Origin of the sequence: Gilliamella sp. B3817, from assembly GCF_026536705.1 — a bacterium.
Taxonomy (GTDB): Bacteria; Pseudomonadota; Gammaproteobacteria; order Enterobacterales; family Orbaceae; genus Gilliamella; species Gilliamella apicola_I.
In genome coordinates this window covers 1-57,671 of sequence record NZ_JAFNNV010000003.1, presented here as the reverse complement: position 1 = coordinate 57,671, position 57,671 = coordinate 1, and the positions used below count along the sequence as shown (strand labels likewise).

General features: G+C 36.2%; 49 protein-coding genes, 1 tRNA gene and 1 pseudogene (1 of these 51 running past the window's edge). 25 read left to right on the top strand and 26 right to left on the bottom strand.

Annotation, left to right across the window (positions count from 1 at the left end; genetic code table 11):
• Positions 1 to 552, top strand: the 3' portion of a protein-coding gene (nadK, locus tag J3U36_RS05190) for an NAD(+) kinase (RefSeq protein WP_220216258.1). Its footprint begins 327 nt before the window's first position; 552 of the gene's 879 nt are visible here — the last part of the coding sequence; its start codon lies off the left edge, out of view; its stop codon occupies positions 550 to 552.
• Between the two features lie 109 nt (positions 553 to 661).
• Here nadK and J3U36_RS05185 read toward each other — a convergent pair whose 3' ends face one another.
• Positions 662 to 1,165, bottom strand: coding sequence for a phosphatidylglycerophosphatase A (locus tag J3U36_RS05185; RefSeq protein ID WP_267379538.1), 504 nt, complete (start codon positions 1,163 to 1,165; stop codon positions 662 to 664).
• 97 nt (positions 1,166 to 1,262) lie between these two features.
• Positions 1,263 to 2,273: an ornithine carbamoyltransferase gene (gene argF, locus J3U36_RS05180; protein ID WP_267379536.1), complete on the bottom strand. Its 1,011-nt coding sequence runs from the start codon at positions 2,271 to 2,273 to the stop codon at positions 1,263 to 1,265.
• A 268-nt stretch (positions 2,274 to 2,541) separates the two neighbouring features.
• On the opposite strand from argF, the gene carA reads away from it, so the two are divergent.
• The 3 genes from carA to J3U36_RS05165 all read left to right on the top strand — a co-directional run bounded on the left by carA (position 2,542) and on the right by J3U36_RS05165 (position 7,386).
• Positions 2,542 to 3,702 carry a glutamine-hydrolyzing carbamoyl-phosphate synthase small subunit gene (gene carA / locus J3U36_RS05175; protein ID WP_267379533.1) on the top strand — a complete coding sequence of 387 codons (1,161 nt, stop codon included), beginning with the start codon at positions 2,542 to 2,544 and terminating at the stop codon, positions 3,700 to 3,702.
• Position 3,703: 1 nt separating this feature from the next.
• A complete protein-coding gene (gene carB, locus J3U36_RS05170; protein ID WP_267379530.1) occupies positions 3,704 to 6,919 on the top strand; it encodes a carbamoyl-phosphate synthase large subunit in 3,216 nt (1,071 codons plus the stop codon).
• A gap of 390 nt (positions 6,920 to 7,309) precedes the next feature.
• Positions 7,310 to 7,386, top strand: a tRNA-Met gene (locus tag J3U36_RS05165).
• Positions 7,387 to 7,423: 37 nt separating this feature from the next.
• On the opposite strand, the gene metF is transcribed toward J3U36_RS05165, so the two are convergent.
• From metF to J3U36_RS05150, 3 genes are all read right to left on the bottom strand, one after another.
• Positions 7,424 to 8,299 (bottom strand): methylenetetrahydrofolate reductase [NAD(P)H], encoded by an 876-nt coding sequence (gene metF, locus J3U36_RS05160; RefSeq protein ID WP_267350199.1) that lies wholly within the window; start codon positions 8,297 to 8,299, stop codon positions 7,424 to 7,426.
• Between the two features lie 111 nt (positions 8,300 to 8,410).
• Positions 8,411 to 10,684, bottom strand: a complete 2,274-nt coding sequence (gene metE, locus J3U36_RS05155) for a 5-methyltetrahydropteroyltriglutamate--homocysteine S-methyltransferase (protein ID WP_267379526.1) — start codon at positions 10,682 to 10,684, stop codon at positions 8,411 to 8,413.
• Positions 10,685 to 10,864: 180 nt separating this feature from the next.
• Positions 10,865 to 11,416 (bottom strand): YagU family protein, encoded by a 552-nt coding sequence (locus J3U36_RS05150; protein WP_065558486.1) that lies wholly within the window; start codon positions 11,414 to 11,416, stop codon positions 10,865 to 10,867.
• 345 nt (positions 11,417 to 11,761) lie between these two features.
• On the opposite strand from J3U36_RS05150, the gene recN reads away from it, so the two are divergent.
• Genes recN through J3U36_RS05125 form a run of 5 tightly spaced genes read left to right on the top strand, consistent with a single transcriptional unit; the run spans position 11,762 to position 16,625 of the window.
• Positions 11,762 to 13,423, top strand: a complete 1,662-nt coding sequence (recN, locus tag J3U36_RS05145; RefSeq protein ID WP_267379523.1) for a DNA repair protein RecN — start codon at positions 11,762 to 11,764, stop codon at positions 13,421 to 13,423.
• Between the two features lie 52 nt (positions 13,424 to 13,475).
• Positions 13,476 to 14,702: a bifunctional phosphopantothenoylcysteine decarboxylase/phosphopantothenate--cysteine ligase CoaBC gene (coaBC, locus tag J3U36_RS05140; RefSeq protein WP_267379520.1), complete on the top strand. Its 1,227-nt coding sequence runs from the start codon at positions 13,476 to 13,478 to the stop codon at positions 14,700 to 14,702.
• The gene (gene dut, locus J3U36_RS05135; RefSeq protein ID WP_065558484.1) at positions 14,686 to 15,144 is read left to right on the top strand and encodes a dUTP diphosphatase; all 459 of its coding nucleotides are present in this window, start codon (positions 14,686 to 14,688) and stop codon (positions 15,142 to 15,144) included. The genes coaBC and dut overlap by 17 nt, the downstream gene beginning before the upstream one ends.
• The gene (gene slmA / locus J3U36_RS05130) at positions 15,141 to 15,734 is read left to right on the top strand and encodes a nucleoid occlusion factor SlmA (protein ID WP_065558483.1); all 594 of its coding nucleotides are present in this window, start codon (positions 15,141 to 15,143) and stop codon (positions 15,732 to 15,734) included. Before dut ends, slmA begins: the two co-directional genes overlap by 4 nt.
• Before the next feature lie 54 nt (positions 15,735 to 15,788).
• Positions 15,789 to 16,625, top strand: coding sequence for a mechanosensitive ion channel domain-containing protein (locus tag J3U36_RS05125; protein WP_267379516.1), 837 nt, complete (start codon positions 15,789 to 15,791; stop codon positions 16,623 to 16,625).
• A 16-nt stretch (positions 16,626 to 16,641) separates the two neighbouring features.
• Here J3U36_RS05125 and cysE read toward each other — a convergent pair whose 3' ends face one another.
• Positions 16,642 to 17,454, bottom strand: a complete 813-nt coding sequence (gene cysE, locus J3U36_RS05120) for a serine O-acetyltransferase (RefSeq protein WP_363317352.1) — start codon at positions 17,452 to 17,454, stop codon at positions 16,642 to 16,644.
• A 168-nt stretch (positions 17,455 to 17,622) separates the two neighbouring features.
• The gene (locus tag J3U36_RS05115; RefSeq protein WP_267379512.1) at positions 17,623 to 18,891 is read right to left on the bottom strand and encodes an oligosaccharide MFS transporter; all 1,269 of its coding nucleotides are present in this window, start codon (positions 18,889 to 18,891) and stop codon (positions 17,623 to 17,625) included.
• A gap of 201 nt (positions 18,892 to 19,092) precedes the next feature.
• On the opposite strand from J3U36_RS05115, the gene J3U36_RS05110 reads away from it, so the two are divergent.
• On the top strand, positions 19,093 to 20,097 hold the full coding sequence (locus tag J3U36_RS05110; protein ID WP_267379509.1) for a LacI family DNA-binding transcriptional regulator: 1,005 nt from the start codon (positions 19,093 to 19,095) through the stop codon (positions 20,095 to 20,097).
• A 42-nt stretch (positions 20,098 to 20,139) separates the two neighbouring features.
• Here the strand turns inward: J3U36_RS05110 and J3U36_RS05105 are convergent, their stop codons facing one another.
• The gene (locus J3U36_RS05105) at positions 20,140 to 21,612 is read right to left on the bottom strand and encodes a glycoside hydrolase family 32 protein (protein ID WP_267379506.1); all 1,473 of its coding nucleotides are present in this window, start codon (positions 21,610 to 21,612) and stop codon (positions 20,140 to 20,142) included.
• 284 nt (positions 21,613 to 21,896) lie between these two features.
• On the opposite strand from J3U36_RS05105, the gene J3U36_RS05100 reads away from it, so the two are divergent.
• Complete coding sequence (locus J3U36_RS05100; RefSeq protein WP_267350181.1) at positions 21,897 to 22,856, top strand: aminoimidazole riboside kinase; 960 nt, start codon at positions 21,897 to 21,899, stop codon at positions 22,854 to 22,856.
• Positions 22,857 to 22,860: 4 nt separating this feature from the next.
• Entirely contained in the window at positions 22,861 to 23,412 is a 552-nt protein-coding gene (locus J3U36_RS05095) for a sugar O-acetyltransferase (RefSeq protein ID WP_267359013.1), read from the top strand.
• Here J3U36_RS05095 and ispC read toward each other — a convergent pair.
• The 13 genes from ispC to miaB form a co-directional block, all read right to left on the bottom strand.
• Entirely contained in the window at positions 23,409 to 24,590 is a 1,182-nt protein-coding gene (ispC, locus tag J3U36_RS05090; RefSeq protein WP_267379502.1) for a 1-deoxy-D-xylulose-5-phosphate reductoisomerase, read from the bottom strand. The genes J3U36_RS05095 and ispC overlap by 4 nt on opposite strands.
• Positions 24,591 to 24,592: 2 nt before the next feature.
• Entirely contained in the window at positions 24,593 to 25,354 is a 762-nt protein-coding gene (gene deoR / locus J3U36_RS05085; protein ID WP_267379499.1) for a DNA-binding transcriptional repressor DeoR, read from the bottom strand.
• 54 nt (positions 25,355 to 25,408) lie between these two features.
• The gene (gene deoC / locus J3U36_RS05080; RefSeq protein WP_220216240.1) at positions 25,409 to 26,074 is read right to left on the bottom strand and encodes a deoxyribose-phosphate aldolase; all 666 of its coding nucleotides are present in this window, start codon (positions 26,072 to 26,074) and stop codon (positions 25,409 to 25,411) included.
• 651 nt (positions 26,075 to 26,725) lie between these two features.
• The gene (gene frr, locus J3U36_RS05075; RefSeq protein WP_065558475.1) at positions 26,726 to 27,283 is read right to left on the bottom strand and encodes a ribosome recycling factor; all 558 of its coding nucleotides are present in this window, start codon (positions 27,281 to 27,283) and stop codon (positions 26,726 to 26,728) included.
• Between the two features lie 29 nt (positions 27,284 to 27,312).
• On the bottom strand, positions 27,313 to 28,047 hold the full coding sequence (pyrH, locus tag J3U36_RS05070) for a UMP kinase (RefSeq protein WP_065633747.1): 735 nt from the start codon (positions 28,045 to 28,047) through the stop codon (positions 27,313 to 27,315).
• Positions 28,048 to 28,167: 120 nt separating this feature from the next.
• A complete protein-coding gene (gene tsf, locus J3U36_RS05065) occupies positions 28,168 to 29,028 on the bottom strand; it encodes a translation elongation factor Ts (RefSeq protein ID WP_220216239.1) in 861 nt (286 codons plus the stop codon).
• An 88-nt stretch (positions 29,029 to 29,116) separates the two neighbouring features.
• Entirely contained in the window at positions 29,117 to 29,854 is a 738-nt protein-coding gene (gene rpsB / locus J3U36_RS05060) for a 30S ribosomal protein S2 (RefSeq protein ID WP_065558472.1), read from the bottom strand.
• A 589-nt stretch (positions 29,855 to 30,443) separates the two neighbouring features.
• Positions 30,444 to 31,625 carry a serine hydrolase gene (locus J3U36_RS05055; RefSeq protein WP_267379494.1) on the bottom strand — a complete coding sequence of 394 codons (1,182 nt, stop codon included), beginning with the start codon at positions 31,623 to 31,625 and terminating at the stop codon, positions 30,444 to 30,446.
• A gap of 14 nt (positions 31,626 to 31,639) precedes the next feature.
• On the bottom strand, positions 31,640 to 32,746 hold the full coding sequence (gene mrdB / locus J3U36_RS05050) for a peptidoglycan glycosyltransferase MrdB (protein ID WP_267351159.1): 1,107 nt from the start codon (positions 32,744 to 32,746) through the stop codon (positions 31,640 to 31,642).
• A gap of 2 nt (positions 32,747 to 32,748) precedes the next feature.
• Entirely contained in the window at positions 32,749 to 34,743 is a 1,995-nt protein-coding gene (gene mrdA / locus J3U36_RS05045) for a penicillin-binding protein 2 (protein WP_267379492.1), read from the bottom strand.
• The gene (locus J3U36_RS05040; RefSeq protein ID WP_267379489.1) at positions 34,704 to 35,720 is read right to left on the bottom strand and encodes a PhoH family protein; all 1,017 of its coding nucleotides are present in this window, start codon (positions 35,718 to 35,720) and stop codon (positions 34,704 to 34,706) included. The genes mrdA and J3U36_RS05040 overlap by 40 nt, the downstream gene beginning before the upstream one ends.
• A 24-nt stretch (positions 35,721 to 35,744) precedes the next feature.
• Complete coding sequence (locus J3U36_RS05035) at positions 35,745 to 36,224, bottom strand: zinc-ribbon domain-containing protein (protein ID WP_267379486.1); 480 nt, start codon at positions 36,222 to 36,224, stop codon at positions 35,745 to 35,747.
• Positions 36,225 to 36,287: 63 nt separating this feature from the next.
• Entirely contained in the window at positions 36,288 to 37,715 is a 1,428-nt protein-coding gene (gene miaB / locus J3U36_RS05030; RefSeq protein ID WP_267379483.1) for a tRNA (N6-isopentenyl adenosine(37)-C2)-methylthiotransferase MiaB, read from the bottom strand.
• A 1,065-nt stretch (positions 37,716 to 38,780) separates the two neighbouring features.
• Between miaB and J3U36_RS05025 the strand changes: the two genes are divergently transcribed.
• Complete coding sequence (locus tag J3U36_RS05025) at positions 38,781 to 40,016, top strand: N-acetylmuramoyl-L-alanine amidase (protein WP_267360529.1); 1,236 nt, start codon at positions 38,781 to 38,783, stop codon at positions 40,014 to 40,016.
• Between the two features lie 33 nt (positions 40,017 to 40,049).
• Here J3U36_RS05025 and rsmG read toward each other — a convergent pair whose 3' ends face one another.
• Positions 40,050 to 40,658: a 16S rRNA (guanine(527)-N(7))-methyltransferase RsmG gene (gene rsmG, locus J3U36_RS05020; RefSeq protein ID WP_267379479.1), complete on the bottom strand. Its 609-nt coding sequence runs from the start codon at positions 40,656 to 40,658 to the stop codon at positions 40,050 to 40,052.
• Positions 40,636 to 42,528 (bottom strand): tRNA uridine-5-carboxymethylaminomethyl(34) synthesis enzyme MnmG, encoded by a 1,893-nt coding sequence (mnmG, locus tag J3U36_RS05015; protein WP_267379476.1) that lies wholly within the window; start codon positions 42,526 to 42,528, stop codon positions 40,636 to 40,638. Before mnmG ends, rsmG begins: the two co-directional genes overlap by 23 nt.
• A gap of 575 nt (positions 42,529 to 43,103) precedes the next feature.
• On the opposite strand from mnmG, the gene hda reads away from it, so the two are divergent.
• Together hda and J3U36_RS05005 are read left to right on the top strand one after the other, a co-directional pair.
• The gene (hda, locus tag J3U36_RS05010) at positions 43,104 to 43,787 is read left to right on the top strand and encodes a DnaA inactivator Hda (protein ID WP_081299048.1); all 684 of its coding nucleotides are present in this window, start codon (positions 43,104 to 43,106) and stop codon (positions 43,785 to 43,787) included.
• 1 nt (position 43,788) lies between these two features.
• Positions 43,789 to 44,568 carry a Cof-type HAD-IIB family hydrolase gene (locus J3U36_RS05005; RefSeq protein ID WP_267351170.1) on the top strand — a complete coding sequence of 260 codons (780 nt, stop codon included), beginning with the start codon at positions 43,789 to 43,791 and terminating at the stop codon, positions 44,566 to 44,568.
• 6 nt (positions 44,569 to 44,574) lie between these two features.
• Here J3U36_RS05005 and J3U36_RS05000 read toward each other — a convergent pair whose 3' ends face one another.
• From J3U36_RS05000 to tusB, 3 genes are all read right to left on the bottom strand, one after another.
• Positions 44,575 to 45,681, bottom strand: a complete 1,107-nt coding sequence (locus J3U36_RS05000; protein ID WP_267379472.1) for an anhydro-N-acetylmuramic acid kinase — start codon at positions 45,679 to 45,681, stop codon at positions 44,575 to 44,577.
• A gap of 4 nt (positions 45,682 to 45,685) precedes the next feature.
• Positions 45,686 to 46,249 (bottom strand): Sua5/YciO/YrdC/YwlC family protein, encoded by a 564-nt coding sequence (locus J3U36_RS04995; protein ID WP_267379469.1) that lies wholly within the window; start codon positions 46,247 to 46,249, stop codon positions 45,686 to 45,688.
• Between the two features lie 134 nt (positions 46,250 to 46,383).
• Positions 46,384 to 46,665: a sulfurtransferase complex subunit TusB gene (gene tusB, locus J3U36_RS04990; RefSeq protein WP_065558459.1), complete on the bottom strand. Its 282-nt coding sequence runs from the start codon at positions 46,663 to 46,665 to the stop codon at positions 46,384 to 46,386.
• A gap of 132 nt (positions 46,666 to 46,797) precedes the next feature.
• On the opposite strand from tusB, the gene tsaE reads away from it, so the two are divergent.
• The 10 genes and pseudogenes from tsaE to purT all read left to right on the top strand — a co-directional run bounded on the left by tsaE (position 46,798) and on the right by purT (position 57,439).
• Positions 46,798 to 47,283, top strand: a complete 486-nt coding sequence (gene tsaE / locus J3U36_RS04985; protein ID WP_267379466.1) for a tRNA (adenosine(37)-N6)-threonylcarbamoyltransferase complex ATPase subunit type 1 TsaE — start codon at positions 46,798 to 46,800, stop codon at positions 47,281 to 47,283.
• 41 nt (positions 47,284 to 47,324) lie between these two features.
• Positions 47,325 to 48,029, top strand: a pseudogene (locus tag J3U36_RS04980) (N-acetylmuramoyl-L-alanine amidase); the annotation flags it as partial.
• 20 nt (positions 48,030 to 48,049) lie between these two features.
• Positions 48,050 to 49,921 (top strand): DNA mismatch repair endonuclease MutL, encoded by a 1,872-nt coding sequence (gene mutL / locus J3U36_RS04975; RefSeq protein WP_267351179.1) that lies wholly within the window; start codon positions 48,050 to 48,052, stop codon positions 49,919 to 49,921.
• A complete protein-coding gene (gene miaA / locus J3U36_RS04970) occupies positions 49,918 to 50,826 on the top strand; it encodes a tRNA (adenosine(37)-N6)-dimethylallyltransferase MiaA (protein ID WP_267379460.1) in 909 nt (302 codons plus the stop codon). Before mutL ends, miaA begins: the two co-directional genes overlap by 4 nt.
• A 292-nt stretch (positions 50,827 to 51,118) precedes the next feature.
• Positions 51,119 to 51,364 (top strand): RNA chaperone Hfq, encoded by a 246-nt coding sequence (gene hfq / locus J3U36_RS04965; RefSeq protein ID WP_220216206.1) that lies wholly within the window; start codon positions 51,119 to 51,121, stop codon positions 51,362 to 51,364.
• A gap of 21 nt (positions 51,365 to 51,385) precedes the next feature.
• Positions 51,386 to 52,681 (top strand): ribosome rescue GTPase HflX, encoded by a 1,296-nt coding sequence (hflX, locus tag J3U36_RS04960; protein ID WP_267360540.1) that lies wholly within the window; start codon positions 51,386 to 51,388, stop codon positions 52,679 to 52,681.
• 23 nt (positions 52,682 to 52,704) lie between these two features.
• Entirely contained in the window at positions 52,705 to 53,907 is a 1,203-nt protein-coding gene (gene hflK / locus J3U36_RS04955; protein ID WP_267360542.1) for an FtsH protease activity modulator HflK, read from the top strand.
• Between the two features lie 10 nt (positions 53,908 to 53,917).
• A complete protein-coding gene (hflC, locus tag J3U36_RS04950; RefSeq protein ID WP_267351185.1) occupies positions 53,918 to 54,865 on the top strand; it encodes a protease modulator HflC in 948 nt (315 codons plus the stop codon).
• A gap of 18 nt (positions 54,866 to 54,883) precedes the next feature.
• Positions 54,884 to 56,182: an adenylosuccinate synthase gene (locus tag J3U36_RS04945; protein ID WP_267351187.1), complete on the top strand. Its 1,299-nt coding sequence runs from the start codon at positions 54,884 to 54,886 to the stop codon at positions 56,180 to 56,182.
• A gap of 75 nt (positions 56,183 to 56,257) precedes the next feature.
• Complete coding sequence (gene purT / locus J3U36_RS04940) at positions 56,258 to 57,439, top strand: formate-dependent phosphoribosylglycinamide formyltransferase (RefSeq protein ID WP_267379454.1); 1,182 nt, start codon at positions 56,258 to 56,260, stop codon at positions 57,437 to 57,439.
• Positions 57,440 to 57,671 lie beyond the last annotated feature (232 nt).

Below are 57,671 nucleotides of genomic sequence, written 5' to 3'. Positions count from 1 at the left end.
GTGGAACAGTTAAGTCCAGTTATTGCCGGAGAATATGACGATGACCCTCGCTTTTTACTTGAAGTTTCAATTTATGATAATGGCAATCTCATCAATTCCGGTTTTGCCGTTAATGAAATTGTCGTTACGCCCAACACGGTTGCGCATATGATTGATTACGATGTGTATATCAATGAACGCAATGCATTCTCACAGCGTGCGGATGGTTTAATTATTGCAACCCCAACCGGCTCTACCGCCTACTCCTTGTCTGCTGGTGGACCAATTTTAGCGCCTCACTTAGATGCACTCATTATTACACCAATGTTTCCACACTCATTGGCGGTAAGACCATTAGTCATCAAAAGTGATAACCCTATCCATCTTAAGTTTCCAACCACTGCATTAGATTTGAATATTGCTTGCGATAGCCAAATTATTTTACCGGTCAAACCAAGCTATGATGTTATTATTCGACGTTCTGGATATGAATTTAATTTAATTCATTCTAAAGATTATGATTATTTTAATAACCTTTCCAGTAAATTGGGTTGGTCACAAAAAATGTATTAAATCATTTAGCTAACCACTTTTAGACAGAAAATCATTATCGATTATGGCTCGCAGGTAATCATTTTAACCTGCGAGCATACCAAGAAGGTAAAAATGCTGTTATTTTAAATCAGCAGGGAATCACATAAGCCAACACATAAACAGTCAGGGATGAAAAAATCGCTGCAATCACATCATCCACCATAATACCAAAACCACCGGGCACACGCTTATCAAACCAACGAATAGGCCAAGGTTTTGCCATATCAAATACTCGAAAAGCAACAAAAGCAATCGCAATCCATAGTAGTGAATATTGTGGGATAAAAAATAGCGTTATCCACATACCAACAAATTCATCCCAAACGATATGCCCTGAGTCATGTGTATGCGTATCGTCTGATGTCTTTTGACAAAGAAAACAGCCAAACATAAATGTCACAATAATAAAAATCCAATATAAAATCGGTTGTAAATCTTTAAATAACAACCACAGCGGAATCGCCATTAATGACCCCATTGTGCCAGGCATAATCGGCGATAAGCCACTTCCTAATCCCACCGCTAAAAAATGGATCGGATTAGTAAGTTTCAAGTGTTTTTTAAAATCTTTATTACGTGCTTGTTTTGTCATGTTTGCTTTTAAATTTGATAAAATGATGCCGACTTAACGTCGGCAAACATAGCAAAATGCTGATAGTTAATTAGCATTTTTATTGATGAGTATTATATTATTCGTCTTTGGTTAACGTTGCAACCACTACGGCTTTAATGGTATGTAAACGATTTTCTGCTTCATCAAAAACAATACTGTGTCGAGATTCAAATACATCGTTAGTCACTTCTAAACCATCTGTTAAACCATATTGCGCTGCCATTTGCTTGCCGACGGTGGTATTCATATCGTGAAAAGCGGGCAAACAGTGCATAAATTTCACATCGGGATTATGAGTAAGATTAATCACATTTTGATTAATTTGATAAGGCGCTAACAGTTTGACCCGTTCATCCCAAACGTCTTTAGGTTCTCCCATGGAAACCCACACATCGGTATAAAGAAAATCAACCCCGTTAACGCCATCAGCAACATCTTCTGTTAAAAGGATTTTAGCGCCTGTCGTTTTTGCTATATCTTGGCACTGTTCGACCAGTTCCGATTCGGGTTGGCACGCTTTAGGCGCCACTAAACGAATCTCCATACCCATTAAAGCTGCGCCTTCCATCAACGAATTCCCCATATTATTACGCGCATCACCTAGATAGGCGAATTTGACACTGCTTAATCCCCGATTGCCGATATGTTCTTTCATGGTCATAAAGTCAGCTAAAATCTGTGTAGGGTGTGCCTCGGTGGTTAATCCATTCCACACAGGGACACCGGCATACTTCGCTAAAGTTTCGACAATATCTTGTCCATAACCTCGATACTCAATACCGTCATACATCCGACCTAATACACGGGCAGTATCTGCAATAGATTCTTTATGGCCTATTTGGCTCCCACTTGGACCTAAATAGGTCACTTGGGCACCCTGATCAAATGCGCCCACTTCAAAAGCACAGCGCGTACGGGTTGAGTCTTTTTCGAAAATTAAGGCAATATTTTTACCCACCAGATGTTTTTTTTCAGTGCCTTGTTGCTTAGCGTGCTTTAATTGAATAGAAAGATCGATTAATTGATTAATTTCGCTTGGGGTGAAATCGAGTAAACGTAAAAAGTGGCGCTGATAAAAACCGTGCATGACAAGCTCCTAATCGAGATTATTATTCACGCCATTCTATTTGAATAATTATTCACTTTCAAGCTAAACATAATAATATCTTTGATAATTTATGTGATTCGTTACAAGTCTCAAAAATGAGACATTATTATTCAATTAATTTTAATAATATTGCTTTTTTTGTATAAAAAAGTGTAATAAAATGGCTAAATATTATCTTATCAAGATTAATAGAAATGAATTTTTATTCATATATAATGATTTTTTATTCTTAAAGGTCTTTTTAATCATGCAAACTTATGCCCTCCTTATATTACAAGACGGTTCACAATTTATCGGTACATCTATCGGCGCTGAAGGTCAAACTGTTGGCGAAGTTGTTTTTAATACCTCAATGACTGGCTATCAAGAAATATTGACCGATCCCTCTTACTGTGAACAATTAGTTACTTTAACTTATCCACATATTGGTAATGTGGGCACTAATGCTGCAGATGCTGAATCAAATCAAGTTTACGCAAAAGGACTTATTATTCGTGATTTGCCACTATTAGCTAGTAATTATCGCTGTGAAAAAGATCTCTCCAGTTATCTAAAACAACACAATGTTGTTGCTATTGCCGATATTGATACCCGCCGTTTAACCCGTATTTTACGTGAAAAAGGCGCACAACATGGCGTTATTGTAACGGGCAAAGATAAACAGACTTTACTCGAAAATGCAGAAGCAACCAAACAAATAGCTCTCAATTTTAAAGGATTAACCGGAATTGATTTAGCTAAAGAAGTAACGTGTGCTAAAAGTTATTGTTGGACGCAAGGCATTTGGACAAGACAAAATGAGCATCCAACACCAAAACCTGAAAGTGCTTTACCCTATCATGTTGTTGCCTATGATTTTGGTGTTAAACAAACTATTTTACGAATGTTAGTTGAACGGGGTTGCAAATTAACCATTGTGCCGGCTAAAACGAGTGCCGAACAAGTTTTAGCATTACATCCTGATGGTATCTTTTTATCTAATGGGCCTGGTGATCCAGCACCGTGTACGTATGCCATAGATGCCATTAAGCAGTTTTTAACCACCAATATTCCGATATTTGGCATCTGTCTTGGACATCAGCTGTTAGCGCTAGCATGTGGTACGAAAACCATAAAAATGAAATTTGGTCACCATGGTGGAAATCATCCGGTTAAAGATCTTGAGCATGATCGTGTCATGATTACCGCGCAAAATCATGGTTTTGCCGTTGATGAACACAGTTTACCGGCTCACTTACGTGTTACGCATCAATCCTTATTCGACGGCTCATTACAAGGTATTCATCATAATCAAAAACCTGCTTTTAGTTTTCAAGGACATCCCGAAGCCAGTCCTGGGCCACATGATGCCGCCCCGCTTTTTGATCACTTTATAGAATTAATTAAATTTTACCAGCAGGAGCAATAACATGGCTAAGCGAACAGACATCAACACTATTTTAATTATTGGCGCAGGCCCGATTGTTATTGGTCAAGCATGTGAATTTGATTATTCAGGCGCACAAGCCTGCAAAGCACTACGTGAAGAAGGCTATCGGGTTATTTTAGTGAATTCTAATCCTGCCACCATTATGACCGATCCTGAACTGGCAGATGCAACCTACGTTGAACCTATTCATTGGACAACGGTGAGCAAAATTATCGAACAAGAAAAACCCGATGCGATTTTACCCACAATGGGAGGACAAACTGCCCTTAACTGCGCTCTGGAACTTGAAAAACGCGGTATTTTAAAACAATTTAATGTTGAGATGATCGGTGCCACCGCTGACGCCATTGATAAAGCCGAAGATCGCAAACGTTTTGATCAAGCCATGAAAAAAATTGGTCTTGATACGGCTCGTTCGGGTATTGCCCATTCACTGACAGAAGCTTATACCGTACTTGAACAAGTGGGCTTTCCTTGCATTATTCGTCCTTCATTTACGATGGGCGGTACCGGTGGTGGAATTGCTTATAATACTCAAGAATTTGATGAAATTTGTACTCGAGGATTAGATTTATCACCAACGAAAGAACTACTGATTGATGAGTCATTGATCGGTTGGAAAGAGTACGAAATGGAAGTTGTGCGAGATAAAAATGATAACTGCATCATTGTCTGTTCAATTGAAAATGTTGACCCTATGGGCATTCATACCGGCGATTCCATTACTGTTGCCCCAGCTCAAACCTTGACTGATAAAGAATATCAAATCATGCGTAATGCCTCGATAGCAGTACTTCGTGAAATTGGGGTAGAAACAGGTGGATCAAATGTTCAATTTTCGGTCGATCCCAAAACAGGACGCTTGATTGTCATTGAAATGAATCCACGGGTATCACGCTCATCCGCATTAGCGTCAAAAGCAACTGGTTTCCCTATCGCTAAAATCGCCGCCAAACTGGCAGTCGGTTATACTCTTGATGAACTCGCCAATGATATTACAGGCGGTAGAACACCGGCATCATTTGAACCTTCGATCGATTATGTCGTTACTAAAATTCCACGTTTTAACTTTGAAAAATTTGCCGGTTGTAATGATCGCTTAACCACACAAATGAAATCAGTAGGCGAAGTAATGGCGATTGGGCGTACTTTTCAAGAATCATTACAAAAAGCACTACGAGGACTTGAAGTCGGTGCGTGTGGTTTTGATCCGAAAATTGACAATTATGATGATGAAAAAAACCTCAACAAAATACGTTATGAACTACAAGAAGCTGGGGCTGAACGAATTTGGTATATTGCGGATGCTTTTCGAGCCGGTTTCAGTTTAGACGACGTTTTCACATTAACCAATATTGATCGCTGGTTTCTTGTGCAGATTGAAGAACTTATCAGCCTTGAAAACCAACTAAAATCGCAATCATTAGCTAGCCTTAATTCAGAATCATTATGGCAACTTAAGCGTAAAGGTTTTTCAGATTTACGAATCGCTAAACTGCTGAATGTTAAAGAGCAAGACGTTCGTGATCGACGAAACCAATACCATATTCATCCGGTTTATAAACGGGTTGATACTTGTGCAGCAGAATTCTCAACCGATACGGCTTATCTTTACTCAACCTATGAACAAGAGTGCGAAGCCAAACCACAATTCATTCGCCCTAAGATTATGATATTAGGCGGTGGACCGAATCGGATTGGGCAAGGTATTGAATTTGATTACTGTTGCGTGCATGCAGCGCTGGCATTACGTGAAGATGGTTACGAAACCATTATGGTTAACTGTAATCCTGAAACGGTATCAACTGATTATGATATATCAGATCGACTCTATTTCGAGCCTGTCACATTGGAAGATGTGCTAGAAATTGCCTACGTTGAAAAGCCAAACGGTGTAATCGTCCAATACGGTGGACAAACACCGCTTAAATTGGCTCGAGCACTGGAAGCAACAGGATTACCAATTATTGGTACTTCACCTGATGCAATCGATCAGGCTGAAGATCGTCAACGCTTTCAAGCCATTGTTGAAAAATTAAAGTTGAAACAGCCGGTTAATGCTACTGTAACTGATATTGAAGAAGCCGTCATTAAAGCCGAACAGATTGGCTATCCATTAGTGGTCAGACCCTCTTACGTGCTTGGCGGTCGGGCAATGGAGATTGTTTATAATGAATCCGATTTAAGGCGATATTTTAAAACCGCTATCAGCGAATCTAACAACGCTCCTGTATTGCTTGATCACTTTCTAGATGACGCAATTGAAGTTGATATTGATGTGATTGCCGACGGCGAACAAATTATGATCGGCGGCATTATGGAGCACATTGAGCAAGCAGGTATTCACTCAGGCGATTCCGCTTGTTCATTACCCACTTATACATTAAGTCCGGACATTTTAGACAAATTGCGCAAGCAAGCTAAACAATTAGCGTTAGAACTTAATGTTAAAGGTTTGATGAACGGTCAATTTGCGATTAAAAATAATGATATTTATCTGATCGAAATCAATCCTCGTGCAGCCCGAACAGTACCATTTGTATCGAAAGCTACCGGTTTGCCTTTAGCAAAAATCGCAGCTAGAGTAATGACAGGACAATCACTTGCGCAACAAAACATGATCAGTGAGCTTATTCCACCTTATTACTCAGTAAAAGAAGTGGTTTTACCATTTAATAAATTCAGTGGTGTTGACCCAATTTTAGGGCCAGAAATGCGATCCACTGGTGAAGTAATGGGAATCGGTAAAACCTTTGCCGAAGCTTTTGCTAAAGCACAGCTGGGTAGCTTATCGAATATGAAAAAATCGGGGAAAGCGCTTTTATCAGTTCGTGATCAGGACAAAACTCGCTTGTTAGCGATCGCTAAACGACTCATTGCGCATGGGTTTAGTATTGATGCGACTTTTGGCACCGCTAAGGCATTACAACAAGCTGGCATACCATGCCAAATAGTCAAAAAAGAAAACGAAGGACGCCCGAATATTCATGACCATATTAAAAATGGCGAATATAGCTATATTCTTAATACTACATCAGGGCGAGCAGCCATTGAAGCATCGAAAATTCTGCGTCGTAGTGCAATACAGTACAAAGTTCACTATGATACAACGATGAACGCCGCTTACGCCACAACGGTTGCATTAGACTGCGATCCAGCACAATATGTTGTTTCATTGCAAACACTTTACGCATAAATATTGGGTAAAAAGTAAGCCTGTAAAATAAATAGTGGCTAACAGATGTGCTGAGAACAAGAACCTTAATACTATTAAAATATAGTATTAAGGATATTTTTAAATGGTAGCGTTAATTTAATCTTTCCACATAAACATGAACCATGATATTGATTAGACATTTTTTTCCTTTCTTTCTTGAATAAATAACAATTACTCTAATATGAAATAAATAGCAGCCTAGCTTTTAATCAAAAAACAAAGTGATTTTTATCTAAAAAATTTAAGAAAAGGCGTACATTTTAGTAAAGAAAGTGTCTATTTATAGATAATGTGTTCAAAAATGGGGCAGTTACGCCAAAAAGGTATTGCTTTATTATTTTATTACTATAATATTGCTCACCTCTTTGACGCGGGGTGGAGCAGCTTGGTAGCTCGTCGGGCTCATAACCCGAAGGTCGTTGGTTCAAATCCAGCCCCCGCAACCAACTCTTCAAGATTTCAGCTTTTTCTATTAGTTACACATTATGCCGATTTAGGTACTGCAAGTAACGTTGATACTGCCTCACTGATTCTTCTGGCAATATAGCTATTATTCATCGTATACAAATGGATACCATCAACATCTTGTGAAACAAGATCAACAATCTGATCAATAGCATAAGCAATCCCTGCATCACGGAATGCATCAGGATGATGTTCATACTTTTCCATCATCTGTTTAAACTTCTTCGGAAGATTAACCCCACACATCGATACCATGCGCTCAATTTGGTTTTTATTCGTCACCGGCATAATACCTGCTTCTATCGGTACGTTAATTCCCATATCATGTGCTTTATCTAAAAAAGTATAAAAATAGTCATTATCAAAAAAGAGCTGTGATATAAGTTGATCCGTTCCGGCATTGACCTTTTCTTTTAAATGTATCAAATCTTGTTTTAGGGTTGAGGTTTCAAGATGCCCTTCCGGATAACAAGCACCTATTACATTAAAATCCCCATTTTCTTTAATATATGAGACCAATTCACTGGCATAACGAAAATCATCTTTAGGCGCAATATTAGGATTAATATCGCCTCGTAAGGCAAGCACATTATCAATACCAGCACATTTAAGATCATGAAGAATTTTTTGCATTTCTGCTTTATCAAAATTAATACCAGGTAAATGGGCAACACTCTCAATGCCATAAGTGTGTTTGACCGAGTGGGCAATATCAATAGTGGTTTGACCATTCAAACTGCCACCAGCCCCATAAGTTACGCTGATAAAATCAGGCTTAAAATAGCCAAGTTCACGTAATGTGCTATAGATAGTCTCTAAAGGCGACGTTTTTTTAGGTGGAAACACTTCAAAAGAGAACACCGTTTTTTTATTAAAAAGTAAATTTGTTTTCATTTGTTTCATCCATTCGTGTGCCAACGATTGTCCTTACTGACATTTCCGCCGCTCAAAATCGGCGGCGGAATAATAAGGCTTAACAACGTTATTTAGCGTCAAAAAAGCTTATCAATTGAGTGTTTTTCGAACTTCTAATGTTGCTTGAACTAAATGTTCTAAGCTTTCAACAACTTCTTTTTCGCCACGCGTTTTTAAACCACAATCTGGATTAATCCATAATTTTTGCTTTTCAATTTTAGCCAGTAACTTCTCAATCGTGGCTTTAATTTCGGCAACCGGTGGGACACGAGGTGAATGGATATCATAAACACCTGGCCCAACTTCTGTTTTAAAATGATTAGCTTTAAGTACGTCAATCAATTGCAGATTTGAACGAGAAGCTTCAAACGAAATCACATCAGCATCCATTGCATCAATATCTTTGATGATGTCAGCAAATTCGCTGTAACACATATGCGTATGAATTTGTGTATCAGCTTGTACTTTGCTGTGAACTAATCTAAATGCTGGAATAGCCCAATCTAAATATTCACTATTCCAATCCGCTTTACGTAGTGGTAATTTCTCTTTTAGCGCCGCCTCATCAATTTGGATAACTTTAATACCCGCCGCTTCAAGATCTAACACTTCATCACTGATAGCTAAACCAATTTGGAAGACTGATTCTTTTTGTGAAATATCTTCACGAGGGAACGACCAGTTAAGGATCGTGACTGGGCCAGTTAACATGCCTTTAACAGGTTTATCAGTGAGGCTTTGTGCGTATTGTGAATACTCAACAGTAATGGGTTTAGAGCGTGAAATATCACCCCAAACAATAGGTGGTTTAACACAACGAGTACCGTATGATTGCACCCATGCTTTTTCAGTAAAGACAAAACCATTTAAGCTTTCGCCAAAATACTCGACCATATCATTACGTTCAAATTCACCATGAACTAACACATCAATACCAATCTTTTCTTGGAGCTTAATGCATTCTGCAATTTTTTGCTTATTAAACTCGGTATATTCATTCAAACAAATTTCACCTTTTTTAAATTTTGCTCGATTTAAACGAACATCAGGAGTTTGTGGAAATGAACCAATCGTTGTTGTTGGTAGAAGTGGCAAATTGAAGGCTTTTTTCTGCGTCGCTTCACGGACTGAAAACGCTGGCAAACGGGTAAAATCGGATTCTTTTAATGCAGCGACTTTCTGACGTACTGCTTGATTGGCGCCTTCACGTTCACGCGTAAATAACGTTTGATTAGCTTTATACGCTGCATGATTTTCAGGTTGAGACTCGTTAACTAAAAGCCCAAGTTCAGCAAGTTCTTGAAGTTTTTCTTGGGCAAAAGCAAAATAAGCACGTTGTTGAATCGTTAACTTTGTTTCATTTTGCAATGTGTAAGGCACATGGAGTAAAGAACATGACGTATTGATCACCACTTTACCCGCTTTTTGTTTAATTTTAGTCACTAATGCCAATGTTTTTTGATAATTATTTTTCCAAATATTTTTACCATTAACCACACCAGCAAATAACACTTTATCAGACGGGAATCCATGATTTTCAAGTAATGCTAATGATTGCTTGCCTTCAACAAAATCCAGTCCAATACCATCAAATGGTAGCGCCACCAATTCTTTGTAGCAATCACGAACATCACCAAAATAGGTTTGTAACACGACTTTAGTTGTCCCTTTAACCGATAAGATCGCCTGATAAAGTTCAGTAAATAAAGCAATATCATCTTTATTTAAATCAGTCACCAAAATTGGTTCATCAATTTGAATCCACTGTGCGCCAAGTGTCGTAAATTTTTGAATGATGTCTTGATAAGCTTTAATAATATCAGCTTTAAAATCAACCAGTTTTTTATTTCCTAAATACTGTGCAAGTTTGAAAAATGTTAACGCACCAATAACAACCGGTTTAGTTTGTATACCAAGTGCTTTCGCTTCTTGATATTCATCAAAAGGCTTTGTGCCAGCTAATTTAATCTGTACTGAATCTTCAATTTCAGGTACTAAGTAGTGATAGTTGGTGTTAAACCACTTTTTCATTGCCAATGCACGAACATCACCTTTTTCACCTTGATAACCCCGTGCCATTGCAAAATAACGATCCAATTCCGGTAAACTTAAATCTTGGTAACGTTTTGGAATAACATTGAGCAAACAAGCGGTATCTAATACTGCATCATAAAACGAAAAATCATTTGAGGAGATAAAAGCAATGTTATGTGATGCTTGTTGTTGCAAATGCTCAGCACGTAATGCTTTAGCGTCATTTAATAATTCAGTCTGGCTTTTATTGCCTTTAAAATAAGCTTCGGTAGCAAATTTAAGTTCACGAAGCTTACCAACACGAGGATATCCAATTACAGCAGTATTCATTTTTTGTTTTCCTTTCATCACATTTCTTAAGTAGCAAAAAAGATAACAAAAAAAACTGTTATTGAATAATTCTAGTTTTTTATTGATTGATATAGTTTTTTTCTATATCTAAACATCAAAAAAAATCCCTCTAACGTTATATTGTCAGAAGGATTTTAGTTAATTTTTTAGTAAAATTGACTATTTACGCCATTCACCACGAATAGGTCTTGAAAAATAAGCAAGTACGGCAATCATACAAATTTCAATCGACACACCCCAGTAGATATGTCCTAAAAATTCACTCCAAAGTTCATAACCATTTAAATTCCATAACCAACCTACTGTACCCTCCGGATCATAAGCAGGATGACGGAAACCAAGTAGTGGAATTAAAAAGCCATGCATGGTAACGGTAATGATAATGCCGTAGAATGCACCATACCATAATCGGATTTTATTCCAAAAGTAGGCAATAAACACATAGACAAAAGCAAATGCAAAACTAAATAGCCAGTGATAAAGTGTCACTGCACCTGAAACGATAGCCGTTTGATAAGCATAATCAAGCGAGTGAGAATTAATACCTAACCAACCAAGCCATGCATCAATATGTGCTGCAGGAGGAGAAACTTCACCGGGTACACGTGGAGGCATGTTGACTTCTGAGCCCCATTTAACTAACGCACTAATGAATCCACCAATCAGAGTTGTCCAAATAATAATTTGACGATTTGTTTTATTTCCAAACATGTTAAATGTCCTTAATTATTGTTAAAATTTTCCAAATTATATTGCATAATAATTTAGGTTGAAAGAGGGTATAATAAGATTAATTCACAAGAAAATCTATTATAATAATTGGTAAAACTTGATCTAAAACTCATTTTACAAAGAAAAATATTCAATTTTTTCATATTTCATCGTAAATTCACGGGATTTTCGTTATTTAACTTTTATAAAAAACAAATAACAGTGGATATTCAAATCATCAATAAACACGAGTTTTCTCACAAAACACCATTAAACTGTATTTATTTACAGTGTTTTTGTTGCTATACTGCTCATATTATCACTAGCCTTACTGATTAATTTTTTATGATAACTCAACTTACTATCAATAATTTTGCTATCGTCGATCACCTGTTAGTTGACTTTACAACCGGGATGACTGCTATAACCGGTGAAACCGGAGCAGGGAAATCGATCGCGATCGATGCTTTAGGGCTCTGTTTAGGCAATCGTTCCGATGCTTCATCTATCCGTTTAGGTGCTGAACGTGTCGATATTTCAGCCTGCTTTGTGCTTGATGACACACCAGCCGCCTTTTCTTGGCTAACCGAAAATCAGCTAGACGAAGGTAATGAATGTATATTACGACGAGTTATCAATCAAGATGGACGTTCAAAAGCCTTTATTAATGGTCGTGCTGTGCCCATATCCCAACTCAAAGATTTAGGGCAAATGTTAATCCAAATTCATGGACAACATGAACCCCAACGTCTTTTACGAGGTGAATATCAGCAGTTATTACTTAATCATTATATGAATGAGCCATCACTGCTCAATCAAATGCAACAAGCTTATAAGCAATGGAAAGTAGCACGCCAGACTTATGAACAGTATCAAGCATCACGACAAGAACGAGAAGCACATGTTCAGTTATTACAATATCAACTTAAAGAGCTAAATGAATTTTCACCTATTGAAGGGGAATACCAACAAATTGATGAAGAATACAAACGTTTATCGAATAGTGAACAGTTAATTCAGCTTAGCCAACAATCGGTGATGCTTTTAGATGAAGCTGATGAATACAATGTCAGTAATCTACTTGGTAGTGTTAAAAACAGTGTGCAGGAGTTATCCGAACTCGATCCAAATTTAAGTAACGTGTTTAACATGCTGGAAGAAGCCGCTATCCAGATCAAAGAAGCCAGTTATGAACTGCGCCATTACAGCGAAAGTTTAGAGCTTGATCCAGCGCGTGTCATGCAACTTGAACAACGGCTATCAAAGCAAATAGCGCTTGCCCGTAAACACCATGTTGCACCAGAGGCACTTCCTGAATTGCATCAGAATTTGCTTACCGAATTCAAACAGATTAATCAACAAGATGAACAAAGTGAACAACTAAAGGCAGATATTACCAAATATCATCAATTTGCACTTGAAATTGCCCAAAAATTACATCAAAAACGCTTAACGAGCAGTAAAGCATTAGCTAAAAAAGTCACGGCTATTATGCATGAATTATCTATGCCTAATGGACAATTTAGCATTGATATAACCTTTGATGAAACGCGTTTAAATGAAGACGGCGCCGATCAAGTTACTTTTTTAGTTACCACCAATGTCGGACAGCATGCCTTGCCCCTTGCCAAAGTGGCATCTGGCGGTGAATTATCACGTATTGCGCTAGCAATACAGGTTTTGACGGCTCAAAAAATGGATACACCGGCATTGATATTTGATGAAATCGATGTAGGCATTAGCGGCCCTACAGCTTCTAAAGTTGGGCAATTATTAAGACAGCTTGGACAATCTACCCAAGTTATTACCGTTACTCACTTACCACAAGTTGCGGGACAAGCTAATCAACACTACTTTGTCAGTAAGCAAACTAACAGCAAACAGACATCAACTGATATGCAAAAATTAGACAATAATGGACGTTTAAATGAATTAGCCCGACTTTTAGGCGGAGATAAAATTACTGATGCAACGTTAGCCAATGCGAAAGAGTTACTTATTATCTAAATGAATTGTGGTAATATAGTGATTTTGATTTGAAGGTGAAGGAAACTTGATCATGAATCTTTCTGGTAAACATATTTTATTAGGAATTACAGGAGGCATAGCTGCTTATAAATGCCCTGATCTTGTTCGCCATTTAAAAAAAGCGGGAGCGGACGTAAGAGTAATCGTCACTGACTCGGCTAGCCATTTTGTCACAACAATGACGTTACAAGCCGTTTCAGGTAATCCTGTTTCAACTGATTTATTTGATCCTTCTGCTGAACTCTCTATGAGCCATATTGAACTGGCAAAATGGGCGGATTTAGTATTAATCGCCCCTGCAACAGCGAATATTATTGCTAAAATAGCCAATGGCATTGCCGATGACCTGTTATCAACGGTTTGTTTAGCAACATCAGCAAATATTGCGTTAGCACCAGCCATGAATCAACAGATGTATAAAGCAGCAGCAACCCAACATAATCTATCTGTACTAAGTAACCGAAATACATTCATTTTAGGTCCCGACGATGGTTTTCAAGCTTGCGGTGATTACGGCCCAGGACGAATGGTTGAACCTCAAGCAATTGTCGATCAAATTGAACGTTGTTTTTCAACTTCATCTGCATTATCAGGCATATCGCTAACCATCACGGCTGGCCCAACGATTGAAGAGTTAGATCCTGTTCGATATATTAGTAACTATAGTTCAGGAAAGATGGGATTTGCTATTGCTAAAGTAGCCGCCGAAATGGGTGCAAAGGTAACCCTAATAAGTGGTCCGGTAAATTTAGATACGCCTAAAAATGTGAATCGAATTGATGTAAAAAGTGCAAATGAGATGTATTACGAAGCGTTAAAATTTGCTAAACAATCCTCTATTTTTATTGGGTGTGCCGCCGTTGCCGACTATCGAGCTGAAACTATCGCCGAAAATAAAATTAAAAAGGCAGATAATAGTAATGAATTAATGATTAAGTTAGTCAAAAATCCTGACATTATTGCGCATATTGCAGCGTTAAAAGAACAACGCCCTTTTGTGGTTGGTTTTGCGGCTGAAACTGAAAATGTTAAAAATTATGCCTTAAAAAAATTAACGGCTAAAAACCTAGATTTGATTTGCGCTAATGATGTTTCTGATAAAAAAATTGGCTTTAATTCTGAGCAAAATGCATTAACACTTTATTGGCAAAATGGTGAACAAACATTACCATTAAGTAGTAAACAACAATTAGCAACACAGTTACTTGAAGTTGTTATAACACGATATAAAGCGAGTCATGATGAAAAGAAAAATTGATATTAAAATATTAGATAAACGTTTAGGTAATGATTTTCCGCTTCCAACCTATGCAACCGAAGGATCGGCTGGCATTGATCTACGAGCAATGTTTGATAAAACAACCGAGATAAAACCCGGTGAAACCATTTTAACGCCAACAGGTTTATCCATGCATATTGCAGATCCGACTTTAGCGGCATTAGTTTTACCTCGATCAGGGTTAGGATCTAAAAATGGGATTGTACTTGGTAATTTAGTGGGTCTCATCGATTCAGATTACCAAGGTCAGTTATTTGTACCGGTATGGAACCGTAGTCAAACTCCATTTGTGATTGAAGCAGGTGATCGCATTGCCCAGTTAATTATTGTTCCTGTCATACAAGCAGAATTTAATATTGTTGATGAATTTACAGCGTCAGCGCGCGGCGAAGGTGGATTTGGGCATTCGGGTAAAAAATGATTGTGAGCAGCAAAAATAAAAATAGGAAAGAAGATATACTGCAAGCTTTAGCCACCATGCTTGAATCTAATGAAGGTACCCAACGCATTACTACAGCAAAGTTAGCAGCAAGTGTTGGTGTATCAGAAGCTGCACTTTATCGACATTTTCCGAGTAAAACTAAAATGTTTGAAAGTTTAATTGTCTACATTGAAGATATTTTACTTTCTCGCATTAATGTCATTATGCAAGATGAGCTAAATACCTTTGTCCGTTTACAGTTAATTCTCGCATTAATATTGGGTTTTTCTGAAAAAAATCCCGGATTAACCAGAATCATGACTGGGCATGCCTTAATGTTTGAACAAGAGCAACTTCAAGAACGTATTAGTCAGCTGTTTGAACGAATTGAAACTCAAATTAAGCAAGTATTACGTGAACGAAAAATTCGTGAAGGCGTTGCATTTACCACCGATGAACGAATTTTATCCAGCCAATTATTAGCTTTTTGTGAAGGGATGATGGTTCGCTATTCTCGTTCCGGCTTTAAATATTTACCAACCACCAATTTTGATACACGTTGGGCGTTATTAGCGAAACAATTAATTTAAACATATAAAATAATCTTTAACTAACTGCTCTATAATCTTTATTGAGGATAATATATGGATTTTGAAAATATTTTAAAGCAGATAGTCACACTTATTGATAAATATGACGGCGTAGTAATTGGTTATATTCTTCATTTCTGCTTTGCTATTATCATTTTTATCATTGGTCGAATTATTGCCAAGTTCATTAGCCGTCAGCTAAAACGCATATTAACCATTCGCCAAGTTGATCCTACCGTTGTAAAATTTGTTAGTGCTTTATCTTATTACGCCATTATCATAATGACATTAGTTGCCGTATTAGGGCAATTAGGTGTACAAACTGCATCAATTGTTGCTGTCATTGGTGCTGCCGGTTTAGCGGTCGGTTTAGCATTACAAGGTTCATTATCGAATTTCGCTGCCGGAGTAATTTTGATCATTTTCCGTCCGTTTAAAGTCGGCGAGACAGTGGTGATTAACAATCAAAGAGGAGTAATTGATTCAATTCAAATTTTCTCAACCTCAATTGTCACACCGACTAATGAAGTGGTTGTCATCCCGAATGGGCAAGTGGTAAGTGCCAATATTATTAATTATAGTCGTTTACCTGAAAGACGTTTAGATCTAGTGATTAATGTTGGTTATAACTCCGATATCCAGAAAGTTTATCAGGTACTTAATCAAGCGGTTAATCAAACCAGCAATATATTAACCACTAAAAAACCAATTATTCGTTTAGATGTACTTGATGCATCATCAATGAATTTTAATGTTTTAGTTTGGACACTAAACGAAAATTATGGCGCTTTAAAAGCAGAGTTACTCGAAAATATCAAAAACGCATTAACTGAGAATAATATTAATATTCCTTATCCAACAATGGATGTCAATGTCACCGCCAACCACTAATGAGTGAGTTGTGTTTTTACTTCCGTCGATCAACGTCGACGGAAATTGAAACAACCTCTTTTTCATATAAAATATCCTGATTCATATTTAAGGCTGGTTTTTCACAGTCAGGACATCCAACCACTTTCGCTGGCACACCAGCAACCGTTGTATGCTCAGGAACAGGCTCTAACACGACCGAACCAGCACCAATTTTTGCCCCTTTTCCGATTTCAATATTGCCTAATATCGTAGAGTGAGCCCCTATCATTACCCCTTCACGAATTTTAGGATGCCGATCACCATTTTCTTTACCTGTACCACCTAAGGTCACAGATTGCAAAATCGATACATCATTTTCAATAACGACCGTTTCACCAATTACAATACCGGTTGCATGGTCAAACATTACACCACAGCCAATTTGGGCTGCTGGATGAATATCAACACCAAAAACAATGGCGATTTGACTTTGTAAAAAAATAGCCAGCGACTTACGATCTTGTTTCCAAAGCCAATGGGCAATTCGATAAGCCTGTAACGATAAAAAGCCTTTGTAATAAAGTAACGGGGTCGAATAGTAGTTTGTTGCTGGATCGCGGACATAAACCGCTAAGATATCTGTCACGGCTGATTGAATAATCGTGGTATCTGCCTCATAAGCTTGCCTGGCAATTTCACGAATTTCAATTGCCGGCATTACTTGGGTAACAAGTTTATTCGCTAAAATATAACTTAATGCACTACCCAAGTTTTTATGATTGAGTAAAGTTGCATGGAAATAACTCGCTAACATTGGCTCACTTTCAACTAATTGAGAAGCTTCCTGCCGAATGGTGTGCCATAACATATCTGCTTCAACCACTTTTTTCGTAATGTTCACAATGACGACCTATAAATATTAATCACAATAGTCAACATTGTTTCGCAAACTTATCAAGTAAGCAAGTGTTGTATTTTATTATCATCATTTAAATAGCAAAATGGAAACAATCTGCTTCCATTTTTTTGACGATTTTTACGATGATAATGAAGATTTCAGCTTAGCTTTTTTTTCATCACACAAGGTGAATATAGCAATGACCAAAATCAATAGAACAATACCGGCAAGGGCATAAAATGTGGTTGAATATCCGGTAGTATCAAATAGTTTTCCGACTAACCATGAAAGCACAATAACCCCAATATTTGATGAGATATTAAAGCCAACTAAATATAATGTCGAAGACAATCTTTCATCAAAATTCGCAACAACATATTTAAATACGGCTAAAATAAATAACGGGGTTTCAATAGCATGAAAAAGTTTCACTAATGAAATCAAATACACATTATCTAATGTTGCTGATAATGCAATTCGGCAAATCATCACTAACGCCGCCACTAATAACGCTCTTTTAGCGCCAATTTTATAAATAATGTATGGGGCTAAAATCATACAGATAGCTTCTAAAAAAACTTGGAAAGAGTTCAAATAACCATATACTTTGTAACCCCATTCTTGTTGAGTAAAAAAAGTGGTATAGAAATTAGGAAATAATTGCTGATCGTAAATGGTATAAAAACTATTGGTTCCAATAATAAAGAAAACAAATAACCAAAACTTTTTCATGCCAAATAAGGACACTATTTCACTCATCGTTGGAATAGTTGATGTTTTTTCAACAACAAGATTTTTATCATTTCCCGATGAGGACTCCGAATAATGTTTAGGTTTAAATAGGATATTAATGGTAAAAAAGATTGCGGCAACAGCCGATGCCATCCAAAAGTTAATATGCGGGTTTATACCAAATAAAATACCGGCAACAAAGGTTGCTGCGGCATAACCAAATGATCCCCAAAAACGAGCAGGACCAAATTCAAAACCAAATAATCGACTTATTCGCTCAATAAAAGAATCAACTAAAGCACATCCAGAGATAAACCCAGCGCTTAATACCGGCGCACCAATGCAAGCACCAAGAATAAAATCGTGTCTTAATAATGGTTCATAGACATAAATCATAAATGGACCAATCAGCAACATCATAATACTTTGAAACGTAATAACTGCTTTACCGATTTGTAATTTATCTTGAATAATGCCATAAAAGATCATAAAAAACATAGCGGCGGCAGAGTTGGCTGCGTAAACAATTCCTAACTGCTCGCCCGATAATCCAATTGTACTTTTAAGCCATATGGCGTAAAAAGACCACCAAAGAGACCATGCTGCATAAAAGGTTATAAGATAACCTGATGAGAACCAATAATTTTTATTTTCTACCGTTTCTATCGTTTTCATATTTTAGTACTCTTATATTATGGAAGTTTAACGTTAACATGTTAATGTTAACATTATTGTCATAAATGAAACTAAATAGATAGAATCAGATATCATAAATGTTACATTCCTCACACTTTTTATCATTTTTATTTGTGGTATCATCACATTAAGTAATTACTAATTATTCACCTTTTTAATGCTGAGCAAAAGGATTTAACTATGGCTTCACTTAAGGATGTCGCAAAGTTAGCATCGGTTTCATTGATGACTGTTTCGCGTGCAATCAATAATCCTGAAAAATTAAATAAAGAAACATATAAACGGGTAAAAAAAGCAATTGAACAACTCAATTATGTTCCCGATTTATCTGCACGAAAAATACGTGGTGATCATTCTGGTCCACATGCTATCGGTGTCTTAGCATTAGAAACCGCCACGACACCGTTTTCAGTTGAACTGCTACAAGCTATTGAACGAACAGCCCAGCAACATGGCTGGAATACGTTTATTGTCAATTTATTTGACGATAAAGACGCGAATCATGCCATTAACACGCTATTGTCTTATCGCCCTAATGGCATTATTTACACCACCATGGGACTAAGAAAAGTTGAGCTTCCTGAAAGATTACTTGGTAAAAATGTGGTGCTCGCCAACTGTATTAGTGATTCCGAACAATTAGCTTGTTATATTCCTGATGACTACTCTGGTCAATACCAAGCAATGCAGCAAGTCATTAATAAAGGTTATCAAAAACCGCTTTGTATCTATTTATCCGAACATACTTTAGCCGGTAGCATTAGACGTCAGGCAGCAGAACAAGCTTGGCTTGATGCAGGTAAAAATTTAGATGACCTAATTAGTTATCATACATCCACATCTCAAGGTAATCTTGCGCAAGAATATATGATGACAGTTGAAATATTAAAACACCACTGTGTTAGAAAACCTGAATTTGATGTATTAATTTGTGGTAATGATCGGATCGCTTTTGTTGCTTATCAATATTTATTAAGTAATGGTTTCCATATTCCTAACGATGTTGCTATTTTAGGCTATGATAATATGGTGGGTACTGGCGAGCTTTTTTATCCCCCTTTAACGACGGTACAGCTTCCCCATTATGAAATAGGCGAACAAGCAGCTTTACATATCATCACAGGTCAAACCCAAAAAACAGTAACACAAGTTGCTTCAGCATTTTTACAACGCCAATCTTTATAGACACAGTGACAAACCCACCAGACGAGATGGTGGGTTAATGACTCATGATTGATAGATTGATTTTAATTGCCAGCTTTCTAATTTAATGATTTTAGCCTGCCCATTTTCTGCAAATAAATTCACCTTTCTTGTCGCAGGTAATTTAGGGTAAATACGGCTAGACAAGCTATATAAATCCTTATTCACAAAAACTTCTACGGATGATGCATCAACATAAATATGTAAGCTTAACTTATCGGTTTTTGGTAATGGTACACTACGGTAACCTTTAAGCTCTAAACCAGAAAGACTTCTATCAAGTACAATGCGATTAGATTGTAAATCAATAAATAACAACGTTGCTTGTTTACCATCTTCAGTTGCTGCCAGTTGCAAGCCAAAACGTTCTGCATTACTTTCAGAGAGATCAATTTCGACATTAAGTTCACAACTAATTGATTCAATCGACGTATTTTTCAATTCACTACTCAACAATATATTGGTTAATGATTGAGGTTTTTCACGTAATACTTCAAGTTCTTTAATCGGTCTGTTGCGAACATTATTGTCTGCATCTAAGATCAATTCACGGGGTAAGGTAAATGCCCCCATCCATTTATCTTTTTTGCTCGGCATGACTGATTCCCACATATCCATCCAAGCAAAAATAATTCGGCGTCCATCTGCTGCAAGAAACGATTGAGGGGCATAAAAATCATGACCAAAATCCATTTCTTGAAAAGATTTAATAACAGAAAATTTTTGTCCTGGTTGCCAATCACCAACAATATAACCTGATTGAAACCGATTACGATATTGGTAACCTTTAGCTTTCATACCTTGCGGAGAAAACATTAAAATCCATTTGTCACCTAACGGAAAAAAATCAGGGCATTCAAGCATATAAACATCAGGATCGATATCACTTATCACAACATGATCAAATTGCCATTTTTTAAGATCTTGTGAGCGATACAGTAAAACTTTGCCCACATCGTTGCGATCTCGCTGGCCGACAACCATCCACCATATCCCATCTTGTTGCCAAACCTTAGGATCGCGAAAATGCATGATGCCATCTTCTGGCGTTAAAATCGTTCCCTGTTTTTCAAAATGAATACCGTCTTTACTGATAGCAAGGCATTGGGTTTGCCGAATTTGCTCATCGTTACCTTGACCATTTAACCAAATATGCCCCGTATAAATTAAATATAATTCGCCATCTTTTTCGACTGCCGAACCGGAAAAACAGCCACTTTTATCAAACTCTTGATCGGGTGCAATGGCTATGGGTAATCTTCGCCATGTCACTAAATCATCACTAACAGCGTGCCCCCAATGCATCGGTCCCCAGTTTTCATCATAAGGATGATGTTGATAAAAGGCATGATACTGCCCTTTAAAGTAAATCAAACCATTTGGATCGTTCATCCATCCCGATTGTGGTGCTAAATGAAAATGTGGGTAATACTGTTTATTCATGATCGTTTCTAATTGCAAAACAGCTTGATTTGCTTTATCAATAGCAGTAGACATAAAATCCCCTTTGTTCATCCGATATCAGATTTATCTGATTATATGGTATATTAATTTAATTGTTAACGTTAACTATAGATAAATTAAGCGATAAAATATGTGATGAAAGTCACACATTTTTAACGTTAACAATGAATTTTTTTTGAAATGATTTAGTCTATGGCGAATGACTAATTATTAAACTTGGTTTAATCTGTATGTAGCAGACGATATCAATAAGAAATATCGTCAACCTATTTACAGACCTTAAACCCTATTAACCATATATTTTATCGAGTAATCAAATGAATAATACTAAAGTCTGGTCTCTTGGCGATGCGGTTATTGATTTATTGCCATTTGGCGAAATGAATTATCAAGCTTGTGCAGGGGGTGCACCTGCAAATGTTGCTATTGGCGTGGCTAAGTTAGGTCTTCCTTCGGCGTTTATCGGCCGCGTCGGTAATGATCCGTTTGGTCACTTTATGGAAAAAACATTCAAAGAATATCATGTTGACTGCCAAAGCCTTGAAAAAGATGATCTTCATCGAACCAGTACTGTCGTTGTCGATTTAGGTAAAAACGGCGAACGCAGCTTTACTTTTTTAGTCTCGCCGTCAGCCGATCAATTCCTTTCAAAACAAGCAATACCCCATTTTAATCAAGACATTTTACATTTTTGTTCTTTGGCATTAGTTGGACAAACTTGTCGACAAACACTTAAAACCGCTATTGAAGATCTGACCGCTAAAAATGGGTTAATTAGTTTTGACATTAATTTACGGGAGCAAATGTGGAAAGATAAAGACGAAATGCGCACCATTATTACGCAGTTTTGTCACGATGCAGATATTCTTAAACTGTCTGATGAAGAGCTGTTTTGGTTGACAGAAAGTCAAGATTGGCATGAAGCATTAAATAAACTTCAGCAGCACTATAATGCTCCACTAAAATTGGTGACCAAAGGTCGAGATGGCAGTATTGTCGTATGGCAAGGTAAAACCTTTTCGTTTGATTCCTACCATGTGAATAGTGTTGACACAACAGGGGCTGGCGATGCTTTTGTCGCAGGTTTGTTAAGTAGCATTGCGTCATCGGGAATGCCAGAAGATAAACTCATGCTAGAAAGCATGATGACCATTGCCAGTGCCTGTGGTGCTTTAGCCACAACTCAAAAAGGAGCTTTAACGGCACTGCCGGACAGCGCATTTTTACAATCATTTATTAGCGATAATCCCGCATTAACCGCTAAACAAATGGCGTAATGCAATGACAGAAAAAGAAAAAATGTTAGCTGGGTTATTGTATGATCCTGGTATCCATTTACTGGCTAACGATCGGCTTTATGCTCAAGATCTCTGCTTTCAAATCAATCAATTATCCCCCCTTGCCGAAAAACAGCGATATCAGCTGTTTCAAACGCTACTGGGAAAAACAGGAGAGCAGTTTACGATAATGCCGGGATTCCAATGTGATTACGGTTATAATATTGAAATTGGTGAAAACTTTTTCGCCAATTTTAATTGCATCATGCTTGATGCGGCTAAAATTACATTTGGTGATAATGTGCTTGTTGCACCTAATTGCGGCTTTTACACTTCAGGGCATCCACTGGATAGCCAAACACGATGCCGTGGTCTTGAGTTTGCAAAACCAATTACTATTGGTCACAACGTTTGGATTGGCGGTAATGTAATTATACTGCCAAATGTAACTATCGGTGATAATACCGTTATCGCAGCCGGAAGCATTGTTGATCGTGATATCCCTTCAAATGTGGTCGCCATGGGCGCACCCTGTCGAGAGTATAAAACGCTTTAATTCACCTTAACTGACTGTGCTCTAGCCCATGTATCGATAGCCACAACGTCCTCAATAGTGGTTGGTTCAGGTAAAACAAGTTTATCTAATGTTGCCGATACGTGTTTGGCAATATCCATAAAACCAATTTTATTTTGCAAAAATGCTTCAACCGCCACTTCGTTGGCCGCATTAAGGGTCGTGGTTGCAGCTTGCCCTCGACAAGAAGCCTCAATGGCTAATTTTAAGCAAGGATAACGATTAAAATCAGGTGTATTAAACGTCAGTGATGACATCTGAGTAAAATCTAAATCAGGCACACCAGATGTGATACGTAATGGATAAGACATAGAATAAGCGATCGGTGTCCGCATATCAGGCACACCTAATTGAGCAATAACACTGCCATCTTGATAACGAACCATTGAATGAATAATTGATTGTGGATGGACAATGATTTCCATTTGCTCCGCACTGGCATTAAATAACCAACGTGCTTCAATATATTCTAAACCTTTATTCATCATCGTAGCGGAATCAACGGAAATCTTTTTTCCCATTGACCAATTAGGATGAGCAATCGCTTGTGCAGGTGACACCGAAGATAATTGATTGACTGCCCAATCTCGAAAAGGCCCCCCAGAGCCGGTTAACACAATTTTGGTCACACCATGATCAACCAAATTAGCAAACCCGAGATCATGCTGAACGGCGGTAGGCAGACTTTGAAAAATCGCATTATGTTCACTATCAACCGGTAACAGTTCAGCGCCATATTGCTTTACGGCTTGCATAAACAGATGTCCACAAGTAACCAAAGACTCTTTGTTAGCCAGTAAAATACGTTTTCCTTTTTCAATTGCAGCAAGCGTCGGTTTTAATCCTGCTGCGCCCACAATGGCAGCCATGACTTGGTGAACTTCGGGCAACTGTGCTAAATCACAAATAGCTTGTTCACCACTTAATACTTCAATATCCAATTTTAGATCAACAAGATTTGCTTTAAGCTGTTGTGCAGCTTGTTCACTTGCCATTGCCACATAATGGGGTTTAAATTCTTGGCATTGTTCAGTCATTTTTTTTACATTACTGCCACCCACTAGCACATAAGCATTAAATAATGTTGGATTTTGCCGAATGACCGCCAAAGTGCTACAGCCTATTGATCCTGTTGAACCTAAAATTGCGATGTTTTTCATAATTAATAAATTAAACCAATGTTATTTTCTTTAAAATATGAAACATATTCTAAATCAGGTACTTTATCTGTCATTACCAAATTAAATTCATCAAGGTTACAAATAAAAGCTGGCTTAACTTGGTTAAACTTAGTGTGATCGACAATTAATATATTTTGATTAGATTTTTTCATGGCTTTATGTTTCATATTTAACTCATCAAAATGGTAACAAGTGGTACCTTGAGTTAAATCGATACCCGCTGCCGAAATAAAGGCTTTATTTGGACAAATAACATCGAGCTGATTATTTGAACAAATACTGGTAAAAATTGCATTATTAAGTTGATAATGCCCACCACATAAAATGATTTTACACTTTGGCTTTTTTTGTAATGCCAGAAAGGAATTGAGCGAGTAGCAGATGGCAGTGAAAGAAATATCATCACTAATTTCATCAATGATAAATTGCATAGTCGTACCACAATCAAAAAAAATTGTATCGTTTTCATCAACAAATTGACTAACCAACTTACCAATATAACGTTTTTCAATTACTTGCTTATCTTGCTGATCAGACACAAAATATTGCGATATGGTATGACGTGCCTGATTAACCACATAACCGCCTAAAACAGCCAAACATGAGGAGTGATTATTAAGATCACGACGAATTGTCATTTCAGAAACACCAAGCATTTGTGCTGCTTGTTTTAAATGAATTTTATCGATTATTTTTAATTGTTCAATAAGTGCATTGACTCTTTTTTTGGGTTGTGTTTCCATTGCTATTCCATCTATAGCCATAAGCTACTGTATCAGTAGCTTATGAAGGATGAATTAATAACCGCTAGAGGAAGTTTTATCGCCTGATACAATCGCAATACCCGCGCTAGCGCCTAATCGATTTGCACCAGCATAAACCATTTTTTCAGCCGTTTGACGATCTCTAATGCCACCTGATGCTTTAACACCCATTTTATCACCGACTGTTTCACGCATCAATTTTACATCTTCAACCGTCGCACCAGATACACTAAAACCAGTCGATGTTTTTACAAAAGCAACACCAATTTCCTTGCAAATAGCACAAACTTTCACAATTTCTTCTTTGGTTAACAAGCAAGTTTCTAAAATGACTTTTAACGGAACTGCACCGCATGCTTTAAAAACAGCTTCAATATCCTTTTTCACTGCTTCCCAATCATTGCTTTTTAGCCAACCGACATTGATAACCATATCGATTTCTTCAGCACCTGATTTGACAGCCATTTCGGTTTCAAATGCTTTAGCCGATGTTAACATCGCACCAAGCGGAAAACCAACAACCGAACAAACCTTTACATCACTACCTTTTAATAAGCTAGCGACTAAAGGAACATAACCTGAATTAACACATACAGAATAAAAATGGTACTGCTTAGCTTCTTCGCATAATTTACGTATTTGATCTTCAGTCGCATTCATTGCGAGTAAAGTATGATCAATATACTTTGCATAACCCATAAAATGTCCTTTAATTATTGTTAATGATATCTAGTAAATATTGTTAGTAATGTTAGGATAATAACATTATATGACTATAGATGTTATTATCCTAACATTATATACTTAAATTATGATAATTAAAAACAAAACTCTGTGCTAACTACAGACAATTTAAACAGAAAAATTATTTAATAAAGACCCAGCTTTAATGAATCGTGATTTCTCCATAGCATTATTGACAGGTATTTTTCAAATGCATTCCAATATTTTGTTAGCAATTAAAATACAGTGGTTAACACTTCAGTAGTTTCCAACAGGTTAATAATCTTAAAGTAAAGTTCATCAGCAGTAATTACTTTGTTTTCAAACTGACCAGAAAAAAAATTAACAAATTGCTCATAATACAAATCTGGATACTGCCCGATTGCCGTCTAATACAATGAATGCAATTTTATTGCCTAAAAAATTTAACAGGCGTAGTAACACTAATTTTTAACAAGTTGATAGGATAGGTAAGAAATTGGGTAAGTAATGCGCACTCTAACAATACCCATTGATTTAGAATATTTAAGCATTATTCACTAAATGCAAATCAAAACTTTAAAAGCTAATGATATAAATAAAATAAAAAAAGCCTAGTTAAATCAACTAAGCTTTTCAAACAAAGAATTAAAATTCCATTAACTCTTTTTCTTTATCAACAAGTACAGCATCTAATTTTTTAATGGCTGCGTCAGTTGCTTTTTGAATAAAATCTTGTGATTTACGTTCATCATCTTCTGATATTTGCTTATCTTTTAATAATGCTTTGACTTGATCATTCGCATCACGACGAATATTACGAATTGACACACGACCTTGTTCTGCTTCGTTACGAACAATTTTCGTTAAATCACGACGACGTTCTTCTGTTAGTGGTGGCAATGGTACTCGAATAACCGTACCTGCCGACGCTGGATTGAGCCCTAAATCAGAAGATAAAATTGCTTTTTCAATCATTGGTGTTAATGATTTATCAAATACGGTGATAGCCAATGTTCTTGCATCTTCAGCCACCACATTTGCTAATTGACGAAGCGGCGTTGGGCTACCATAGTATTCAACCATAATACCGTCTAATAAGTTTGGCGATGCCCGTCCTGTTCTAATCTTAGAAATATGAGTTTGAAACGCATCTATACTTTTTTCCATGCGCACTTGCGCTTCTTTTTGAATCTCATTTAGCATAATAAAAACCTTATATTGAATAAATAAGACTAACAGCTTACTGTTGCCTGATTATTAATTAATGTCCCTTCGGGTTCACCTAAAATCACTCGACGTAATGCACCTGGTTTATTCATGTTAAAGACACAAATCGGCAGGTTATGATCACGTGCTAACGTAAACGCAGCTAAATCCATTACTTTTAATTCATCATCAAGCACTTTTTCATAATTTAATGTTTTATAAAGTGTTGCATTTGGATCTTTAACAGGATCAGCCGAATAAACACCATCAACTTTTGTTGCTTTTAACACCACATCTGCTTCAATTTCGATACCACGTAAACACGCTGCTGAGTCAGTTGTAAAAAAAGGATTACCTGTTCCTGCTGAAAGAATAACCACTTTACCATGACGAAGCAAGCTAATTGCTTCTGTCCAGCGATAATCGTCACATACTCCATTAAGTGGAATAGCTGACATTAAACGCGCATTAACCTCAATTCGATGCAACGCATCACGCATTGCAAGACCATTCATTACTGTTGCTAGCATCCCCATATGATCGCCAACAACACGATTCATACCGGCTTTTGCAAGACCTGCTCCACGAAATAGATTACCGCCCCCAATAACAACAGCAACTTGAACATTCATTTCAATAAGTTCTTTAATTTCTTGCGCCATGCGGTCAAGAACGGTGGGATCAATACCAAAACCTTCATCGCCTTGTAGTGCTTCACCACTGAGTTTAAGAAGAATACGTTTATAGAAAGGGGTTACCATATGAAGTCTCACTATTTCGTTATTTAATTACCTGACAAGCTAAAAATGGCTAGCTAGCAATAATTTAAAAAAATTTGTAGATAAACAAAACCGCCTTGACGGCGGTTTGTTACGAAACAATTAAGATTGTTTCGACATCGCAGCAACTTCTGCTGCAAAATCAACTTCCACTTTTTCAATGCCTTCACCCACTTCAAAACGGATGAAAGAAGCAACAGTCGCTTTTTTCTCAGCCAGTAAATCACCAACAGTCTTACTTGGATCCATAACAAATGGTTGACCAGTAAGTGAAACTTCACCAGTAAATTTACGCATACGGCCTTCAACCATTTTTTCAGCGATTTCACGTGGTTTACCTGATTGCATTGCAATTTCGATTTGAATATTGCGCTCATGTTCAACAACATCAGCTGGAACATCGCTTGGGCTAACATATTCTGGTTTGCTTGCAGCAATGTGCATTGCAATATGTTTAACTAATTCTTCATCACAACCACTGTTTGCAGCAACTAATACACCGATACGTGCACCATGTTGGTAACTACCAACTACATCACCTGAAATTTGTTGAATACGACGAATACCGATGTTTTCACCGATTTTTGCAACTAGTGCTGTACGTTCTTCTTCAAATTTTGCTTGTAACGCAGCAAGATCAGTAATGCTATCGTTCAATGCTGCAGTAGCAACTTTTTCGCTAAACTCTAAGAAACCTGCATCTTTAGCAACAAAGTCTGTTTCGCAGTTGATTTCTAAAATTACACCCGATTTTTTATCCGCAGAAATCTTAGAAATAATCACACCTTCAGCCGCTACACGACCTGCTTTTTTAGCCGCTTTTGCTTGACCTGATTTACGCATATTGTCGATAGCAACTTCGATATCACCATTTGCTTCAACTAATGCTTTTTTACATTCCATCATACCTGCGCCAGTTCTTTCACGCAGTTCTTTTACCATAGAAGCGGTAACTTCAGCCATTTTTAAATCCTCTATTTAACCATTGTGATGATTTTCATTAGAATGGGTCGATTATTTATATTATCGACCCTGAAAATATTTGAGTTTATTACTCTGCTGCTGGAGCTTCTTCAACAAAGCTTTCTTCAGATACTGGAGATTGATTTTGTTCACGACCAGCACGAACGGCTTCCGCAACTGCATTTGCATATAATTGAATTGCACGAATTGCGTCATCATTACCTGGAACGATGTAATCAATACCATCTGGATCTGAGTTGGTATCAACAACAGCAACGACTGGAATACCTAAATTGTTAGCTTCTTTGATAGCGATATGTTCATGGTCTGCGCCAATAACAAAAATCACATCGGGTAAGCCACCCATATTTTTAATTCCACCCAAGCTATTTTCTAATTTAGCCATTTCACGAGCACGCATTAGTGCTTCTTTTTTGGTTAATTTGTCAAATGTACCATCACTAGCTTGTGTTTCTAAATCTTTAAGACGTTTGATTGATTGACGTACTGTTTTCCAGTTAGTCAACATACCACCTAACCAACGGTGATTAACGTAGTATTGTCCACAGCTTTCAGCGGCTTGTTTAATCGCTTCGCTTGCTGCTCGTTTTGTACCAACAAATAAAATTTTACCTTTACGTGCAGCCACTTTGTTTAATTCAGCTAACGCTTCGTTAAACATTGGTACTGTTTTTTCAAGGTTGATAATGTGAACTTTGTTACGCGCACCAAAAATAAATGGTTTCATTTTTGGGTTCCAATAACGGGTTTGGTGTCCAAAGTGTACACCTGCTTGTAACATATCGCGCATTGATACTGTAGTCATGATTTCCTCATTTTGACGTTGGGGTTATGCCTCCACATATCCGCTTTAACCGACCTTATTGCATAAAACAAAAGGCACCCCGGAAAAGAGTAATGATATGTGTGTGTTATAACGTTAATTAAAGTTTAAAATTTGTGCTGACTTTCACAACGATTTTTTTGAAAAATGAATGTGAAAAGTAGCGCGCGTTTTATACCATATTTAGATAAAATTTACTAGCGTTATTTTTTATAATATGGAAAGAATAATGTTGTACTTTAAAAAAGTCATATTGAAAATGTAAAAAATTGGGCAAATTTTATGAGGTTTTTAAGTATTTTTTCCATCAAGAAATAAAAACATTGGCTTTATTAATGTGATGTTTTTAATCGTTAAAGATTAGGTTTGTTACTATCATTAACTTAGGTATTTAGACATTCATTAACTTTCTAATTTATGTCTCTATACCTTAAATAGTATTAAATTTTAAAATAACAATTTAAAAAGTGATTGTTATCACTAACAAAATTAAAGATATTCCAAAAGGAATGTTTTATAATGTAAAAAAACCATTCAATAAGTTTTTACTTATCAAATGGTTTAATAAAATTTAGTTGAATAATTGAGTGAACTTCAGACAAATCCAATCCCAAACTGATCCAAAGAACCCAGTTTCTGCAACATTTTGCAGTGCTACTAATGGTTGTTCATTAATCACTTTGCCATCTAATAAAAATTGTATTTTACCTACTGTTCTTCCTTTCATTATCGGTGCATAAATATAGTTATCAATGACATATTTTATTTGTAGATCAGCTGAACGACCTTTTGGTACAGTAACATAAGCACCGTCTATTGAACCTAGTTGGATTTTATTTTCATCTCCATACCAAATGGATTCAGTAAATAAAGGCATATTCGCTTTTATAGGGTTAGCCGTTTCGAAGAATCGAAAGCCCCAAACTAATAATTTTTTGCTTTCTTCTTCCCGACCTTTATAGGTTCGTCCGCCTAATACTGCCGATATTAAACGTGTATTACCCTCGACAGCAGAGGCAACTAAGTTGTAACCGGCTGCTTGGGTATGACCTGTTTTGATTCCGTCTACATTTAATGTAGTATCCCATAGTAAGCCATTACGATTTAATTGCGGTTTAGAGAGATTATAAGTAAATTCTTTTTCTTTATAAATCGCATATTCATCAGGTAAATCACGAATCAATGCGCGGCCTAATAACACCATATCTTTGGCTGTGGTATATTGTCCTGGCGCATCAAGTCCATGTACGGTTTCAAAATGGGTATGTTCCAAACCTATTTTTTTGGCATAGTCATTCATTAAATTAACAAAAGCACCTTGGCTACCTGCGATATGTTCAGCCATTGCAATACAAGCGTCGTTACCTGATTGAATGATGATACCTTTGTTAAGATCCGAAACAGAAACGGTTTTACCCACTTCCAAAAACATTAATGATGATCCTTTTAATACAGGGTTACCCGTTGCCCATGCATCTTTACTGACTACAACCATATCATCATTTTTAATTCGACCTGAGTGTAAAGCTTGACCAACTACATAGCTGGTCATCATTTTGGTAAGACTGGCTGGATCACGTTGTTGTTCAGCGTTATATTCCGCTAAAATTTCGCCTGATTTGGCATCCATTAAAATATAAGATTCAGCATTTAATTGGGGAATAGCTGGAATAGGAAAAGGCATATCAGCAGATGCTGATGTGCAAATTGACAGCATCAAGATAGCAAAAGATAATTTAAATTTCTTTTTCATTTATTTGAATTCCGTTAAATATTTTTAGATAACATATATCGATGTGTGTGAATAGACATCATAATGCCAAAACATGCCATTAAAACGACTAATGATGAGCCACCGTAACTTATTAAAGGTAATGGTACACCAACTACCGGTAAGATTCCACTGACCATACCGATATTAATGAACACGTAGACAAAGAAGACTAAAATCAGACCACCAGATAATATCCGACCAAATGTCGTTTGTGCTTGTGATGCAATAATTAACCCACGAACAATTAAACATAAAAAAAGAATTAACAGAACGATAGTACCAATAAAACCAAATTCTTCTGCAATTACAGAAAAAATAAAGTCAGTATGTCTTTCTGGTAGGAATTCTAATTGTGATTGCGTGCCTTCAAGCCATCCTTTACCCCATATCCCTCCAGAACCAATGGCAGTTTTAGATTGAATAATATGATAACCCGTACCATTTGGATCTCGCTCAGGATTAAAAAGTGTTAACACCCGTTCACGTTGATAATCATGCATTAAAAAGAACCACATGATAGGTAAAAAAGCAGCAATTAAGATGACAGCAACAATGATAAATCGCCAATCAATACCAGCCAAAAAGATAATAAATATTCCTGACATGACAATTAATATAGCTGTACCTAAATCCGGTTGCATTGCAACAAGTAAAGTTGGCACACCAATAATAGCCAAGGTTTGTAATGTGGTTTTTAAAGGTGGAGGACAGCCATCACGATGAATAAATTTAGCAACCATTAATGGCACGGCTATTTTTGCAATTTCTGATGGTTGAAATCGCAATACACCTAAGTCTAACCATCTTTGTGCGCCTTTACTGGTGTAACCAAAAATATCAACAAACAGTAAAATGATAATACAAAAAATATAAAGATAGGGAGCCCATTTTTCATAGGTTCGAGGTGAAAATTGAGCTAAAAATATCATGATAAAAAAACCAAGGAGTATTTGTATCACTCGCTTTTGTATCATATCGATATTTTGCCCACTCGCACTCCAAAGTATATATAAGCTATAACAGAGTAGTAGCGTTATAAATAGAAAAAAAAGGGGATCAATATGTATCTTTTGCCAAAAAGATTTTTTGATGTTATTCATAATTAATTTTCATATCCTGTATCTTGAGCTGCGTCATCGAGATCAGTGGAGTGATTGCCTAATAGATAAAAATCAAGAATTTTACGTGCAACCGCACCACCATTTGAGCTTCCGCCCCCCCCATTTTCAAGTACAATAGCCAATGCTATTTTGGGTTTATCGTAAGGCGCATAAGCAATAAATAATGCATGATCACGTAAATGCTCGGGAATATTGTTCGCATTATAAGTTTCGTTTTCTCTTAAACCATACACTTGTGCTGTTCCTGATTTTCCTGCTGCTTGATATTGAGCGCCAGCATACACTTTACGTGCTGTTCCTCGTGAACCAAACATCACTCTATACATACCTTCTTTCGCTAAATCCCAATAATTTGTTTTAACTTCTGTTAAATTATTTGGCTGTTCAAATTGAACGGGATCAATGTAAAACTGATCTTCATTGGAATTTAAAATATCACTCTTTTTATACAGTAAAAAATGGGGGGTATAAGTTTTTCCATTATTAATTAAGATAGTTAATGCTTTTGCCATTTGCATTGGTGTTGCAGTCCAGTATCCTTGACCAATGCCAACAGGGATAGTGTCTCCTTGTAACCAGGATTTTTTATGACGTTTACTTTTCCATTCTCGACTTGGCATAACAGCGCGTGTCTCTTCACTTGGTGACATATCAATTCCAGTGCGTTGACCATAGCCAAATTTAGTCATCCATAAACTTAAACGATCAATCCCCATATCATAAGCAACTTGATAAAAATAGGTATCTACTGATTCTTCTATCGCTTTTAGTACATCAACCCGACCATGTCCCCATTTTAGCCAGTCTCGGTAACGTCTTTCAGTTCCCGGTAATTGCCACCATCCAGGATCGTTAACCACGCTTTTGGGCGTTACAACCCCTTCACTTAATGCAGCTACAGAGATAAAGGGTTTTACGGTTGAAGCAGGTGGATAAGCCCCCAATAAAGCCCGATTAAATAAAGGTTTGTTCGGATCATTGAGTAATTCATTATATTTTGCACTTGATATCCCTCCAACAAAATCATTTGAATCATAACTAGGGCTTGATACCATCGCTAGGACTTCCCCATTATTGGGATCAATCGCCACCACAGCAGCTTTGCGCCCAGCAAGAAGTTTTTCGATGTAAAGTTGTAATTTGAGATTTATTGATAAATAGATATCTTCGCCTGCTTGCGGTGGATGCTGTTCAAGGAGCCGGACGATACGTCCACGACTATTAACTTCAACTTTTTCATAACCAGCTGTGCCATGTAATATGTTTTCATAATAGCGTTCAATGCCCATTTTTCCGATATTGAGCGTCGCAACATAATTACTGGTTTTATTTTCTTCTTCTAACCGCTTTTTATCTTGACTATTTATTTTTGAGATATACCCCAGAATGTGAGTTAGTGATGCACCATAAGGGTAATAGCGGTGTTGTATTTTAACAATTGAGGCAAAAGGAAATCTGTGTTGATCGACAACAAATCGTGCAATTTGTTCTTTACTAAGGTTATCTTTTAGCGGAACGGGTCTGTGAGCGCGATAATTTCGTCTTTCTTTTTGGAAATTTTCAATATCTTCATCTGTCAAATCAACCACTTTTTTTAATTGTTCAAATTGTTCATTCAGATTTTTGGTTTTATCAGGAATAATGTTTAGTTGATAGGTGATATTATTACTGGCTAATGGCGTTCCATTACGGTCATAAATCATGCCGCGACTAGGAGGAATAGGTATAATTTCGATACGATTATTATTTGATTTAGTACTGTAATAACTAAAATTAGCAATTTGAAGATCCGCTAAATTCACTAATAAAATAATAATCAAAAAGATAATTACCACAAAAGCAAACAAAGCTCTACGCAGGAATAAGTTTGTTTCTGCTGAATGATCCCGAATATTAGTTCGCTTTTTTTTTGTTGTAATAGGGATAATAATACTCCTTAAATACTGCTTTTTGATTGATGCTCTTGTTGTTCCCATTGTTCATAAGCGTTGACAATTCTGGCAACTACCGGATGACGAACAACATCTTCACTATTAAAAAAGTTAAAACTAATTTCATCAACTTGGCTTAAAACTTCAATTGCATGACGTAAACCGGATTTTTGGTGACGCGGTAAATCAATTTGAGTGATATCCCCTGTTATAACAGCTTTTGAGTTAAAGCCAATGCGTGTTAGAAACATCTTCATTTGTTCTATTGTGGTGTTTTGGCTTTCATCGAGAATAATAAATGCATCATTTAGGGTACGACCACGCATATACGCTAGTGGCGCAACTTCAATCACGCTTTTTTCAATCAGTTTTTCGACTTTTTCAAAACCCAGCATTTCAAATAGCGCATCATAAAGTGGGCGTAAATACGGGTCGACTTTCTGGCTTAAATCACCTGGTAAGAATCCAAGTTTTTCACCCGCTTCAACAGCGGGTCGAGTCAGTACTATCCGACGAATCTGTTGCTTTTCTAATGCATCAACAGCAGCTGCCACCGCTAAATAGGTTTTACCCGTTCCCGCAGGTCCAATACCAAACGAGATATCATAATCTAAAACATGCGCAATATATTGAGCCTGATTGGGCGTTCTTGGTTTGATTACCCCACGTTTTGTTTTAATCATCACCATTTTACTTCCATGCTGATCAGTATAAGCAGGAAGATGTTCTTTCATTTTTTCAAGCACACCGGATTCTTTTATCGCTAAATGAATGTATTCGGGTTCAATATCAATAATGTTGTTTTTGGTTTTAGTTTGTTGATAAAGTGACATTAAAATCTGATCGGCTGCGTTAACACAAATCTGATCACCGGTAATTAAAAATAGATTACCTCGATGATTAATTTCAATACCAAGTCGACGTTCAAGTTGTTTTACGTTGTCATCATGAGGGCCACAAAGACTATTTAATCTTTGATTATCATCTGGTTCAAGCACGGTTTGATGTGTAATAATTTTCAATGATAAGCCCTCTAAACATTCATGTTAATTGCTAAGATATCCTTCACATAAAGGACATTTTTCAACACCTTTCAAAAATTCCTTTTTACAATGATGACAAGTAACAATATTTCCCGATACTATCTGATCAACCAGTTTTGTAGCCTGTTGTTCATCTAATCCTTGCGTTTTTAGTTTATTGATCATCATTGAGATTGGTGTACCACTTTTTAATTCTTGCTCAACATCTTTACCAATTTCTTCTTCTAATGTAGGCGGTACATATTTTAAAACATTTTCATTATATTCTGAATGACAATGATTACATCTAATGTATCTTCCTAATGTTTGAAAACTGAATATTGGTATAAAAAACAATGTAAAATATCTTGCCACTTTAACTTGCGTATATTGTTGTTGTTTTTCATCAGTTTTGATGTTTTGCTGTGTACAACAACTAGGGCAATTAAATTGCCCTGTTTTTTCGTTTACTTCACGACCTCTGGAGCCGAATATAATAAGCATTTTTTTCTTTCCTTTCCATTATGATAAAATATTATTTTTTAATAATTCAATATGTTATTTTTATTATGGTTGGTAGATACCGACACCTAAATCGTTTTCTTTACGGGTTCTTGAGATTACAGACATAGGAGATTCACTCACACGCAGATCCATTTCATCCTCGGTACGCACAACTTTACCTCTTAATGAATTTGGATAAACATCGGTAATTTCAACATCAACAAATTTACCAATCATATTAGGATGACCTTCAAAGTTAACAATACGATTATTCTCAGTTCTGCCCGTTAGTTCCATCAGATCTTTCTTAGATGGTCCTTCGACTAAAATGCGTTGCACGGTATTTAACATACGACGGCTAAATTGCATTGCTTGTTGATTGATACGTTCTTGTAGGATATAAAGACGTTGTTTTTTCTCGTCTTCAGAAACGTTATCTTCCATTTCTGCCGCTGGTGTACCAGGGCGTGCAGAATAGACAAAGCTATAGCTTAAGTCAAAATTGACATCAGCAATTAATTTCATGGTTTGTTCAAAATCTTCTTGTGTTTCACCCGGGAATCCAACAATAAAATCAGAACTAATTTGAATGTCTGGACGGACTTTGCGTAGTTTTCGGATAATTGATTTGTATTCAAGTGCCGTATGCGTACGTTTCATTAAATTTAAAACACGATCCGATCCACTTTGCACCGGTAGATGTAAAAAGTTAACTAATTCAGGCGTATCACGATAAACATCGATAATATCATCAGTAAACTCAATTGGATGACTAGTTGTAAAACGAATACGGTCAATACCATCAATGGCAGCGACTAACCGAAGTAGTTCTGCAAATGAACAAATATCGCCATCGAAGGTTGGTCCTCGATAAGCATTGACATTTTGACCAAGCAGATTAACTTCACGCACACCTTGTTCTGCCAGTTGAGCTATTTCATAAATTACATCGTCACAAGGTCGGCTCACTTCTTCACCACGGGTATAAGGTACCACACAATAGGTACAATATTTATTACATCCTTCCATAATCGAGACAAACGCTGTCGGACCTTCACTACGAGGTTCAGGTAAGCGATCAAACTTTTCAATTTCAGGAAAGCTTACATCGACAACATGATTTCCTTTTCCACTTCGAATTTGCTCTATCATTTCCGGTAAACGGTGAAAAGTCTGCGGACCGAAAATAATATCGACAAAAGGTGCACGTTTACGAATATGCGCACCTTCTTGAGAAGCCACACATCCACCAACCCCAATGATAATTTCGGGATTATGTTGTTTTAAATTTTTCCAACGTCCTAATTGATGAAAAACTTTTTCTTGCGCTTTTTCTCGAATCGAGCAAGTATTTAATAATAAAATATCTGCTTCTTCTGCGTTGTCTGTTAATGTTAAACCGTGGGTGGATTCAAGGAGATCTGCCATTTTGGTTGAATCATATTCATTCATTTGGCAGCCCCAAGTTCTGATATGTAATTTTTTGCTCATCAATAACTCAGCTATATTTAATTGTTAAAATGAAAACGGGTTTAAATCCGCGATTTTAGCGTGCCATATTGTAATCCTTTGTGAATGTAGGGTCTATAATAAAATAATAATTGTTATCTAAAAAAAATAATTTCAATTTAACCTTTTTAATTTATGCTTAAAACAGTTAACATAAAATTACTAATTAATTGTTATATTTTTCATTTTTTTGGATTATAGTTACTACTACTGATTTGTATCATTTGGTTCTACCATAGGATTTTTCAGTATTAACATAGTTGTCAGCAGGAACTACACAAAGTTATGCTACCAACTTGAATGACTAACCATTTGTTAGAATTTCTCGTCAGAACTTATTTTAAATATTTCAAAATGATTTGAATAATTCAGAAATATTTAAACAAAATAAATCCATCTAGTGTAGTCGTTTTTAAGACTATTGCTATTTAGATTTTAAATGACATAATGAGGGCGAGTGACTTAGGTTACTCGTCTTTTTGTAACGATAATCTTTATATTTATTTCAGATGCTCTTAATAACTCTATCAATCAATTAAATATTTTTAATTTTTAGTCACTAAATTACCTTTCATATTTTTATTCTAAATGATATACTACTTAGCAGTTACTAAATGCTTTCTTTATTAAATTAAAGATTGACTTTAGTTAACAGTAGGTGCAAATTTGTTGGAGGACTACAACTAACAATACTTTAGCACTGAATTGACTGGCCATTAAGCTAGATTTTCTCGTTAATGTTTGTTGGGATAAATTTAACGAGAAGTAACTCGTTATTTATCAGTAGTCCTCCTTTTTAAAGGAATCGATATAACTGCTAAATACAGTTTATAACATACTCTTTTGGTAGTTTTCAAAGTTCTTCCAATTGAGTGAGAGAGTAACTTCTGTTACTCTCTTTTTTTTAATTTTATGAATATGTTTTCGAATTAAAGCAAAAGCTTTTTTTGCAACGATGCGAAACAGTTATAATTCTTGGTAACTTTTACCATTCACAATAATTTATGTTATTATCCGCCTTAATTTAATTATTGAAAGTGCCTAGATATGTCAAAAACGTTCAGTCCAACAAAACGCCTTTTAGTTAAAGGTATTCTTGCGACTTGTTTATTGTCTGTCACTCGTGTTGGTCTTGCTTCAGCAATGGCACAAATGGTCGCTGTTCGTATTTGGCCTTCCTCTACTTACACACGAATTACGTTAGAATCTAATAGTAAGCTTAAATACAAAAGTGCTGCATTATTTAACCCAGATCGATTAGTGATCGATATTGATAATATCAATTCAAATCCTGTTTTAAAAAGTATTTCATCGAAAGTATTAAGTCACGATCCTTACATCAAATCAATTCAAGTTATCCAGTTGGATGCTAAAACGGTCAGAATCATGATCGAAGCTAAGCAAGGAATAGACCCCAATACTTTTACGTTACCCCCTGTAGCCGAATTTAAAAACCGTTTAGTCATCGATCTTTATCCTTCAAAACAATCTTCAATAACAGATGATGATCCTTTATTAGCACTGTTAGAAGAATATACAAAAGGTGATCTAAACCAACAGCAAGCTGAGATCAAACCACCCATTAATAAAAAGAAAAATAGCCCGATTATTGTGATGCTCGATCCCGGTCATGGCGGTGAAGATCCGGGTGCGATTGGCTATAACAAAACCAGAGAAAAGGATATTGTTTTACAAATTGCACGCAGAACTTTTAATTTATTGAAAAAAGAGCCGAATGTTAAAGTTTATATGACCCGTAATGAAGATGTGTTTATCCCATTGAAAGTACGAGTAGCTAAAGCACGATCTTTACATGCCGATCTTTTTATTTCTATCCATGCAGATGCATTTACCAGTCGATCAGTTAGAGGATCTTCTGTATTTTCATTATCCACCCGAGGGGCGACAAGTTCGGCAGCAAATTATTTGGCTCAAACACAAAATAATGCCGATCAAATAGGTGGCGTGAGTCGCAGTGGTGATAAATATTTAGATAATACTATTTTAGATTTAGTCCAAAAAACAACTATTAGCAACGGTGTATTATTAGGTAATGCTATATTAAATCGACTAAAAGGCGTCAATAGTTTACATAAACCTTCACTTGAAAAAGCAGGTTTTGCTGTTTTAAAAGCCCCTGATATTCCTTCTGTTTTGGTGGAAACCGCTTTTATTAGTAATATTAACGAAGAAAAAAAATTAAAAACCGCTTCTTTCCAGAATCAAGTATCAAAAGCGATTGTTAGTGGTATCAAAGATTACCTGAAAAAGCGTAAAAATTAATATTTCTTTCTCAGGTAAGAATTAAAATTATCGTCAATTAACTTTAGTAATAATCGTTAAACATCTATCCGCATTTAATTGTGGAATAGTCAGTTTGATATTCTGTTTAAGTTCGAACCCTTCAGGGATAGGATCTTGTTCACTACCTTTTAAAGCATAAAACGATCCCTGTTGATTTGGTAGATGCTGACACCAAGTGAGCATATCTTGTAATGAAGCAAACGCTCGGCTAATGACACCATCAAACTGTTGTTCGGTATAGTCTTCTATGCGGCTTTGCACCGGATTAATATTATTCAGTTTTAATTCAAATTTTACCTGTTTTAAAAAACGGATACGTTTTCCTAAACTGTCAACTAAATCAAATTGTTTATCCGGATTGATGATCGCTAATGGAATACCAGGTAACCCTGGTCCTGTTCCAACATCAATAAAATGTTCGCCCACTAAATAGGGCGATACCACTAAACTATCCATAATGTGTTTTACTAACATTTCGTTGGGATCACGCACAGCAGTTAAATTATAGGCTTTATTCCATTTATTCAGCATTTCAACATACTCAATAAGCAGATCAATTTGCTGATCTGTGATCAAAAGATCTGTTTGATCAATAAGATTAGTGAGTTTCTTTTTTAACATAATTCTTCTTTTTTAAATAAACTAATAACATTGATATTGCCGCTGGTGTTATGCCTGAAATACGTGAAGCTTGCCCGATCGATACTGGTTTATGCTGTTTCAATTTAGCGACAACTTCGTTTGATAATCCAGAAATTTCAGTATAATCAATATGCTCAGGAATTAATGTTTCTTCGTTACGTTTTTGGCGCTCGATTTCTTCAATTTGAAGTTTAATATATCCATCATATTTAACTTGAATTTCAACTTGTTCTGCAGCACTAGGATCAGTTAATCCAGGCGCAAATAGTAATAATGATTTCAATGTGTTATAGCTCATTTCAGGGCGTTTAAGTAACTCTTCACCATTTGCTTCTTTGGTTAAATTAGCACTTAAAACGGCATTCACTTCATCAATAGTTTCAATATGTGGATGCACCCGTATATCGCGTAAACGTGCTCTTTCTTGTTCTATCGCTTCAAATTTTTCGTTAAATTTTTGCCAACGATAATCATCAACCATGCCTAGCTTACGACCAATTTCAGTTAAGCGAATATCAGCGTTATCTTCACGTAACATCAAACGATATTCAGCACGAGAAGTAAACATTCGGTAAGGTTCATTGGTGCCTAACGTACAAAGATCATCAACCAGTACACCTAAATAAGCTTGATCACGCGTTGGATACCATTGATCTTGATCATAAACAAACCGTGCGGCATTTAAACCTGCTAACATGCCTTGAGCTGCTGCCTCTTCATACCCTGTTGTCCCATTAATTTGTCCAGCTAAAAATAGCCCTTTGATCACTTTACTTTCAAGTGTAGGTTTGAGATCACGAGGATCAAAATAATCATATTCGATCGCATACCCAGGTCTGATGATATTAGCATTTTCAAGACCTTTCATACTACGTACAAAAGCAAGTTGCGTATCAAATGGTAAACTGGTTGAGATCCCATTTGGGTATATTTCGTTACTATCTAATCCTTCTGGCTCTAAATAGATCTGATGAGAATTACGATCTGAAAAACGCATAATTTTGTCTTCAATTGAAGGACAATATCTTGGACCTACGCCTTCAATCACCCCTGTGTACATTGGACTTCGATCTAAGCTATTACGAATGATCTCATGTGTCGTTTCGTTTGTGCTTGTTATATAACATGGGATCTGTTTTGGGTGCTGATTAGCATTACCTAAAAACGAAAATACCGGAACAGGATCATCTCCATATTGTGTACCTAATTTAGAAAAATCAATTGTTCGGGCATCAATACGCGGTGGTGTACCTGTTTTTAATCTTCCCATTCTAAATGGGTATTGATGTAATGATTTAGATAGTCCAATTGAGGCAGGATCCCCTGTTCTTCCTCCACTGTAATTATCTAAACCAATATGGATTTTTCCATTTAGAAAAGTGCCAGCCGTTAAGACGACGGCTTTAGCTTTAAAAGAGACGCCCATTTGCGTTTTAACTCCGGTGATCTGATCGTTTTCAATGATCACATCTTCTACGGATTGTTGAAAGAGCATTAAGTTTTCTTGGTTTTCAAGTGTTGTTCTGATCGCTTTTCGATAAAGCGATCGATCCGCTTGTGCACGTGTTGCTCTGACCGCTGGACCTTTACTGCTATTAAGGATCCTAAATTGGATCCCTGCAAGATCAATCGCATGAGCCATTAATCCGCCCATGGCATCGATTTCTTTTACCAAGTGACCTTTACCAATACCACCTATAGCAGGATTACAGGACATTTGTCCTAATGTATTGATATTATGGGTTAAAAGTAGTGTTTTGCGGCCCATTCTTGCTGATGCCATGGCAGCTTCTGTGCCAGCATGACCGCCGCCGACAATAATGACATCAAAAAGATCTGGATAAAACATATAAAGCCTCGTTGTTATTTTCTATGAAGATGATTGTTAGTTCAGACATGTTGTTTTGATCTAAATTAGCGTTAGCGATTTTACTCATCTTTTTGAATACGTCAAATGATCTAATTTGATCGCCATTTAAATTAAATAAGATCTTTTATGTGATCTTTTTATTTTTATTACTACTAGAGCGGATCCTTTCTGTTGATAACTGGATATAGTAATTATTTTATAGGATCTTATTGATCCTGTAACACTGTTAATTGATCGGATCTTTGTTGATCTAAACTTGTTGATAATTAGCTTAGTTATCCACAATTGGTTTTGTCATTTAGGTTATTAATAGCCTTATCACAGCTTATTACTTTCTTTTAGCACAGAGTTATCCACAAAAATATATTTTAATTGCTTATTTTTTGGTCTTTTTGTTGGCTGTTTTTTAATAGTTTACTGATAAAATATATCGAGGGTTTTTTGAATAACGATTTTTTATTTTTTTAAATTGTTCCTTTTTTATAAAATTCTTTTATTTTTACAAAAGCAAATTTATACTTAACTAGATTAATTTTTTAGTGTGAGGTTACTTTATTACTCTTTCACAATTACCGTTGCCTTTTTCATTACCAAATAGTGAAACTTTCGACAGTTTTTATATAGGTGATAATCAATTATTACTTGATTCATTGCAAACTTTATTGGTTAAGCAAGGTTTCAATGTATTTTATATGTGGTCGGCAAGTGCTGCTGGTCGTACTCATCTATTGCATGCCTCAAGTCAAAATAAACTGGCTAGTTATATTCCTTTAAAACAGTATTTCCACCTTGTTCCCGAAATTTTACAAGGGTTGGATAATTATGATTTAGTTTGTTTAGATGATATTGATGCTATTGCAGGTAATCGGGATTGGGAAGAAGCTATTTTTGATTTATTTAACCGTCTGACTGAAAAAAATATTAGTAAATTATTGATTACTGCCAGTGCACCCCCTAAACAGGTTTCTTTTATATTGCCTGATTTGGTATCACGACTTAGTTGGGGGCAAGTTTATCAATTAAAAGAATTAAGTGATGATGATAAGCTTAAGGCGTTACAACTACGAGCCCAATTAAGCGGTTTTGAATTATCGACTGAAGTTGGATTATTTTTATTAAAGCGTGTCCATCGTGATATGCGTACCCTGTTTTCTTTGTTAGAAAAGTTTGAAGTAGCAACATTAGCGGAACAACGTAAGTTAACGATTCCTTTTATTAAAAATATTTTGGATTTGTAATATGAGTAATAAGCCTGAAGCTATCGTTTTTTTTGATTTAGATGGGACTTTATTTAATAGTCAAATAGAGGTTTTAGCAAGTTCAGTTGAGGCAATAAGAAAGCTAAAGCAAAATAATATTATTCCAATGCTTGCAACAGGTCGTACACCTTGTGAAGTGACCGATTTAATGAAAAAATTGTCGATTGATTCTATTATCGGTATGAATGGGCAAATTGTTCTATATAAAGGCGAGAAAGTTTTTACGAATAATATCGATAAAGATTTAATCGCCAGAATGTATCAGTTTTCAAAACAGCAAATGAATATTCCTTTAGCTTTTTATAATGATGAAATAATGCGTATTTCTGAGTGTACTCAAGCCGCAAAAACGTTTTATCACTATCTTAAACAACCTATTCCCCCTGTTGATGATCTGCTTTATCTAAACGAACCGATTCAAATGATGTTATTGTTGTGCGAAGAAGGTGAATCTGTTTATCGTGATGCTTTTCCGGAATTAACGTTTATACGTAACACGCCATATTGCGTTGATGTTTTTAATCATGGTGGATCTAAAGGTAACGGTATTAATCAGTTATTGCAAAAAAAAGGATTCACTGATGTGCCAACTTACGCATTTGGTGATGGGATGAATGATTTTGAGATGTTTACAACCGTTAATCACCCGATAGCAATGGCTAATGCTGTGGACAAATTAAAAGAGCAAGCTGAATTTGTCACTGATTCCAATGATAATGATGGGATTGCAAAAGCCCTAAAAAAATTTGGTTTGATTTAAATATTGTTACTGATAAATCACCCCTAAAGATACAGCTTGGTTTGCACCAGTCACTTCTGGAATATTCGACGGAATATTATTAAGTCGACAATAGGCAAGCCAAGCGAATGCTATTGCTTCCATATCATCACTGTTTATTCCTTTTTCACTAGTAGTTAACACGTTCCAATTAGGCAATAACGCAGATAGTCTTTGCATGATAAGTGGATTTTTTGCGCCTCCACCACAGACTAAAAGTTCACATGGCAATTCTGTATTAATGGATAATTTTATTATTTCTTGCACGATAGATAATGCAGTCAATTCAACCAGTGTTGCTTGAATATCTTCAGATTTTAATGTGATACCTGTCAATTTTTGACGTAACCAAGATAGGTTAAACAGTTCTCGTCCTGTGCTTTTAGGGGCGGGTAATTGAAAATAATCTTCATTTAATAATTTAGTGAGAAGTTTGGTATCCATTTTTCCTGTTTTTGCCCATTTAGCATCGTTATCATAATTTTTACCAAGACAAGCCTTTATCCAACCGTCAAGCAATACATTACCCGGTCCGGTATCGTAACCGATGACGGGCTGATGTGGAATAAGTACCGTGATATTGCTTATTCCACCAATATTTAATATCACACGATTAATTGATGGATTTTCAAGTTGTGATTTATGAAAAGCAGGCACTAAAGGTGCGCCTTGTCCACCATAAGCAATATCTTTTCGTCTAAAATCAGCGATGGTAGTAATGCCTGTTAGGGCGGCAATGATATTGGCATCGCCAATTTGCATCGTAAAAGGGTTTGCACCTAATGGTGAATGGTAAATAGTTTGTCCATGACATCCAATTGCTTTAATTTTATTACGTTCTATTTTATGGTGTGTTAAAAATTGATTCACATGATGGGCATAAACTAAGCCTAACTGATGATCCAGTTCACCTAAATCTTGTAATGAAGTCTGTTTGGTTTCACAAAGGGTCAGTAATTGTTGTTTAATATCATCTGGCAGCGAATAACATTTGCTGGCTATTGATTTAACTTTTCCTGCGGTAATATCAACTAAAGCAATATCTACCCCATCCATGCTGGTACCTGACATAATACCAATATATAAATTGTGCATAATACTAACCTTGTCGTATGATTTGGCCGGTTTTTATATCCCTAATTTCAGAAGGTGAAGCCCTGTGTCCGGTTTCACCTTGTAAAATAGGAAACTGTTCACCAAATTGTAATGCAACTTCGTTTGCGGTAAAACAAGGCGGATAATTTGAAAGATTCGCACTTGTTGAAACTAAAGGTTTACCAAATAGGTTGCATAATGTACATACCAATGGATGATCAGTAACACGTACTGCAATCGAATCAAATTGTCCGGTTAAAAATTGTGGGGTATTTTTATTCTTAGGAAAAATCCAAGTAACCGCACCTGGCCAACTGGTAAGAGCTAACTGTTTTTGTTGATAGGTCAAGGCTGACTCATCGATGTAAGGAATAAGTTGATCATAATGGCTGGCAATGAGAATTAAACCTTTTTCAATGGGACGGCGTTTTAAATCAAGCAGTTTCATTACTGCGGTTTGACAATCAGGATCACATCCTAATCCAAAAACGGATTCGGTTGGATAAGCAACAACTTCGCCTTTTTTTAGCAAGTCATCAATTTCTTTTATTGATAATAAATTTACCATTTACAGTTGGATATAGAATTATAGGATATGAAAATCATATTAAACCGAGGTGTATTGAATTGCAAATTGGCTCTGTCTATTGTGAAATATTGTTGATACAGGAAGTAAAAATCAAAGTTAACAAGGTTACTTGATTATTGCCAATTCATTTGAGGAAAATATTGAACGGTTAATTCAACCATCTGTTGCATATTAATGATATGCAATCTTTTATCAATAAACGGATCAAGTCCACGCGCTGTTATATCATTATCTAAAATATAACAATGTTGAGTTTTTTCTAAAATAGCATTAAGAACAGGAGTATTTTGTAACGCAACAAATACGCCATTTTGCCAAAATAAGACCGCATCTTGGGCACAGATAAGTTGTGGATCGATTATTGATTGGTTATCCGTTGAAATAGTATGTAGCATGTTTTTCACTTATTATGTCAACACATGATATTAAAGTTAAAATTTACTCAAAAATTGAGTTAATTTTGGTTAGTACATCTTTAAAGGTTATTAGTATATAATAACAACTATTTATTAAGCAAAATATCCGTTATGAAACCTATTATTTTAGCCGACGAACAACAAACCATCTTCTTTGGAAAGCAGTTAGCAAAGCAGTGTTTAAGTTATTTATTGAATAATAATAGTACAATAGTCATTTATTTAATTGGTGAGCTTGGTGCTGGAAAAACAACATTTAGTCGTGGTTTTTTACAACAATTAGGGCATGTTGGTAATGTAAAAAGTCCAACTTATACCTTAGTAGAATCATATCAATTTGATGATTTTTCAGTTTATCATTTCGACTTATATAGGCTTTATGATCCAGAAGAACTTGAGTTTATGGGGATTCGTGAATATTTTGCTTCGCGATCTATTTCTTTAATAGAGTGGCCACAGCAAGCACAAGGTATTTTGCCAATTGCAGATATCGAAGTTCATTTAAACTATTTAAAACTTGAACGCACAGCGACTTTATTGGCAAAAACGGAAAAAGGTCAAGCTATTATTAATCAACTACACTTAGCGAATACATGATGAAAAAATTATTTACTTTTGTGATGTTATTGTTGCTTTGCAGTTCTGCTTATGCTGCTAAAGTGGTGATTGCTGTTGATGCAGGACATGGTGGCAAAGATTCAGGTGCGATAGGTAAAAATAGATTATATGAAAAGACCGTAACCCTTTCTATTGCTAAAAAACTGACAACTTTACTCAATAACGATCCAAAATTTAAAGGTGTATTAACTCGAACCAGTGATAATTTTATTTCGGTATCCAAACGTTCAGAGATTGCGCGTAATAGTAAAGCTAATTTGCTTATATCAATCCATGCTGATGCAGCGCCGAATCGTAGTGCTACTGGTGCTTCAGTGTGGGTATTATCAACTAAGCGAGCTGATACTGAACTTGGGCGTTGGATTGAGCAAGAGGAAAAACAGTCACAATTATTAGGTGGCGCAGGCGATGCACTGAGCGATGGTCATGATGCTCATTTAAGTCAAGCGGTACTCGATTTGCAATTTTCTTATTCACAACGTGTAGGCTATGAGTTAGCGACCCAAGTGTTAAAAGCGATGAACGGTACAATCAAATTGCATAAAAATAAACCTGAGCATGCAAGTTTAGGTGTATTGCGATCCCCAGATATTCCATCAATTTTAATTGAAGTTGGTTTTATATCAAATGTTGGGGAAGAAAAATTAATTGGTAGTAGTGCGCATCAAGATAAAATTGCCAAAGCAATTTATCTAGGTATAAAAAATTATGTAAAGCAAAATCCTAAGTTTGGAGAAAGACACTAATGGCTATTCATATTCTATCACCTCAGTTAGCAAATCAAATTGCAGCTGGCGAAGTGGTAGAGCGTCCGGCATCGGTTATTAAAGAATTAATTGAAAATAGTTTAGATGCTGGTAGTACGCAAATTGATATTGATTTGGAACAGGGTGGATGTAAATTAATCCGCGTTCGAGATAATGGTTGTGGAATTAATAAGAGTGAATTAGCCTTAGCGTTAGCTCGTCATGCAACAAGTAAAATTAATACTTTAGATGACTTGGAGGCGATTGTAAGTCTGGGATTTAGAGGAGAAGCGCTTGCTAGTATCAGTTCAGTTTCTCGATTAACGTTAACTTCTCGTACTGCGGAACAATCTGAAGCCTGGCAAGTTTATGCTGAAGGTCGTGATATGTCCCCCACCATTAAACCTGCAGCACATCCAGTTGGTTCAACAGTTGAAGTGTTGGATCTTTTTTATAATACACCTGCTAGACGTCGCTTTTTGAAAACCGAAAAAACGGAATTTATGCATATTGAAGAGTTTATCAGACGTATTGCGTTGGCGCGTCCTGATGTGACATTTAACTTGCAACATAATGGTAAATTAGTTAAACAATATCGTGCATCTGAGTTAGATAAGCGCGTTGAATCAGTGTGTGGTCGTGCTTTCATTCAAAAAGCAGTAAAGTTAGATTGGCAACATGATGATTTGTTGATTCAAGGATGGGTTGCTAGTAATGAAGTTAGCGATCTACAATATTTTTATGTTAATGGGCGCGTAATTAAAGATAAATTACTCAATCATGCTTTACGACAAGCTTATGTAAACCGAACGAACGAACAACAAAGTTATGTTGTTTTTTTACAGCTTGATCCAAAGCAAGTTGATGTCAATGTTCATCCAGCTAAACATGAAGTTCGTTTTCATGAGGCTAGACTTGTTCATGATTTTGTTTATCAAGCTATTGTTATGGCACTGGAGTCGTCAGTTGAATCCACATTACCTTTAGAAGATAACCAAACTAAAATCGCTTTTACACCGAATAGACAAGCGGCGGGTGATAATATTTTCAATCGACAAACCAACCCGTTACCTTATTCTACGAATAAGCCATTTCCTCAAAAGATAACCAATAATGTAAAAGAAAATAATGCGCTGTACGGACAACTTGTTAATGTTGATGCTCAGCAAAACCGTCAGAATCAAGAGCAAAAACAACAGATTGATTTACCACAGGATCATCACATTACTGAACCACAAAAAGCGGTGATTGAAACTTTATTCCCGAAACGAACAACGCCTTTACAGTCATCATTACAACACCAATTTGATAGTTCATCATTAGTCCAATTTGGTCGAGTTTTAACTGTTATTCAACCTGATATTGCATTACTGGAAAAATATGAAGACAGTGAGCAAAAACTAATGTTAATGAAGCTACCTGTTGCAAAGCAAAAAGTGAATGCGATTAAATTATTATCGCAAGAATCTGAAAAATTACTGATTCCATTAACAATTTTAATTAATCGCAAAGAAGAGCAAGTTCTTACGCACTATAAAGCACAATTAACCTTTTTAGGCTTTGATTTTTATTTTGAAAAAGCAAAATTACATTTGCAAAACGTTCCTAAAATGTTACGTACGACAAATTGGCAACAGTTATTACCTGCTTTAATTTCTTTTTTATCTGCTGAAAATACAACTATCGATCCTACTCAAATTGCTAGTTGGTTAGCTATTGAATGCGAAGATAACAGTATGGTCAGTTGGAGTGTCGCTAACGTAATTCAATTGCTTGCTCAATTAGAACAGATAGATATTAAACTATTAAATCAAGAAACGTTTTTATACCCTATTGATATTCAAACTATTACGCAATCAATTTTATTATGAGTAAACCAAAAATTATTTCGTTAATGGGGCCAACTGCATCAGGTAAAACTGCCTTTGCTATGGCACTTTATGATCGTTATCCTATTGATATAATTAGTGTGGATTCTGCGCTTATTTATCGTGGGATGAATATTGGCACAGCAAAACCAACACAATCGGAATTACAAATATACCCTCATAAATTAATTGATATCTGTGATCCGTCTGAAAGTTATTCTGCTGCAAATTTTCGGTCTGATGCGATTTCAGCAATTGAAAACACCTTGAATAATGGTCGAATTCCACTATTAGTGGGGGGAACAATGCTCTATTTCAAAGCTTTAATTGAGGGACTTTCACCTCTGCCAGCAGCGAATAGTGAAATACGTCAGCAAATTGAAGAAAAAGCCAATAAATATGGTTGGCAGTCAATTCACGAAGAGTTAAAAAAAGTCGATCCTGTTTCGGCAAGTAGAATTCATCCTAATGATCCACAGCGTCTTAATCGTGCTTTGGAAGTTTATTTAATTTCCGGAAAAAGTTTAACTGAATTGACACAACATAGTGGTGAACTATTACCTTACGATATTATGCAATTTGCCATTATGCCACCAGATAGAGCGGAGTTGCATCAACGTATTGAACAACGTTTTTTACATATGTTAGAACTTGGCTTTGAAGATGAAGTTAAACGATTAATGGAACGTGGAGATTTACATTCAAATTTACCTTCTATACGTTGTGTCGGTTATCGTCAAATGTGGGAATATTTAAGTGGTGAAATAAGTTATGATGAAATGGTCTTTAAAGGGATTTGTGCCACACGGCAATTAGCGAAAAGACAGATTACCTGGCTAAGGGGCTGGAAGCAACCAATCACATGGTTAAATGGGGATAATATGGATTCTGTTTTCCAAAATATATAATGATGTCAATTGTTTTAATTTTCTTTTTTAACCTTTTAAGTTAAAATAGAAAATTGCATTTTCTTAAAATTTTTTGGATAATTGTCAAGATTCGGTATAATTTTTGTATTTTTTAGTTTAAATACATTAAAATTTTAGTTATTTGTGCATTAATCGCTTTTCGTTAGTTTTATAGCGATGCTTTTTATGTTATTTTGATAATACAGAAGTATCTTATGTCGCATTAAATATTATTTTTTGCGTTTACAATTATTTTATCTTCATTATTATTTCATCTATAAAGGATAAACTCATGTCAAAAGGGCAGTCATTACAAGATCCTTATTTAAATTTGCTTCGTCGCGAGCATATTCCTGTCTCAATTTATTTAGTCAATGGGATCAAATTACAAGGTCAAATTGAATCATTCGATCAATTTGTTATTTTATTAAAGAATACGGTAAGCCAAATGGTTTACAAACATGCTATTTCAACAGTCGTACCATCAAGACCTATTTCAGGATTGGTATCTCAGCCTGAAGAGGAAACTGAAAGCTGATAATTTCAGTGGAGAGTTCGATTGTTTGAACGATATAAAGGTGGTGAATCCGCCTTATTAGTGCATGTGTTCTTTCCCCAAGAAAGCGATATTGAGGATCTTAAAGAGTTTGAAATATTAGTTTCTTCAGCTCAGATAGATATTCTCGATATCGTGACAACTTCAAGAAAGGCGCCTCAAGCCAAATATTTTATTGGCGAAGGTAAAGCTATTGAAATCGCTGAAAAAGTGAAAGAATTAGATGCCTCTGTTATTTTAGTCAATCATACCCTAACGCCTACCCAAGAACGAAACCTCGAAAAATTGTGTGAATGTCGTGTTATCGATAGAACTGGATTGATTCTTGATATTTTTGCACAACGTGCAAGAACCCATGAAGGAAAATTACAAGTTGAATTAGCTCAATTACAGTATTTATCAACACGTTTAGTTCGTGGTTGGACTCATCTTGAGCGACAAAAAGGGGGAATTGGGTTAAGAGGCCCAGGCGAAACTCAATTAGAAACCGATAGGCGATTAATTCGTCATCGTATTCAATTAATCTTATCTAAACTTGCCAAAGTTGAAAAACAGCGCAATCAAAACAGACAATCTCGAAATAAAGCAGATATTCCGACTGTATCTTTAGTGGGTTATACTAATGCCGGTAAATCAACACTGTTTAACGCATTAACACAAGCGGATGTCTATGCCGCAGATCAGTTATTTGCAACACTTGATCCAACTTTACGCCGAATAGTTGTTGATGATGTAGGCGAAGTCGTGCTGGCTGACACGGTTGGTTTTATACGCCATTTACCGCATGATCTTATTGCTGCATTTAAAGCAACCTTGCTTGAAACTCAAGAAGCAGCCTTATTATTACACATTGTTGATGCCGCTGATCCCAACTTTTTAGATAACATGCAAGCGGTTGAAGAGGTTTTGTTGGAAATAGACGCTGATGAAATTCCAACACTATTAGTCATGAATAAAATTGATTTAATCGAAGATAAACAGCCAAGTATTGATCGTGATTCAAATGGTGTACCAATTCGTGTTTGGATTTCTGCTGAAAATGGTTTAGGATTAGATCTCTTATTTACGGCATTAACAGAAAGACTTGCTAGGCAAATTCAAGTTTGCCAATTAAACTTACCAATTCATTTAGCAAAACTAAGAAGCCGTTTATATCAGCTAAATGCAGTTGAACACGAAGTAATTAATAGTGATGGTAGCTTCCATTTAGATGTAAGAATGCCTGCAATTGAATGGAACCGTTTGTGTAAACAAGAGCCAGATCTGTTATACTTTATCAATACGCAAAATAACAACTAATTGTTTAATGGAGCAAATAAAATATGGCGTGGAATCAGCCCGGTAATAACGGACAAGATAACGATCCATGGGGTAATAATAACAAAAAACCATCTAACTTACCTGGCGGTTTTTTTGATAAAATTAATGACCTCTTAAAAAAAGGTAATTCAGGCAATAATGGCGGATCTTCGGCTAATAAATTCCCGCTAAGTGTCATTATTGTTGTCATACTTATCATTTTACTCCTTATCTGGGGGGCAAGTGGTTTTTACACCATAAATCAAAGCCAACGTGGTGTAATTACTCGTTTTGGTCAAGTACAACCTGAAATTATTCAACCCGGATTAAATTGGAGAATACCATTAGTAGACAAAGTTTATCCTGTTGATACTCAAGGTACTAAAAATTTCAATGTAAAAGGATTTATCGTCACGACAGGTGAAAACCTAGTGTTTGTTGAGATGAACGTACAATATCGTATTAATAATCCTTTAAAATATTTATTTAATGTCACAAATGTAGAAGATAGTCTGCGACAAGCGGCTGATAGTGCACTTAGAACCGCTGTCGGTAGTTCAAATATTGACGCAATTATTTCTGATGGACGCTCTGTACTTGAAAGTAGTACTAAAGATGAATTGGTCAATGTGATTACGCATTATGATATGGGTATAAATATTGTTGATTTGAACTTTCAGGTAGCGCGTCCACCAGATGAAGTTCAAGATGCTTATGATGATGCTATCCGTGCTCAAGGTGATAGTGAGCGTGAAATTAAAAAGGCTGAAGCAGATAAAGTCCAAATCGTACAACAAGCAGAAGGTCGCTCAGCGAGAATTTTGGCCGATGCTAATGCTTATAAAGTACGTGTTGAACTTGAAGCTGCGGGTGATGTTGCACGCTTTGAAAAAATCCTACCTCAATATAAAGCAGCACCTGAAATCACTAAAGAACGTTTGTATATTGAAACTATGGAAAGAGTATTAACCAAAACTAATAAAGTTATTGTTAATGATAAAAGTGGTAACATTATGGTATTACCATTAGAAAAGTTATTTCAAAATAAAGAAATGACAAATTCTAATTCACCAACATCATCAAGTATCACGAGTGATTATAATTTTAATGTGTCTTCTGAAGCTGTAAAAAATCAGTCTCAAACGGCATCTGAATCACCAAAAACAAATAACAGCAGTAATAACTCAAACAGCGTAAGAAATACTACGCGAACTATGGGACGTTAAGGAGAAAAATATGAGAAAATTATTAATTCCTATAGTTTTAATATTAATTGGTGTATATATTTCAAGCGTTTATGTTATTGAAGAAGGTACACGTGGTGTTGTTTTAAGATTCAATAAAATCATTGGATTATCTGAACCTGGTTTACATTTTAAAATCCCGGGCATGGATACAGTTAAAGTAATTGATGCTAAAATTCAAACGACTAATAGCTCTAATAACAATAAAGAACAACGATTTTTTAATGTGCAAAAGAAAGAATTAATCGTCGACTATTTTGTGCAATGGAAAATTATTGATTTCAATCGTTATTATGAAACAGTCGCTGGTGGTAATAATGTCGAAGACTTATTATTAGCAAGACTAAACGGTCGTTTACGTGCTGAGATTGGTAAATTAAGTAATAAAGATATTATCAATGATTCTAATGCGGATACACAATCTCGTAATTCTTTGATGAATCGCGTTAAAGATGCGCTAAATGGCGGTGTTCAAGAAGTAACTGAAAATGTATCATCGGATGAACATAAAGAAATAGAAAGTAATAAAACAAGCTTACGTGCATTTGGTGTTGAAGTTATCGATGTGCGAATTAAGCAAATTAACTTTCCTGCTGAAGTTTCAGGCTCTATCTATGCCAGAATGCGAGCTGAACGTGAAGTTATTGCACGAGATAAACGTTTTGAAGGTGTAAGAAAAGCCGAAGAGACTCGAGCAGAAGCGACATTACAAGAAACAAAAATACTTTCGGAAGCTGAACGTCAATCACGTGCGATTCGTGGTGAAGGTGATGCCATTGCAGCTAAACTTTATGCGGATGCTTTTGGTAAAGACAGAGAATTTTTTAGTTTTATTCGAAGTTTAAAAGCTTATGAACAAAGTTTTTCTGGTAATGATGTAATGGTCATTAGTCCAGATAGTGAATTTTTTCAATACATGAAATTAAAATCTAATAACTAACAGAATGAGTAAAAGTCTATGAGTAATAATGTTGTTGTGTTAGGAACACAATGGGGTGATGAAGGCAAAGGTAAAGTTGTTGATTTACTCACAGAAAAAGCAAAATATGTTGTCCGTTATCAAGGTGGACATAATGCAGGACATACATTAGTCATTAATGGTGAGAAAACAGTATTACATCTTATTCCTTCAGGAATATTACGTAATGATGTTATTAGTATCATTGCCAATGGAGTTGTACTTTGTCCTGATGCTTTAATGAAAGAGATGAAAGAGTTAGAAAATAAAGGTATTCCGGTCAAAGAAAGATTACTCATTTCAGAATCATGTCCTTTGATTTTGCCTTATCATATTGCACTGGATCAAGCTCGTGAAAAAGCCCGTGGTAGTAAAGCGATTGGGACAACAGGTCGTGGGATTGGTCCGGCATATGAAGATAAAGTAGCTCGTCGTGGTCTTCGTGTAGGTGATTTACGTGATCGCCAAGCATTTGCAGAAAAATTGAAAGAAGTGATGGAATATCACAACTTCCAATTAGTCAACTATTACAAAGCAGAAGCGGTTGACTACCAAAAAGTGCTAAATGATACATTAGCGATTGCTGATATTTTAATTGCCATGATAGCTGATATTCCTGCACTACTAGAAGAAGCTCGCAAAAAAGGCGAAAGAATTATGTTTGAAGGTGCACAAGGTACATTACTTGATATTGATCATGGTACTTACCCTTTTGTGACTTCATCAAATACTACTGCTGGTGGGGTAGCAACGGGTTCTGGTTTCGGACCTCGTTATGTCGGTTATGTTTTGGGAATTGTAAAAGCTTATTCTACTCGTGTTGGCGCGGGCCCTTTTCCAACAGAACTTTTCGATGAAGTTGGCGAATATCTTTGTAAACAAGGGAATGAATTTGGTGCTACAACAGGACGCCGTCGCCGTACAGGATGGCTTGATGCGGTCGCTGTTAGAAAAGCAGTGCAACTTAATTCAGTTTCAGGTTTCTGTTTAACTAAACTTGATGTATTAGACGGATTAAAAGAAGTTAAAATCTGTGTGGGTTACCAATTACCTAATGGCGATGTGATTAAAAACGCCCCAGCTTCGGCTGAAGAGTGGAGCTTAGTTAAACCTGTTTATGAGTCCATGTCTGGTTGGAGCGAGTCAACTTTTGGTATTAAAAGCTATGATGCTTTGCCACAAGCAGCAAAAGCTTATATTAAAAGGATTGAAGAATTAACCGAGACGCCAATTGATATTATTTCAACTGGTCCTGATCGAAGTGAAACGATGATTCTACGTGATCCATACCAAGCCTAATAATAAATTAATCAAAATCGGGAAATTATCCCGATTTTTTGTTTCTGCAAATAAATAATTGTGGTTGAGGAAAGTATGTCTAAAATAGGAACGCCATTATCGGTAACGGCGACAAAAGTCTTAATTTGTGGTGCAGGCGAATTGGCTAAAGAGGTTGTTATTGAATTACAGCGGTTTGGTTGTGAGGTGATTGCCGTTGATCGTTATGCTAACGCACCTGCAATGCAAGTTGCGCATCGTTACTATATTATCGACATGTTAAATGGTCATGAGCTAAAAAGCGTAATTGAAAAAGAAAAACCAGATTATATCGTGCCAGAAATTGAAGCCATTGCAACAGATACATTAGTAGAATTAGAACAACAAGGTTTTACTGTTATCCCTACCGCAAAAGCAACGCAATTAACGATGGATCGAGAAGGGATTCGTCGTTTAGCCGCTGAAAAATTAAAATTACCGACTTCTCCTTATCGATTTGCGACAAATTTTATAGAGTTTGAAAAAGCTGTTAATGAAATTGGTTTTCCTTGTTTGGTTAAACCTGTGATGAGTTCATCTGGTAAAGGACAATCTTTTTTACAAAATAATAGTGACCTAGAATCTGCATGGCGATATGCTCAAGAAGGTGGGCGAGCAGGCAGTGGTAAAGTCATTATTGAGGGTTTTATCGATTTTGATTATGAAATTACCTTATTAACAGTAAGACATATTGATGGCGTATCTTATTGTGAACCGATTGGACATCGACAAGAAAATGGTGATTATCGTGAATCCTGGCAACCACAACACATGTCTGACCAAGCGCTAAATTTGTCAAAAGAGATTGCATCAAAAATAACGGAAGCGCTAGGAGGTAGAGGGTTATTTGGGGTTGAGTTATTTGTAAAAGGTGATCAAGTATGGTTTAGTGAAGTTTCACCTCGTCCTCATGATACCGGAATGGTGACTTTAATATCACAAAATCTTTCCGAATTTTCGTTACATGCAAGAGCTATCTTAGGGTTGCCTATTCCAACGATTGAACAATATGGGGCGAGTGCGTCCGCTGTAATAATGGTAGAAGGTGACTCAAATCAAGTTTCTTTTATTCATTTAGCCCAAGCACTACGCGTTGAACAGACCGATTTACGTCTGTTTGGTAAACCTGAGGTTAAAGGGGTAAGAAGAATGGGGGTTGCATTAGCAAGAGCAAATAATATAAACGATGCGATAGATAAAGCTAAACAGGTTACAAATCAGATAAAATTTATACTATAACGCCTTGTTTTGAATAAAAAGCAATCACTCAACCCAAAAATAATAAAAAAACAAAAATAAGGGTTGACGACATCAAGTGAAGTGAGTAACATACGCAACCCTTGAGACAGCAAACTAAATCAACAAAACTTGATGAGGTAAAAAAAGCTGTCAGCTCTTTAAAAAGAAGAAACAGACAATCTGTGTGGGCACTTGCGAGACGAAAGAATAAAGTCTACGGACTCAAAAAATT

Coding starts and splice junctions, on each gene's coding strand:
- carA (WP_267379533.1), top strand. CDS start 2,542: ATGCAAACTTATGCCCTCCTTATATTACAAGACGGTTCACAATTTATC.
- J3U36_RS05150 (WP_065558486.1), bottom strand. CDS start 11,416: ATGTTTGGAAATAAAACAAATCGTCAAATTATTATTTGGACAACTCTG.
- J3U36_RS04995 (WP_267379469.1), bottom strand. CDS start 46,249: ATGGTAAATTTATTATCAATAAAAGAAATTGATGACTTGCTAAAAAAA.
- J3U36_RS05100 (WP_267350181.1), top strand. CDS start 21,897: ATGAATAATACTAAAGTCTGGTCTCTTGGCGATGCGGTTATTGATTTA.
- J3U36_RS05185 (WP_267379538.1), bottom strand. CDS start 1,165: ATGACAAAACAAGCACGTAATAAAGATTTTAAAAAACACTTGAAACTT.
- J3U36_RS05115 (WP_267379512.1), bottom strand. CDS start 18,891: ATGAAAACGATAGAAACGGTAGAAAATAAAAATTATTGGTTCTCATCA.
- mrdA (WP_267379492.1), bottom strand. CDS start 34,743: ATGGGAACAACAAGAGCATCAATCAAAAAGCAGTATTTAAGGAGTATT.
- J3U36_RS05025 (WP_267360529.1), top strand. CDS start 38,781: ATGTCAAAAACGTTCAGTCCAACAAAACGCCTTTTAGTTAAAGGTATT.
- J3U36_RS04945 (WP_267351187.1), top strand. CDS start 54,884: ATGAGTAATAATGTTGTTGTGTTAGGAACACAATGGGGTGATGAAGGC.
- tsf (WP_220216239.1), bottom strand. CDS start 29,028: ATGGCTGAAGTTACCGCTTCTATGGTAAAAGAACTGCGTGAAAGAACT.
- J3U36_RS05055 (WP_267379494.1), bottom strand. CDS start 31,625: ATGAAAAAGAAATTTAAATTATCTTTTGCTATCTTGATGCTGTCAATT.
- miaB (WP_267379483.1), bottom strand. CDS start 37,715: ATGAGCAAAAAATTACATATCAGAACTTGGGGCTGCCAAATGAATGAA.
- tusB (WP_065558459.1), bottom strand. CDS start 46,665: ATGCTACATACTATTTCAACGGATAACCAATCAATAATCGATCCACAA.
- mrdB (WP_267351159.1), bottom strand. CDS start 32,746: ATGAATAACATCAAAAAATCTTTTTGGCAAAAGATACATATTGATCCC.
- pyrH (WP_065633747.1), bottom strand. CDS start 28,047: ATGGTAACCCCTTTCTATAAACGTATTCTTCTTAAACTCAGTGGTGAA.
- coaBC (WP_267379520.1), top strand. CDS start 13,476: ATGAATCTTTCTGGTAAACATATTTTATTAGGAATTACAGGAGGCATA.
- purT (WP_267379454.1), top strand. CDS start 56,258: ATGTCTAAAATAGGAACGCCATTATCGGTAACGGCGACAAAAGTCTTA.
- J3U36_RS05035 (WP_267379486.1), bottom strand. CDS start 36,224: ATGCTTATTATATTCGGCTCCAGAGGTCGTGAAGTAAACGAAAAAACA.
- tsaE (WP_267379466.1), top strand. CDS start 46,798: ATGAAACCTATTATTTTAGCCGACGAACAACAAACCATCTTCTTTGGA.
- metE (WP_267379526.1), bottom strand. CDS start 10,684: ATGAATACTGCTGTAATTGGATATCCTCGTGTTGGTAAGCTTCGTGAA.
- carB (WP_267379530.1), top strand. CDS start 3,704: ATGGCTAAGCGAACAGACATCAACACTATTTTAATTATTGGCGCAGGC.
- deoR (WP_267379499.1), bottom strand. CDS start 25,354: ATGGAAACACAACCCAAAAAAAGAGTCAATGCACTTATTGAACAATTA.
- J3U36_RS05000 (WP_267379472.1), bottom strand. CDS start 45,681: ATGCACAATTTATATATTGGTATTATGTCAGGTACCAGCATGGATGGG.
- deoC (WP_220216240.1), bottom strand. CDS start 26,074: ATGGGTTATGCAAAGTATATTGATCATACTTTACTCGCAATGAATGCG.
- hflK (WP_267360542.1), top strand. CDS start 52,705: ATGGCGTGGAATCAGCCCGGTAATAACGGACAAGATAACGATCCATGG.
- J3U36_RS05105 (WP_267379506.1), bottom strand. CDS start 21,612: ATGTCTACTGCTATTGATAAAGCAAATCAAGCTGTTTTGCAATTAGAA.
- hfq (WP_220216206.1), top strand. CDS start 51,119: ATGTCAAAAGGGCAGTCATTACAAGATCCTTATTTAAATTTGCTTCGT.
- mutL (WP_267351179.1), top strand. CDS start 48,050: ATGGCTATTCATATTCTATCACCTCAGTTAGCAAATCAAATTGCAGCT.
- J3U36_RS05125 (WP_267379516.1), top strand. CDS start 15,789: ATGGATTTTGAAAATATTTTAAAGCAGATAGTCACACTTATTGATAAA.
- frr (WP_065558475.1), bottom strand. CDS start 27,283: ATGCTAAATGAGATTCAAAAAGAAGCGCAAGTGCGCATGGAAAAAAGT.
- cysE (WP_363317352.1), bottom strand. CDS start 17,454: ATGTTATGGCACACCATTCGGCAGGAAGCTTCTCAATTAGTTGAAAGT.
- J3U36_RS05110 (WP_267379509.1), top strand. CDS start 19,093: ATGGCTTCACTTAAGGATGTCGCAAAGTTAGCATCGGTTTCATTGATG.
- J3U36_RS05095 (WP_267359013.1), top strand. CDS start 22,861: ATGACAGAAAAAGAAAAAATGTTAGCTGGGTTATTGTATGATCCTGGT.
- miaA (WP_267379460.1), top strand. CDS start 49,918: ATGAGTAAACCAAAAATTATTTCGTTAATGGGGCCAACTGCATCAGGT.
- J3U36_RS05005 (WP_267351170.1), top strand. CDS start 43,789: ATGAGTAATAAGCCTGAAGCTATCGTTTTTTTTGATTTAGATGGGACT.
- slmA (WP_065558483.1), top strand. CDS start 15,141: ATGATTGTGAGCAGCAAAAATAAAAATAGGAAAGAAGATATACTGCAA.
- hflC (WP_267351185.1), top strand. CDS start 53,918: ATGAGAAAATTATTAATTCCTATAGTTTTAATATTAATTGGTGTATAT.
- recN (WP_267379523.1), top strand. CDS start 11,762: ATGATAACTCAACTTACTATCAATAATTTTGCTATCGTCGATCACCTG.
- mnmG (WP_267379476.1), bottom strand. CDS start 42,528: ATGTTTTATCCAGATCTTTTTGATGTCATTATTGTCGGCGGCGGTCAT.
- dut (WP_065558484.1), top strand. CDS start 14,686: ATGAAAAGAAAAATTGATATTAAAATATTAGATAAACGTTTAGGTAAT.
- rsmG (WP_267379479.1), bottom strand. CDS start 40,658: ATGTTAAAAAAGAAACTCACTAATCTTATTGATCAAACAGATCTTTTG.
- metF (WP_267350199.1), bottom strand. CDS start 8,299: ATGAAAACAAATTTACTTTTTAATAAAAAAACGGTGTTCTCTTTTGAA.
- rpsB (WP_065558472.1), bottom strand. CDS start 29,854: ATGACTACAGTATCAATGCGCGATATGTTACAAGCAGGTGTACACTTT.
- ispC (WP_267379502.1), bottom strand. CDS start 24,590: ATGAAAAACATCGCAATTTTAGGTTCAACAGGATCAATAGGCTGTAGC.
- argF (WP_267379536.1), bottom strand. CDS start 2,273: ATGCACGGTTTTTATCAGCGCCACTTTTTACGTTTACTCGATTTCACC.